The following is a 50771-nucleotide window of genomic DNA, read 5'->3' as shown; positions in this document are numbered from 1 at the left end:
GGGGGGGGGGGGGGGCACTTTCAACAAGCGCCTTCGATAGTTGCGACTCCCCTCCGTCAGCTTCGCTGACACCTCCCCTAAAGGGGAGGAAACTCGCTGCCCGCCTTGCCCCCGCCCGCAACCCACGGCACAGGCGCGCGGGTGACGCTGACCTCCCTTCTCTTCCCCCTTTTCGGTTCCATCTTCCTCGGTGCGGGTAGCCGCGGGCTGAAGCTCTTCGACGGCGAGGATGCCCGTCGCATGTCGCGCTTCGTCTTCATGATCTCCATGCCCTTCGCCGGCTTCGAGTTCATGCGCCGCAGCCAGGTGGACGGGGAGATCATCCTCGGCCTCGCGGGCGGCTACGTGGTGAGCCTTCTGATCGTCACGGCGGCCGTCTTCGTCCTCTCCCGCAGCCTCCTCAAGCTCACGGTGAGAGAGGCCGGAGCGGCGGTCTTCTGCACGACCTGCGGCAACGCCATCTTCCTCGGCATCCCCATCGCCGCTTCGGTGGAGGGCTGGGCCTCGCCCTTCCTCATCTTGGTTCTTTTCGAGGGTACGCTGGTCTTCGCCATCGGCACGGCGCTGATGACCTGGCCGAGGGAGGGCTCGGAGAGGGGCAGCCTGCAGTCTGCCCTCGCCGCCCTGGGCCGGGCCTCGTTGCGCGCCGCCACCAACCCTATCGTCATCGGCACGGTGCTGGGGCTCATCGCCTCGCTCACGGCCCTCTCCCTGCCGGAGCCGGTGGACCGCTTCCTCGCCTTCACCGCTAGAACCGCCGGACCCCTCGGCCTCTTCGTTCTGGGGGTAAGCGCCGCGGACCTTCTCCTCTCCGGCAAGGCATCGGAGCTCAAGGGAGCGGGGCTTCTCCTTCCCTTCAAGCTCCTCATCTTCCCGGCCCTCACCGCTGCCCTCGTCTATCTCTTCACCGGCGACCCCACAGCCACGAGCGTCGCAGCCCTCTTCACCGGCCTGCCCCCAGCCGTTGCCTCCATCGTCCTCGCCTCGGTCTACAAGCAGTGGGTGAGCGGCACGGCGGGGGTGGTGACCGTCGGGACGATCATCGGCCTCATGACCCTCACCTTGTACCTCGTTTTCATCCTCTAAGGCTGATGTTGCACCGCACGCCCCTCGGGCGCATGCTGCAGGAAAAGCGAGGCTCTATGGCGGACATCCAATCGGTCGGGATCATCGGTGCGGGGCAGATGGGCAGCGGCATCGCCCATGTCATGGCGCTCGCAGGCTACGACGTCACCCTGCACGATGTCAGCGAGAACGCGATCAAGGCATCGCTGGAGCTGGTCGAGGGCAATCTCGGCCGCCAGCTCGCCAAGTCCAAGATCACCGAAGACGAGATGAAGGCCGCAATAGGGCGCATCAGGCCCGCACCGAAAATGACGCAGCTCACCGACTGCGACATCGTCATCGAGGCGGCCACCGAGAACATCGAGCTAAAGAAGGCGATCTTCCGCCAGCTCTCGGAGGTCCTCGACCCCGGCGGCATCATCGCCACCAACACCTCCTCCATCTCGATCACCGCCCTCGCCGCCGTGACCGACAGACCCGACCGCTTCATCGGGCTTCACTTCATGAACCCGGTGCCGGTGATGAAGCTGGTCGAGGTGATCCGCGGCATCGCCACCTCCGAGCAGACCTTCCAGGTCGCCAAGACCATCACCGAGCGCCTGGGCAAGACCATGGCGGTCTCCGAGGACTACCCCGCTTTCATCGTCAACCGCATCCTCATGCCGATGATCAACGAGGCGATCTACTGCCTTTATGAGGGCGTCGGCACGGTGGAGGCCATCGACACCGGCATGAAGCTCGGCGCCAACCACCCGATGGGGCCGCTCCAGCTCGCCGACTTCATCGGCTTGGACACCTGCCTGTCGATCATGCAGGTCCTCTATGACGGGCTCGCCGATTCCAAGTACCGTCCCTGTCCGCTGCTCGTGAAGTACACCGAGGCGGGCTGGCTCGGGAAGAAATCGGGCCGGGGCTTCTACGACTACAAAGGCGACGTGCCGGTGCCGACGCGCTGATTACCGCCGTCATCCCGGAAAACCGAAGGTTTATCCGGGACCCATGGCCTGCGGGCATTCTCAACCCGACGGTCCCGCTGCTTGCCACGTTACAGTCCATGGATCCCGGATAGCCTGCGGCTTCCGGGATGACGGCACCAACTCCACTGACGCAGTAATGTCATAACCAATTCACGCAGAAGGCGAGACATGACCGCCCGGTCACGTTAGGGCGGGGGCGAACATCTGGAAGGACCGCCCCATGCCCCTCCGCCGCCCCTGCTTTCTTCTAGCCGCTGCCGCCCTCGCAGCCTGCGAGACCGTCCCGGTCGAGCCGGGCTCTGCGCCAGGAGGCGGCACCTTCCGCTTCGCCGACTACCGGGGCGGCCCTGAGATCGTCCGCGACGGCAATGGCGGCGAGGAAGCGGTCGGCGTGGTCTTCGAGGACCGGAACCGGAACAGCCGCCGGGACGAGGGCGAGCCCGGCATCAGGGGCGTGAAGGTCTCCAACGGCCGCGACGTGGTGGTGACCGGGGCGGACGGCTCCTACGCCATCCCGGCGCTGGACGACATGTCCCTCTTCGTGGTGCAGCCCGCAGGCTACCAGGTCCCCCACGACACCTCCTGGGTCCCGCAGTTCTCCTACGAGCACAAACCGGGCGGCTCGCCCAAGCCCCTGCGCTTTGGAGGGCTGGAGCCCACCGGCCCCCTGCCCTCGGCCATCAACTTCCCGCTGATCAGGACGGGCGCGCAAGCGAGCTACCGCTGCGCCGTCCTCGGCGACCCCCAGACCTACGCCAACCAAGAGATCGGCTATTTCCGCGACAGCACCGTGGACGACATCCTCGACCGCGGTGAGGCCGAGCGCCCCGCCTGCGTCCTAGGCCTCGGCGACATGGTGGGCGACGATCTCGGGCTGATCCCCCGCCTCGCCGAGGTGATCGGCATGCTGGAGGCGCCCCAATGGTGGGTGCACGGCAACCACGATATCGACTTCGACGCCGACTACGACCGCGACAGCGCCGATAGCTGGCGCACCCTTTGGGGGCCGAACAACTACGCCTTCGAGATCGGCGAGGTGCTCTATGTGGTCCTCGACAACGTCTTCTACCCCTGCACCGCTGAGGATGCCGCACGGCCTGGCCGTGCGTTCTGCACCGAGGACGAGCGCAAGCGCTACAATGCCCGCCTGACCGAGGACCAGCTGGCCTTCGTCGAGGGGCTGCTGGCGAACACGGACGAGGACAAGCTGGTGGTCTTCGCCCACCACATCCCCTTTGTCAGCTTCGTCGACCAGACCGCGACCGCCCACCAGACCGACAACGTCGCCGAACTCTACCGCCTGGCGGAGGGCCGGAAGGCGCTCTCCTTCTCGGGCCACACCCACACCACCGAGAACTTCGCCCCCGGTGACAGCTTCGCCGGTTGGCAGGAGGCGATCGGGGTCGAGGCCGTCCCCTTCCGCCACATCATCGCGGGCGCCGCCTCGGGCGGCTGGTACCACGGCGATTTCGACCATCACGGCGTGCCGATGGCGCTGCAGCGCATGGGCTCGCCCATGGGATGGCTGAGCTTCGATGTGAGCGGGAGCAGCTACCGCGAGCGCTATCACGGCGCCAATACGGGTCACGACCGCCGCATGTGGCTCTCGGTGAACACGCCCGTCTTCCGTAGCTGGTACGGCCAGATCATGGACTGGCGCTCCCGCCCAGAGGACCAGCGCGACCCCGTTCCGCCCCTCTCGATCAACGACCTGCCCGACGTGAAGATCATGACGCCCCGCGACCTCTCCCGCGGCACCTGGCTTACGGCGAATATCTGGGACGGCGACAGCGCTACCCGCGCCGAGGCCGTGGTGGATGGCCGCACCCTGACGATGGAGCGCACCCAGAGCGCGTCAGGTGAGGAAGCGAAAGCGGGGGCCGAATGGGCCGACCCCTTCGCCGTCCAGCGCCAGCTCTCCGTGTCGCGCTCCGCTCTCGAGAGCCGCTCGGGCATCCCCCGAAACCAGGGCTACGAGGCCTATCGCGGATCGAGCTTCGGTCCCCAGACCCCAGGCCCCACCGGGCCTGTAGCCGATCGCAACATGCATCTGTGGCGGGCGAGACTGCCCGAGGATCTCGCCCCCGGCCTACACCGCGTGGTTGTAAGATCCACCGACAGACACGGCCAAGTGACCGAGGATTCCCTCGTTCTTGAAGTTAGAGACCGCCAGCCGCCTCCACGTTTCCGGACGGATGTGTTTGATGCACGAGAAGACGGTCCCCCTGTCAGATGACGTGACTTTAGTGATTGGTTAACGTAGAGGTGAAGGCCGCGGGAGGCGGCACGATGCAACTGAGCGAAGCGCAGAACGATGCCGCAGCCTGGCTGCGAAGCACGGCGGAGGAGGTCGGGGAGACCTTCGAGGCCGGCGGCACCGCCATGCAGGTCCTGAGCTTCGTCTTCGACGTGCTGGGCTTCCTCGGCCCCTTGGGCATCGCCCTCTTCTTCGTCTCTCTGCTGCTTCTGGCCTTCGTCGGCTCCTTCTCGCCCCTGCCCAAGATCGCCAACTACCTGCTGATCGTCGCCGTGGTGAGCATCTCCACCGTCGCCGCCGCAGGCTTCGAGGAGTCGGGCAGCACGCTCGCCGGGCTCTCCCGCTACCTCCTCTTCATGCTCGTGCCGGTGGTGCTGCTCTTCGCGGTGAGGCGCGTGTTCCGCAAGAAGGACCCCACGAAAAAGCTCCAACGCGCCGTCGAGGAGCTGACCGAGCAGGTCGAGATGCTGCGCAGCGAGCGCGGCGGCACCCTACCCGCACAAGAACCGATCACCATCGAAGCCCAGGCCCGCCGTTTGCCGAGAAGGCTGGTCCGGCGGCTGTAGTCTTTTCGGCTAACTCTTCCTACTGGCTATCAAGTGTTCGACGGCCCGCCGAAGCGCGGGAACGTCCGAGTCATTTGCGATGGTACAGCGCTATAATCGGCGCGCGAGGACTGGATAGTTTCCATTCACTTCGCGAGGTTTGCTCGACGCCCATCTCTCCCGCCCCGCGGGAGAGGTCAAAGGCTGCGTGAGCGGGCTTTGGGTGAGGGCCTCGGCGAAGCCGTTCTGCTACGCTTGATATCACTAGCTGCACTAAGAACCCCCTCACCCTCGGTCCCTCTCCCGCAGGCGGGAGAGGGAGGCGGTACTTGCCAGATTTTCGAACTGAGACACTATCCTCCTCTACGGCAACTGCGCCGAAGGCGTGCTCATGGAGATCTCAAGCTCCTCCTGGCTCATATCCGTCCCGAAGGCCTCGAAGAGCGGGGTGGAGAGGTAGCGTTCGCCGGTGTCGGGGAGCATGGCGAGGATGACCGAGCCCTTCTCTGCCTGTTCCGCATAACGCCTAGCCACAGCGAAGGTGGAGCCGCCGGAGATGCCGGTGATGATGCCTTCCTTGGCCGCCAGCATCCTCGCGCCCTTCACCCCTTCCTCGCCGGTCACCGGGAGAAGCTCGTCATAGTACTCCTTGTCCACGGCCTCCTGGAGGACATGGGGGATGAAGTCGGGGCTCCAGCCTTGGATGGGGTGGGGCTGCCAGGCAGGGTGGCTGCCGGATGCGGAACCATCTGGCTCACGCTCCTGCGGCGTGCCGCTGGCCAGCATGGGGGCGAGGTCGGGCTCGGAGAGGACGATCTTCACGTCCGGCATCTCGCGGCGCAGGGTCCTCGCGACGCCGGTCACCGTGCCGCCCGTGCCGAAGCCGGTGACGAAGGCGTCTAGCCTTCTCCCCTTGAAGTCGGCCACGATCTCTCGGCCCGTGGTCTCCTCGTGCATCTTGGCGTTGGCCTCCGTCTCGAACTGGCGAGCGTAGAACCAGCCGTTCTTCTCGGCGAGCTCCTTGGCCTTCTGCACCATGCCGAAGCCCTTCTCCGCCTTCGGCGTCAGGATCACCTTGGCCCCCAGATAGCGCATCAGCTTACGCCGCTCGATCGAGAAGCTCTCCACCATGGTGATGACCAGGGGATAGCCCTTTGCCGCGCAGACCATCGCAAGGCCGACGCCCGTGTTGCCCGAGGTCGCCTCGACCACGGTCTGGCCGGGTCTGAGAGCGCCGGTGCTCTCGGCATGCTCGATGATGGCGAGGGCCAGGCGGTCCTTGACGCTGGCGGCGGGGTTGAAGAACTCAGCCTTGAGGTAGATCTCCACGCCTTCCGGGGAGAGGCGCTGCAGCTTCACCGCCGGGGTGTTGCCCACCGTGTCCAGGATCGAATCGTAGGCGGTACCGCGTCCGTCGGTCTTGATGGGCCAGGCCATGCCGTTTCCTCTTCTTCAGTTCGTTGCCCGACGGTGTGCGGCCCGTCCCCGGCCGCTGCAAGCATCCCGTGCAGGCACAAGGCTGCGAGGAACGCTTGCGCATCCAGGCCGTTCCTGCCGATAGGTCGGACGGAATGTTGAGGGAGCCCCACCCATGATCGAGCTGCTGTCGAACCCCGCCGCCTGGGCGGCCCTGGTCACCCTGGTGGTGATGGAAGTGGTCCTAGGGATCGACAACCTCATCTTCATCTCGGTGCTCACCAACAAGCTGCCCGAGGAAAAGCGCAAGAACGCCCGGCGCATCGGTATCGGCGGCGCGCTTATCCTGCGGCTCGTCTTCCTCAGCCTCGTCACGGTCATCATCGGCCTCAAAGCCGCCTTGTTCGAGGCCTTCGGGCACGCTTTCTCCTGGAAGGACATCATCCTGATCGCGGGCGGGCTGTTCCTCGTGTTCAAGGCGACCAGGGAGATCCACGAGAAGACCGACCCCGAGGAGCACGCCATCGCCCATGCGGCGGGCAGCAAGGTCGCCACCGCCTCCGTGACCGCGGTGATCGTTCAGATCCTGCTGCTCGATGCGGTCTTCTCCATCGACTCGATCCTCACCGCCGTCGGCATGACCGACTTCGTCCCCGTCATGTATGTCGCGGTGATCATCGCCGTGGGTGTCATGCTGGTAGCCGCCGACCCGGTGGCGAACTTCATCGAGAAGAACCCCACTGTGGTGATGCTGGCGCTAGGCTTCCTGCTTCTGATCGGGGTGACCCTGATCGCCGACGGCTTCGGCGCCCATGTGCCCAAGGGCTATATCTACGCCGCCATGGGCTTCTCGGCCCTGGTCGAGGCGCTGAATATGGGCGTCCGCCGCGCCAAAAGACGAGCCTTGGCCGACGGCAAAGAGGTGACGGTGGCACCCGGCGTGGAGGCCGCAGCGCAGAAGCAGGGTGCGACACCGAAAGCGGGGCTGTCCCCGGCGGAGTAGGCCCTCCACTACGCTGTCGCCTTCCCACGGCGTAGCGCAGCGCAGACCGTGGGACCCATCTCCTCAGGGTGCAACCGCTCTCGACGGAGGGAGATGGGCACCACGGACAAGCCGTGGTGAGGCGTTTGTTGCTTCGTAGCACGTAAGGCGGCTCGCGCAGCGTGCCGCCGCCCAGCCACCGCACATACAAAAGGCGGCACGCTGCGCGAGCCGCCCTACGAGAACCGGATCCTAGGAGGTCAGTACTTCGCCAGCGCGTCCTGTGCCCGCTGCGCGTTGAGCGTCGCCTCGGGGGTCGCCGTGCTGCCGGAGAGCACGCTGTCGGCTTCGTTCCGCTCGGCCAGCAGCGCGTCGCCCTGGAGGTCGGTTTCCGCGATGGCCTTCTCGGCCAGCACCGTCAGGCCTGCGGGCGAGACGTCGGCAAAGCCGCCGCGGACGAAGGTGCGGGTCACTTCGCCGCCGCGATGGACCTCGATCATGCCGGGGGAGAGGGTGGCCATGAGCGGCGCGTGGTTCTCGCGCACCTCGAACAGGCCCTCGGTGCCGGGCACGACGACCGCGTCGACCTCGCCGGAGAAGAGCTCGCGTTCGGGGGAGACTAGAGAGAAGTGAAACTGCGCCATGGTGGTCCCGCTGCGGCCTGTAGATCGTCGCCTGCTTCAAGAGCAATTGCCGGGCGCTGGCAAGGGAGGCCGGATACGAAAAAGCTCCCCGGCGGGGAGCTTTTCTCGGTTCGCGAAAGCTGGGTAGTCCTCAGCCGAAACGACCCGTGACATTCAGCGCCAGATCGGTGGCGAGCAAGGTCGAGGTCACGAGGCAAAGGCCGAGCAGCATGTAAAGGGCGCCGCGGCCGCGCTCACGGCGCAGCTCGTCACGGCGAAGGCCCATTTGAACCCAGATTTTGTCGATGGCACGCAGCATAGGTGTCTCCACAATGATCATACAAATATGGAGTGCAAAGGCCGTGCCTAGGGCTCTGGTTCGGGGTCGCAAACGAAAGTGAGCGGTGTAACACTAGGGCCACACCGCTCACCACACTCAGAAATTGCAGGCTATCAGGGGCTTACGCCGCTTCGGCCATCCGTTCCGCCTTGGCCATGGCCTCGTCGATCGAGCCGACGAGGTAGAAGGCCTGCTCGGGCAGGTGGTCGTAGTCTCCCGCAACGAGACCCTTGAAGCCCTTGATGGTGTCCTCGAGCGGGACCTGCACGCCGGGGCTGCCGGTGAAGACCTCGGCCACGTCGAAGGGCTGGCTGAGGAAGCGTTCCACTTTCCGCGCGCGCGCCACGACGAGTTTGTCCTCTTCCGAGAGCTCGTCCATGCCCAGAATGGCGATGATGTCCTGGAGCGACTTGTAGCGCTGCAAAATGTTCTGGACGTCGCGGGCCACCTGGTAGTGCTCCTCGCCGACCACGCGGGGGTCGAGGATCCGGCTCGTCGAGTCGAGCGGGTCCACGGCGGGGTAGATGCCCTTCTCGGCGATGGCGCGGTTGAGAACCGTGGTCGCGTCCAAGTGGGCGAAGGTGGTGGCGGGCGCCGGGTCGGTCAGGTCGTCGGCGGGCACGTAGACGGCCTGCACCGAAGTGATCGAGCCCTTGGTGGTGGTGGTGATCCGCTCCTGCATCGCGCCCATATCGGTGGCGAGGGTCGGCTGATAGCCCACCGCCGACGGAATACGGCCGAGAAGCGCCGACACTTCCGAGCCTGCCTGGGTGAAGCGGAAGATGTTGTCGACGAAGAACAGAACGTCCTGGCCCTGGTCGCGGAAGTGCTCGGCGACGGTGAGGCCCGTCAGTGCGACGCGGGCACGGGCACCCGGCGGTTCGTTCATCTGACCGTAGATCAGCGACGCCTTGGAGCCCGCGGCGGAACCCTCGTTCTCGAACGGGTTCTTGTTCACGTTGCTTTCGATCATCTCCCAGTAGAGGTCGTTGCCCTCTCGGGTCCGCTCGCCGACACCGGCGAAGACCGAGTAGCCGCCATGCACCTTGGCGATGTTGTTGATCAGCTCCTGGATCAGCACCGTCTTGCCGACGCCCGCGCCGCCGAAGAGGCCGATCTTACCGCCCCGTGCATAGGGGCAGAGGAGGTCGATCACCTTGATGCCGGTGGCGAGGATCTCCGCCTCGGTGGACTGCTCCACGAAGGGCGGCGCTTCGGCGTGGATGGGGCGCCTGGCATCCGCGTTGATCGGGCCGAGCTCGTCCACCGGCTCACCGATCACGTTCATGATCCGGCCGAGAGTCGCCTCGCCGACCGGCACCTGGATGGCGCTGCCGGTGTCGGACACGGCCTGACCGCGCACGAGACCCTCGGTCGAGTCCATGGCGATCGTGCGCACGGTGTTCTGGCCGAGATGCTGCGCCACTTCGAGCACGAGCCGGTTGCCTTGGTTGTCTGTTTCCAGCGCGTTGAGGATCGAGGGGAGGTGGTCGTCGAACTCGACATCCACCACCGCGCCGATCACCTGCGCGATACGTCCTTGTGCCATCGGTTGGTCCTTCTTCTTGCGGGCGGCTGTAGCGCGGCGCCCCGACAGTTCAAAATCTTTTGCGAGGGGGTCCGGCCTACCAGGTGCCGACCCCCCTTCCGGGTTTCTTCATCATCGCCCGCGCCCCGTAATAGGCGTAGGCATCGACCACGAAGCCGAGCACCACCTTGGGCAGCAGCTTGATCCTCTCGGTCAGGCTGCCGGTCTTGAGCCTGTTCCAGCGCTTGACCAGGAAGTGCTTCGGTACGAGCGGCATGCCCTTCTTCTGATGCTCTCCGATCATATCGGCGATCCAGTTGGGGTTCTCCCGGTCGAGCTGGCCAAAGGTCTCGACCCGGCTCTGCTCGGGCGGCATCCGCTCCATGTAGCGGAACAGGTGGCTGTTGATCGCGCTGCCGAGCGTCAGGCGGCGCTGGTGCTTGAAGACCTGCTGCACGGTACGCTCGGACTCGTAGATATGGGTGACCGAGGGAATGCGGCGCACGGCCTCCTCGATGGGCGCGCGGCGGAAACCGTCGGTCTTCGTCATGGCGCTGAGGAAGCCGTCATTGCCGACGAGCCCCCGCGGCAGGTAAAGGTCACGCAGGTTCTCGCGCTTCATCACGTAGAGCGAGCCGGAGAGGTTGCTGCCCCCGCCGTCGAGCACGCGGGCGTTCGACTTGATCAGCCGCTCGGCGAAGGTGAGCCTCTGCTGCTGCTCGAGATCCTTCACGGGAACGGAAGCCGTCGCCAGCAGGCGCTCATCGGCGGAGAGCGCCTTCATGAGCTGCTCGAGACCGTCGAGCTGCTGGATGTCCGTATCCGCATCGAACCCGATCCAGGCATCGGCATCGCCGGGCAGCATGCCGTGCACCACCTGGTTCCAGGCACCAGCCTTGCCGCCGCGCTCGATCTCGTGGACGACGAACTCGGTGGCCGCCGGTGCGTCAGCGCCCGCCATGATCTCCTCGGCGGTCCGCCTAGCCTCGCCCGCCGTGTCGTCGCGGCAGCCATTGGGGACCACCATCACCGTCTTCTTCAGCGTGGGGTCGGCGAAGATCGTCTGCTCGACGAGGCCGCGCAGCATCGGGCCGATGACCCCCTCCTCGTTGTAGCAGAAGATTCCGCATACAACGTGGGAGAAGCCGGTCTCGAGACCGCTGCTGCTCGGCGCTTCGCTCATCAGACGCTTTCCGCGCCTGCGATGATCTCGACCAGCTCGGTCGTGATCTGCGCCTGGCGAGCCCGGTTGTACTGCAGGTTCAGACTGTCGATCATGTCGCCTGCGTTGCGCGTGGCGTTGTCCATGGCGGACATGCGCGCGCCCTGCTCGGAGGCCGCGTTCTCAAGAAGCGCACGGAAGACCTGCACCGCTACGTAGCGCGGCAGCAGGGTTTCGAGGATCTCCTCCTCGCCCGGCTCGTACTCGTAGGGGGCGGCCATCTTGTCCTCGCCCTCGATCTTCGGCGGCTCGGCCGGAATGATCTGCTGGGCGGTCGGCACCTGACTGATCACTGACTGGAAGGCGCCGTAGAAGACCAAAGCCTTGTCGAACTGTCCGTCCTCGAACATCTCGAGCAGCTTCGAGGAGATGTCGTAAGCCTGATCGAAGCCCACCGTCTTGACGTCTTCGAAGGTGACGCGCTCGACGATGAGGTCGCCGTAGAGGCGGCTGAGCTGCTCATAGCCCTTCTTGCCCACGGTCATGACCTTCACCGTCTTGCCCTCGCCCTGAAGGCGGACGATGTGCTCGCGGGCCAGGCGGACGATCGAGGAGTTGAAGCCGCCGCAAAGCCCGCGGTCGGCCGTCGCCACCACCAGAAGATAGGTCTGGTCCTCGCCCGTCCCGGTCAGAAGCTTCGGCCCAGGCGCACCGGGGGTCATCCCGGCAGCCAAGTTCGCCAGCACCATCTCGATACGCTCGGCATAGGGACGGCCAGCCTTCGCGGCATCCTCCGCCCGGCGCAACTTGGCAGCGGCCACCATCTGCATGGCCTTGGTGATCTTCTGCGTCGACTTCACCGAGCCGATGCGGGTTTTGAGGTCTTTGAGGCTAGGCATGAACGTTCATTCTTCCTGTTGACCGGGGGACGCCGCCGATACCGTCCCGCGGCGGTCGTTCCAGTCCGTGATGATTTTTGCTGGCACGCCTACGGCGAGGCTGCCGGGGGGCATGTCCTTGAGCACCACGGCATTGGCCCCGATCATGGCGCGGTCGCCAATCGTGATGGCACCAAGAACCCGAGCGCCCGGTCCAATATCGCAACCCGCACCGATCATCGGTGAGCCCGGTCCCACATTCGTGCCGATCGTCACACCCTGCATGATCATGCAGTTGATGCCGATCCGGGCTTTAGGGTGGACCACAATCCCGTTCGGATGAGGCAGCCGCAGGCCGCCGCCGATCTCCGTGCCGATGGGAATGTCCGCACCCGAAACGGCGGACCAGAAGCGGTGGCGGAGGACAGCCAGACCGCGCGCCAGCGCCGCTAGCGGCCCGGAAGCCGGTTTGAGCCTCGCGTAAGAGCGGATAGCCGCCAGGAGCGAACCGCCGGGGTTCCAGCCCCGACGCTTCTCCCGCGACCAGTCCGCTTCTGTCAGCGACACCCCCACTCGGCGCTCCTTACGCGAACGACTTCACGAAGCTCTCAAGAATGTCCGTGAGCTTCTTGTCCATCTCGTCCGAGAGCTTCTTCTCGGTGCGGATGGTGGTGAGGACATCCGAGTGCTGGCTGTGCATGTGGCGCAGGAACTCGGCCTCGAACTCCTGGACCTTGCTCGTCTCGATGCGGTCGAGGAAGCCGCGCGTACCGGCGAAGATGACCACCACCTGCTCTTCGACCTGGAGCGGCGAGTATTGCGGCTGCTTGAGGAGCTCGGTGAGGCGGGCGCCGCGGTTCAGGGTCGCCTGGGTCGCGGCATCGAGGTCCGAGCCGAACTGGGCGAAGGCCGCAAGCTCGCGGTACTGAGCGAGCTCGCCTTTGATCTTGCCAGCCACCTGCTTCATCGCCTTGATCTGCGCCGCCGAGCCCACGCGGGACACCGACAGACCAACGTTCACAGCCGGACGGATGCCCTGGTAGAAGAGGTCGGTCTCGAGGAAGATCTGACCGTCGGTGATCGAGATCACGTTGGTCGGAATATAGGCCGAGACGTCGTTGGCTTGCGTCTCGATGATCGGCAGCGCGGTGAGCGAACCGGAACCGTGATCCTCGTTAAGCTTCGCCGCACGCTCAAGGAGGCGGGAGTGGAGGTAGAAGACGTCGCCGGGGAAGGCTTCGCGGCCCGGCGGACGGCGGAGGAGAAGCGACATCTGGCGGTAGGCCACGGCCTGCTTGGTGAGGTCGTCATGGACGATCAGCGCGTGCATGCCGTTGTCGCGGAAATACTCGCCCATGGCGGTACCGGCGAAGGGCGCCAGGAACTGGAGCGGAGCCGGGTCCGATGCAGTAGCGGCAACGACCACGGTGTAGTCGAGAGCGCCGTTGTCCTGCAGCGTCTTGACGATCTGGGCGACGGTCGAGCGCTTCTGGCCGATGGCGACATAGATGCAGAAGAGCTTGCCGCTGTCGTCGGTCGCGGCGTCGTTCGGGCCCTTCTGGTTGAGCATGGCGTCGACGCAGATGGCGGACTTGCCGGTCTGGCGGTCGCCGATGACCAGCTCGCGCTGGCCGCGGCCCACGGGGATCATGGCGTCGATGGCCTTGATGCCGGTCTGCACGGGCTCGTGCACGGATTTACGCGGCAGGATGCCAGGCGCCTTCACGTCCACCAGTCGGCGCTCGGCAGCCTCGATCGGGCCTTTGCCATCGAGCGGGTTGCCGAGGGGATCGACCACGCGGCCAAGAAGGCCCTTGCCGACGGGCACGTCCACGATGGCCTCGGTGCGCTTCACCGTCTGGCCCTCGCGGATGCCGGTGTCGTCGCCGAAGATCACGACGCCGACGTTATCTTCTTCGAGGTTCAGCGCCATGCCTTTGATGCCGCCCTCGAACTCGACCATCTCACCGGCGCGGACATTGTCGAGGCCGTAGACCCGCGCGATGCCGTCGCCGACGGAGAGCACCTGGCCGATCTCGGAGACCTCGGCGTCACGGCCGAAGTCCTTGATCTGGCTCTTGAGGATGGAGCTGATTTCGGACGCGTTGAGTTCCATGGATTACGCCTCTTTCAGTGTCGCGCGCAGGCGCGCCAGTTTGGTTTTTAGGGAGGAATCGATCATGCGGCTGCCGATCTTGACGATCAGGCCGCCTAGGAGTTCGGGGTCGGTGCGGGTGTCGAGCTGCACGTCCTTACCGACGGCGGCGCGGATCTGCGCCTTGAGGTCGGTGAGCTGGTCAGCCGTCAGCGGATGCGCCGAGACCACCTCGGCAGAGACCTCGCCGCGCGCCTCGGCGGCGATGCGCTTGAAGGTCTGGATGGTCGGGATGAGCAGCGAGAGCCTGCCTTTACGCGCCATCAGGCGAAGGAAGTTCGTGGTCAGGGGGTGGGCACCCGAGTCGAGGATCGCTGCGATGCCCTTCTCCTTCTGCTCGGCGGAGAAGGCGGGGGAGTGCACGAGACGGCGCAGATCCTCGCTGTCGTCATACGCCCTGCGGATCTCGTCGAGATAGGTCTCGGCACGGTCGGCCTTGCCCTCTTCGGAGACCAGTTCGAAGAAAGCGCTCGCATAGCGCTCAGCAATCTCGGACCGCGAATCGGCCATGAAACCCCACTCTCACGTCTCGGGTGGCTGCCGCCGGGGAGAGCCCGGCGCAGCGGCGGAAAACCGGCGCCGAACAGCCATCCAGCGCACATCGCGGGGCCGCTAGCACGCGTTCTTGAGGGGCGCAACGGCGCGGGCGCGGGAAGTTGGAGCGAGGGCGTATCCAACAGTCCAAGGCCGCACTGGCCGGACTTGTGCTCAGCCCTCGCAGTTCTCCCCCTGGCGTCATCCCGGACCCCATGGACGAATGGCGGTGACAAGGCGCGGCCGCCCTTCGGTGGACCGCCCACAGGCCATGGGTCCTGGATAGCCTTCGGCTTCCGGGATGACGGGGGAGAGAGACCAGGACCGAACCCCAGGGCGGACAGCCAAAGGGTGGCCGCGGACGCTGGCGGCAGCGCTCGTGAGGCGTGGCCAGCTTCGCTGACCCCTACCGCCCCCGCACCATGTCTGCTGCCTTCTCGGCGATCATGATGGTGGGGGCGTTGGTGTTGCCGCCGGTGATGCTTGGCATGACCGAGGCGTCGACGACCCGCAGCCCCTCGACCCCCCTCACCTTCAGCTTAGGCGTCACCACCGAGGCTTCGTCCGAGCCCATGCGGCAGGTGCCTACCGGGTGGTAGACCGTCTCGGCCGTGGCTTTCACCAGTTCGTCGATGCGCTCGTCGCTCTCCCCGCCTCGCTGGTCCTCGCGCGGCTTGGGGCCGTGCACCGCCAAGGCGGGCGCTTCGGCGAGACGCTGGCAGAAGCGGTAGCCTGCCCGCATCCTCGGCAGGTCGCGCTCGTCCGAGAGGTAGTTGGGATCGATCAGGAGGCTGTCACCGGGGCACGGCGAGGCCAGCCGCACCTCGCCCCGGCTGTCCGGGTAGACGAGGCAGACATGGAAGGTGAAGCCCGGCCCCCAGACCTTCTTGCGGCCGTGATCCACGAGGATCGAGGGCAGGAAATGGAGCTGGAGGTCCGGCCTCTCCGCCTCCGGCCCCGAGCGGATGAAGCCTGCGCCTTCCGCGATGTTCGAGGTCAGCATGCCCTGACGCTTGCGGCTGTATCTGAGCGGCTCCCCGGCCGCTCTACCGAAGAAGCGGAAGGAGTTGGCGTAGGCGTCGTGGGTTCTGGTCGTGTAGGTGAGGTGCGCGTCGAGATGGTCGGCCAGGTTCTGCCCCACCTCGGCCCGGTCGGCGACCACCTCGATGCCCATCTCGGAGAGGTGCGCGGCGGGGCCGATGCCCGACAGCATGAGGAGCTTGGGCGAGCCGAAGGCGCCGGCGCAGAGGATGACCTCGCCCGCCGCCTGCGCCTCCTCCACCGTGCCGCCGCGCTCATAGAGGGCGCCCACGGCCCTTCCCTCCTCGATCAGCACGCGCAGCACCTTGGCGCCGGTCAGAATCTCGAGGTTTGGCCGGGCACGGACCTTCTCGGTGAGGTAGCCCTTGGCCGAGGAGCAGCGCTCGCCGCCCCGCTGGGTCACCTGGTAGAGGCCCAGCCCCTCGCGCTCCTCGCCGTTGAAGTCCTCCAGGCGGGGCACTTGCAGCTCCTCGCCCGCCTCGATGAAGGCCTCGGTAAGGGGGTTCACGTGGCGGAGGTCCGAGACCCCCAAGGGGCCTCCCGTGCCGTGGTACTCGTCCTCGCCGCGCGAGTTGTCCTCGGCGCGCTTGAAGTAGGGTAGAACCTCGTCCCAGGACCAGCCCGTGGCCCCCGCCTCGGCCCAGCCGTCAAAGTCCGAACGGTCGCCGCGGATATAGCACATGGCGTTGACCGAGCTCGAACCGCCCAGCGTGGTACCGCGCGGCTGGTAGAGCTCGCGTCCGCCCAGATGCTTCTGCGGCACGGTCTCCTCCCGGCTGAAGATGCCGCGGGCATGGTTCATCAAAGCGAGGCCGAAGGGGACGTGGATGATGGGGTTCTTGTCCGGCGGGCCGCCTTCGAGCAGCAGAACGTTTACCTTGGGGTCCTCAGAAAGGCGGCTCGCCATCACGGCCCCCGCCGAGCCGCCGCCCAAGATGAGGTAGTCCCCTTTGTCCATGACCTGCTCCCAGAGGAATGCCTGATGATCGGTGAAGAGTATCCAGGCGGCGACGCTGCGTCGCAAGACCCCGGCGATCTGCGCTCCCAAGGTGTTCTCTCCGCCTACGCCGTCAGCCCCACGGGGCGGGTGCAGCGCCTCGACCGCCCTTTCGAGGCCAAGGCTCCGACCGGCGGCTATCTCTGGCTTCATCTGAGCCTCGATGAGACCACCGAGGCCAATTGCGAGCGCCTGGGGCTTGCCCCCGTGGTCACGAACTCTCTCATCGCCACCGAGACACGGCCCCGCACGCGGCACCTGAAGAAAGGCAGCATCCTCATCCTGCGCGGCGTCAACCTCAACGAGGGCGCCCGCCCCGAGGACATGCTGTCGCTGCGCTGCTGGATCGAGCCGGGACTTCTCGTCACCGTGCGCAAGAAGCAGAGCCTCGCCGTCAACACGATCAGGCAGGAGTACGACCGCGGCGAGGGCTTCAAGCGCACCGCCCCCCTTCTGATGGAGATCGTCAGCCGCTTGATCGACCTCATCGACCCGGTTGTCGACGGCCTGGCCGACAGTTTGGACGCTTGCGAGCAGGACGCCCAGCGCCTCGGCGCCAACGACCAGCTCCGCGACACGGTCTCCGCCATGCGCCACGATGCCACGATCTACCGGCGCTACCTCGCGCCCATGCGGGACGCGGTGACGAGGCTCGGCATCAAGGAGGACAGCGTCTTCTCCTCCGACGATCTCATCGAGCTGCAGGAGGAGGCGGACCGCCTGGTCCGGGTGGTGGAGGAGCTCGACATCACCATCGAGCGCGCCCAGGTGATCGTCGATCAGATGGCCGCCATCCGGTCCGAGCGCATGAACCGCAACATGATGCTGCTCTCCGTGGTCTCGGCGGTGTTTCTTCCCCTTGGCTTTCTCACCGGTCTACTTGGAATCAATGTCGGCGGCCTTCCAGGGCAAGAGGACCCGCGGGCCTTCGCCTTCGTGGTGCTTCTGTGCCTAGGGATCGGCGGCACGGCGGGGGTCTTCTTCAAGGCCAGGGACTGGATCTGAGCTCGCTCCTTTAGCCTATGCTACAGCACCGGGCACAACCCCTTATCCTATGATAGAAGCACCGTTTCTCTATTGTGTTTTCTTTGCCAGGCTTGGCCCCTTCCCCCTCGACCTGCGCCAGATTGTCGCTAGAAAACCGCCATGTTCGACGACCGTGTAGGCGCCCCTCCCGAGTTCCTCCTCAAGACCATGTTCGCCCATACGCGCATGGCCATGATCGCGACCGACCCCCACCTGCCCGACAACCCCATCGTCTATGCCAACGAGGCCTTCTGCAAGCTGACCGGCTACCCCATGGAGGAGGTCCTGGGACGCAACTGCCGCTTCCTCCAGGGCGAGGGCACCGACCGCGCGGTCGTGGAGCAGATGAGGCAGACCCTCAGCTCCGAGGAGTTCGGCTATTTCGAGCTGCTCAACTACCGCCGCGACGGCACCCCCTTCTGGAACGCGCTGCATATCAGCCCGGTCTATGACGAGGCGGGCAAACTGACCCACTTCTTCGGCTCCCAATGGGACGTGACCGACCAGCATGAAGCGGTGGAGGCGCTGGAGGGCAAAACCCGCCTCTCCAACGAGCGCATGCAGCAGGCCATCGACCGGGCGCGGGACCTCGAAATCGCTGTCGATCAGGCCAAGGACAGTATTTCGATCACCGAGTACGCTCCCCTGGGTGAGCCCGGCCCCAAGATCACCTTCGTCAACAGGGGCTTCGAGCGCATGACCGGCTACAGCGCCGAGGAGGCCGAGGGCATGACCCCCCGCGTCCTTCAGGGGGAGCGGACGGACCGGGCGGTGCTCGACGATCTGCGTACGAAGCTCGAGGCTGGTCAGGGCGCTGAGTATATCCGTACGGTCAACTACAGGAAGGACGGCACACCCTTCTGGATCGAGTGGTCTGTGTCGCCCATTCACAACAAGGACGGCACGCCCCGCTCCTGGCTGGCCGTGCAGCGCGACGTCACCGAACAGGTGGAGGCCGAAGAGGAGCGTCAGCGGCTGGTCGCCGAGCTCGACCACCGCGTGAAGAACATCTTCGCCACCATGATGGTCATCGTCCGAAGCGCCGATGCCGGCGACGACACTGGCGACGCCCTGAGATCCCGTCTTCTCTATCAGCTCCAAGCCCTCAACGCGGCCCACACCCTGGTCTTCCAGGAGCCCGACCGCGAAGCGCCCTTCGTCGATATCGTCGAAGCGGTCATCGGCCCCTTCGACCCCGAAGGCGAGCTGGTCGCCCGCCGCGGCAAGGGCGGGCGGTTCAGCGGGCGCCAGGCGGTGAACGCCGCCATCATCCTCTACGAGCTGGCCCTGATGTCCTCCGAGAACGGAGCGCTTTCTCAAGGAAGGGGCGTGAAGCTGTCCTGGCAGGAGGAGGGAGAGGAGCTCCGCGTGGTCTGGGACGAGGACGCCCCCTTGAGAAGCGAGGGCCGCTTCGGCTTCAGCCTAGTCAAGACCTTCGTGCGCGGATCGAGCTGGAAGGAGGCCGGTATCGACGAGCGCGAGGACGGCTTCACGATCAGGATGTCGCTGCGCGAAGGCCGGTAGGGTATCTCCTCCCCCTACTAGGGAGAGGAGAGGCGGCACGCTTCGCGAACCGCCCTACAGGTCAGGCATCGTCCATCTTGAGCGCCTTGATGAAGGCCTCCTGAGGAATCTCCACCCGGCCGAACTGGCGCATCTTCTTCTTACCGGCCTTCTGCTTCTCTAGAAGCTTCCGCTTACGGGTCGCGTCGCCGCCGTAGCATTTGGCGGTCACGTCTTTCCTCATGGCACCGATGGTCTCGCGGGCGATGACCCTGCCGCCAAGCGCCGCCTGGATCGGAATCTTGAAGAGGTGGCGGGGGATGAGGTCCTTGAGTTTCTCGCACATGGCCCGCCCGCGGGCCTCCGCTTTCGAACGGTGGACCACCACGGCCAAGGCATCGACGGGCTCCTCGTTGACGAGAATCTGCATACGGACCAGCTCGCCGCCGCGATACTCGATGATCTGATAGTCGAAGCTGGCATAGCCCTTGGTGATCGACTTCAGCCGGTCGTAGAAATCGAACACCACCTCGTTGAGCGGCAGCTCGTAGACTACCATTGCGCGGCTGCCCGCATAGGTTAGGTCTTTCTGAATACCGCGCCGGTCCTCGCAGAGCTTGAGAACGCCGCCCAGATAGTCGTCAGGCACGAGGATCGTCGCCTTGATCCAGGGCTCTTCGAGATGGTCGATATGCACCGGGTCCGGCATGTCGGCGGGGTTGTGCAGCTCCTCCATCTCTCCGTCGGTCTTGTACATGTGGTAGACCACAGAGGGCGCCGTAGTGATGAGGTCGATGTTGAACTCACGTTCCAGACGCTCACGGACGATCTCGAGGTGCAGGAGCCCGAGGAAGCCGCAGCGGAAGCCGAAACCGAGCGCGGCGGAAGTCTCCATCTCGTACTCGAAGCTGGCATCGTTGAGCCTGAGCTTGGCGATGGCGTCGCGGAGATCCTCGAAATCGTTCGAGTCCACGGGGAAGAGGCCGCAGAAGACAACCGGCTGGTTCGGCTTGAAGCCCGGCAGCGCCTGGGCGGCGGGCTTCTTGTCGTCGGTGATCGTGTCGCCGACGGCCGTGTCCGCCACCTCCTTGATCGAGGCGGTGAAGTAGCCGATCTCGCCGGGACCGAGTTCGTCCACCTCGACCTTCTTGGGCGTGAAGACCCCCACCTGGTCGAGCTGGTAGGTGGCCTTCGCCTTCATCATGCGGATCTTCTGGTTCTTCTTCATCTTACCGTCGATGATCCGCACCAGGACCACAACGCCCAAGTAGAGGTCGTACCAGCTATCCACCAGCATCGCCTTGAGCGGCGCGTCGGGGTCGCCCTTGGGCGAGGGCAGGCGGTTCACGATGGCTTCGAGCACGTCGGGCACGCCGAGGCCGGTCTTGGCGGAGATCTCCACCGCATCCGTCGCGTCGAGGCCGATCACCTCCTCGATCTGCTCCTTCACCCGGTCAGGCTCTGCGGCGGGAAGGTCGATCTTGTTCAGAACCGGGACGATCTCGTGGTCCACCTCGATCGCCTGGTAGACATTGGCGAGGGTCTGCGCCTCGACGCCCTGGGAGGCGTCCACCACGAGAAGCGAGCCTTCAACGGCCGCGAGGCTCCTGTTCACCTCATAGGCGAAGTCGACATGGCCGGGCGTGTCGATCAGGTTCAAGATATACTCGTTCCCGTCCTTGGCCGTGTAGTTGAGCCGAACCGTCTGGGCCTTGATGGTGATGCCGCGCTCGCGCTCTAGCTCCATATTGTCGAGCACCTGCTCCTGCATCTCGCGGTCGGTGAGCCCGCCGGTCGTTTGGATGAGGCGGTCGGCCAGGGTCGATTTGCCGTGGTCGATATGCGCCACGATGGAGAAGTTTCTGATACGCGAAAGGTCGGTCATCCGCTCGCCATAGGGCCACAGGGCGGGGCCGTCCATGCGGTATGAGCGCCTCGGCGCGTCACTGTTCCTTAACAAAGACTTGCCGGGGTCGCCTGAACGGGCAATGCTGCGGGCTTCTTCAGGAGGGCACCACCATGAAAACCGTCTCGAGGCTGCTGGGCGCGGCCGCATCTCTTCTCGCTCTGGCAGGGGCGGCCCATGCAGAAGTGGGCGCCAACGAGGTCAAGCAGATGATGGCCGCCAAAGGCCTTCGCCTCGGCGGCGAGCAGACGGCGGAGGGCGGCAAGATCCGCATGTTCCTCGGCGTCGAGACCTCCGGCTGGCCCCATGTGGTGTCCCTCCTCGATGTGGAGATCGACGGCACGCCGGACGCCGTGGTGATGATGTCCTTCGTGCCGGGCGCCGGCGGGGTGCCGCTGCAGCTCCTCAACCAGATCAACGAGGCGGCGCTGACCAAAGCCTTCACCGTCAAGGACGCGGCGGGGCTGTCGCTCACCACCGTCACCATTGGCGGGGCGGATCAGGCGACCCTCAACAGGGCCTTCGACTTCTACTATCAGGAGTTCGGCGGCTACCGTCAGGCCATGGTGGCCATCGCCCAGAGCGGCGGGCGGGGTCAGGGGGTCTCGGTGTCCAACGATACGAGCCTTCCGCTGGTCGACCGGATCGACGCCGGGATGAGCCGTATCGAGGTGACCGCGCGGGACGACGAGCTGACCAAGAAGCTCAACGTCAATGGTGGCCACACCACGCTGGGCGCCTATGAGATCACCGATCACGACCTGGCGCTGGAGCTGGCGATGGAAGCATCTAAGAAGTTCCTGGGTCAGTAGCCCGAGAGGTCAGAGACGAGAAAGCCCGGCTCGTTCGAGCCGGGCTTTTTGCTGCGCACCGAAGATGTGTCAGTCCCGGTTCATCACCGCGATGAGCAAGAGCCCACCCGCCTGGGCCACATGGCCGACGAAGAGGTTCAAGGTCGCCGTCATCTCGGCAGCCGGCATGTTCCAGAACGGCGCCACCCAGAAGCCGATGGCGACAACGGCGACGGCGACGAGGGCCGCGATGATCCGGTGCCCCGGCAGGCCTAGGATGACGATGAGGCCGAGCAGCACCTGCACGCCCAGGATCACCGGATAGCCCGCGGCGAGCTGCGGGTAGGTATCCGCAAAAGCCGACGCGGCCGCGCTGTAGTCGAGCCCCGCCATCACGGCGGTGATGAGAAACGGCGAGACGATCAGCGCCCGCGCCAGAATGATGAGAATACTGCCCATGATATGTCCTGCCTCCCAGACCAGAGGCGACGCTAACAGAAGAATGACGGCAGGTTAATAGCTTTCTCGATTCCGTGAGGAACACGTCAAGTACGCTTGTCCTCCAGCATGATCGAGCCCTTCTTCTGGATCTGGTGGCTCACCTTCTCCGCCATCCCGGCGAGGAGATTCGGCAGCACCACGGTGATCCTGACATGCTGGGGGAAGAGCTCGATCGTGCCGGTGACGCTCTGCATCATGGCGCGGGCACCGAAGTGAAGGGTGTCCCGCTCCCAGCGCTTGTCCACCTTCAGCGCGATCTTGCCAGCCAGACCATCGGTCAGCTCAGCCAGGTTCGCGTCGATCTTGCGGCGCAGCTCTTCGGGGCTCTTGTCGTGGTCGAGGGTGACCGTCACGGGTTTTGCCATGGACGGTAGATAGGCGCTTCCTGCGCAGTTGCGAGAGCGTAGGTCAGGCCAGCCAAGCGAAGATTTGCGCATGACGCCACAAAGCGAAGCAGCACCGAAACCCGCTCGCCAGGGCTTGGCGGCGGCTGCGTGGTGGTGGAGGCTGGAGCGGGCCTTGGTCCTCGCTTCAGTAGTAGGTATGTGCGGGGACGTCCCGCCCGCTCCCGGCACTGTTACGAGAGGCCGGTCGGGGGGCGGGGCTCTGGGTCCGCCGCAGGCCGATCAGCGCTTCAAGCTCTCGCTGCTTGGTACTGGCGGAAGGCGTCCCACCTTGCCGGGACCGCTCCCTCCTCCCCGCAAGCCATACGGGGGCACCTTGCAGAGCACCGCCTCCCCGCCTACCCGAGCTACCGGTCAGCCCCACCATGCGGGGAGAAGCGAGGGGGAAGGTACGATAGGATGAGGGGGCGGGGATAAGTGGCTACAGCCGCGGCCCCCTCCGCCCTTCGGGCACCTCCCCCACTCGCGTAGCGGAGGGAAGCAGAACCGGCGCCGCTCGCTTCTTCGCTCCCCCTCTCCGAGGGGGAGCTGCCCACAGGCTGAGGGGGAGGAAGCAGCAGCGCCCCACGTCTCGTCTGCTTGCAAACGGTACAAACGCATTAGGTGAGTTGAAGGCGGATCGCCGCGGCGGCCAGGAAAGGGCACACCGCAACGGCGACGAGGCTGTGGGCGGCAAGGATGAGAAAGGGCAGAAGCCCCGCTTCCCCGGCCTGGGGTCCGAAGACGAGGGCAGGCACGATCAGCGGGAGGGCGCAGAAGACAAGAAGCGGCCCGCCGCGGCGCTGCCCGCTCGCCAGCGCGCTCACCACGCCGGAGGTCAGAACGAGACCTGGGCTCGCCAGAAGAAAGGCGAGCGCCCCGATCGGCGCCGCGCCGTAAGCCAGCAACAGCACGGGCACGGCGACGAGTAGCGGCCCCGCAAGGAACGCCCAGGCGGCCCCCAGCTTGATCAGCATGACTTCGGACAGGGCGAGCGGCGAGAGGATAAGCCGCTCGAAGACCCCGCCGCGGAGGTCGTCCTCGAACAGGCCCTCGAGGCCGAGAAACATCGACAGCCCCAGAAGAAGCCACAAAGCGCCGGGCGCCGCCTCCCGCAGAAGGGCCGGCTCGCCTCCGAGCGCCAAGGGCGCCATCAGCCCGGTAGCCAGGAACACGCCGCAGGACACCGCCCATCCCCCCTGGCGGGCACGCAGGCGAAGCTCCCGGATGAGAAGCGCCTTCCTCCTCATGCGGCCGCCTCCACCCGCAGGGTCCTGGCGCCGCTGATGATGACCTCTTCATGCAGTGCCAGAAGCACGATGCCGCCCCGCTCGCGCTGGTTCTCGATCAGGGCGAGGACCACGGCGCGGCCCTCCGTGTCGAGGCCGGAGAACGGCTCGTCGAGGAGCCACAGCGCGCGAGGACCCAGAAGAAGCCGCAGGAAAGAGAGCCGCCGCCGCTGCCCGGTGGAGAGCTCCGCCACCCGCAGCTCGGCGGCGCGGTCCAGCGCCAGCATCTCCAACGCCTCCGCAGGGTCGCGGCCCTCCATGGCCGCTTCGAAGCCCGCCGTCTCGCGCACGGTCAGGCGCGGGTTCAGCCCTCCCTCGGGGGAGACGTAGTGGGTCTCGAAGCTGCGGATGAAGGCCGGGTCGAGGGGCTGCACCCCCCGCTTGAACACCACCTGCCCCTCATAGGAGGCAAGTTCCGCCACCGCCCGCAAAATCGACGTCTTCCCCGACCCGTTGCCCCCCCGCAGCAGCACGATATCGCCGGGCGCAGCCGTGAGCGACACCCCGCCCACCACAGGCCTTCCAGCCCGTTCCACGGTCACATCCGTCAGGTGCAGCGACATCTCGAAGGCCATAGACGGTGAATGCGCCAAGCCGGGGGGAGGGGGCAAGCGTGAAGAGGCTTGGTGCGGAATGCCTGCCTACTTCCCCCCGCGTCCTTCACGAGCTCTTGCCTGGCGACCAAAAGCCAGGCCCCTTTGTTCCCTGCCGCGTTGCAACAGCGGGTCATCAGGCGCATAAGCCGCCCGAGATTTCGTTCGTATACTTGCGAAGCGTTCGCAACAAGGAGACGCCATGCAGCCCGGTCATGACAGCCTGAAAACCAAGACCTCCCTCTCCGCCGGCGGGAAGAACTACGCCATCTACTCGCTGAAGAAGGCCGAGGAGCGCCTAGGCGACCTCTCCAAGCTGCCGGTGTCGCTGAAATACCTCCTCGAGAACATGCTGCGCTTCGAGGATGGCCGCTCGGTCACCACCGACATGATCGACGCCTTCGGCACCTGGCTGAAGAACGGCGGCAAGAACCCGATCGAGATCGCCTACCGCCCCGCCCGCGTCCTGATGCAGGACTTCACCGGCGTGCCCGCCGTGGTGGACCTCGCCGCCATGCGCGACGCCATGAAGACCCTCGGCGGCGACCCCCAGAAGATCAACCCGCTGGTCCCCGTCGACCTCGTCATCGACCACTCGGTCATGGTGGACTATTTCGGCTCCGAAGAGGCCTTCGAGAAGAACGTCGAGCGCGAGTACGACCGCAACAAGGAGCGCTACCAGTTCCTCAAATGGGGTCAGAGCGCGTTCGAGAACTTCCGCGTCGTGCCGCCGGGCACCGGCATCTGCCACCAGGTGAACCTTGAGTATCTCGGCCAGACCACCTGGACTGCCGATTATGAAGGCGAGACCTATGCCTATCCTGACACGCTGGTGGGTACGGACAGCCACACCACCATGGTCAACGGCCTCTCCATCCTCGGCTGGGGTGTCGGCGGCATCGAGGCAGAGGCCGGCATGCTCGGCCAGCCCGTCAGCATGCTGATTCCCGAAGTCATCGGCTTAAAGCTGACCGGCAAGCTGCCCGAAGGCGCCACCGCTACGGACCTCGTTCTCACCTGCACCAAGATGCTGCGCGACAAGGGCGTGGTCGGCAAGTTCGTCGAGTTCTTCGGCCCCGGCGTCGGCAACCTCTCCCTCGAAGATAGAGCCACTCTCGGCAACATGTCGCCTGAGTTCGGCTCCACCTGCGCCTTCTTCCCCGTCGATGACGAGACCCTCCGCTATCTGAGGGCCACGGGCCGGGAAGAAAGCCGCATCGAGCTCGTCGAAGCTTATGCCAAGGAGCAGGGCCTCTGGCGGGAGGAAGGCCATGAACCTCACTTCACGGACACCCTCGAGCTCGACCTCTCCACGGTCGTCCCCGCCATCTCCGGTCCCAAGCGGCCCCAGGACAAGATCGTGCTTTCCGAGGCCTCGGCACAGTTCAGGAAGGACGTCGAGAACATCAAGGGCGGCCCCATCGAGAAGACCAAGCGCGCCGACGATGTGGAGGAGGCTGAGTTCATCGCCGAGGGCGCCAACGGCATCGAGGACATTGTCCACTACGACGTGGGCGGAGCGGAGTACGGCGTCCATGACGGCTCGATCGTCATCGCGGCCATTACGTCGTGCACGAACACCTCGAACCCGGCGATCCTGATGGCCGCAGGCCTCGTCGCTCGCAAGGCCCGCGCCAAGGGCCTAAAGGTCAAGCCCTGGGTAAAGACCTCGCTCGCGCCTGGCTCGCAGGTGGTCACGGACTATCTTGAGCGCGCGGGCGTGCAGGACGATCTCGACGCCCTCGGCTTCAACCTGGTCGGCTATGGCTGCACCACCTGCATCGGCAACTCCGGCCCGCTGCCCGAGCCGATCTCGAAGACCATCAACGACAACAACCTGGTGGCCTGCTCGGTGCTCTCGGGCAACCGCAACTTCGAGGGCCGCATTTCGCCTGACGTGCGCGCCAACTATCTGGCCTCGCCGCCCCTCGTCGTCGCCTACGCGCTGGCGGGCTCCATGCATGTGGACCTGACCAAAGATCCTCTCGGCAAGGACGATCAAGGCAACGACGTCTTCCTCAAGGACATCTGGCCCACGAGCCAGGAGATCGCCGAGCTCGTCCGCGAGAACGTGACCTCGCAGATGTTCGCCGAGCGCTACGGTGAGGTCTTCAAGGGCGACGAACGTTGGCAGGCGATCGACGTCTCCGGCGGCGACACCTATAGCTGGCCGTCCAGCACCTATGTGCAGAACCCGCCCTATTTCGAGGGCATGGACAGCCGTCCCGCCGACCCCGAGCCCATCGAGAACGCCCGCATCCTCGCGCTTCTCGGCGACAGCGTGACCACGGACCATATCTCTCCGGCGGGCGCCATCAAGGAGGACAGCCCGGCCGGCACTTACCTGCAAGAGCACCAGGTGCCCGAGCGGGAATTCAACTCCTACGGCTCGCGCCGCGGCAACCACGAGGTCATGATGCGCGGCACCTTCGCCAATATCCGCATCAAGAACCACATGGTGCCCAACACCGAGGGCGGCATCACCAAGTATGATGGCGAGACCATGCCGATCTACGACGCCGCCATGAAGCACCGCGCCAACGGTACGCCGCTGGTCGTCTTCGGCGGTGAGCTCTACGGCAACGGCTCGTCGCGCGACTGGGCGGCCAAGGGTACGGTGCTCCTCGGCGTCAAGGCTGTGATCTTCGAGAGCGTCGAGCGCATCCACCGCTCGAACCTCATCGGCATGGGCGTCCTACCGCTCCAGTTCAAAGACGGCGACAGCTGGGAGAGCCTCGGCCTCTCCGGCGACGAGCAGATCTCCGTGCACGGCGTGGAGAACCTCGAGCCGCAGCAGGAGCTGAAAGTGACGATCTCCTACGGCGACGGTCAGTCCAAGGACATCACCGTCCTGGCACGGATCGACACCCAGGACGAGCTCGACTACTACCGCAATGGCGGCATCCTGCACTACGTGCTGAGGAAGCTCGCGGCGTAGTTCGCATTCTGATCAAAAAAGGAAGGGCGGTCTCTCGGGGTCGCCCTTCCTTTTACCACCGCCCCCGTCATCCCGGAAAGCGCATCGCGCTTATCCGGGACCCATGGCCTACGGTTGATCAGAAAAACGGCTGTTGTTCAGCGTGCACCGTTCGGTCCATGGGTCCCGGATCAGCTTCGCTGTCCGGGATGACGGCAGTTGGTTGTCACGGCCCGTAGGGCGGCTCGCGCAGCGTGCCGCCTCGAAAAGGCAGACCGACACTCCTTGCTACAGGTTCCTGCTAAAGACCGGACACAGAAGAAAGCCCGCTCGGCACTGCCGAGCGGGCTTCTTTCGTCAGGTGACCTTGAGGCGTTCTCAGCCCTGGCGTTTGCGCCGCAGGGCGCCGAACCCGGCCGCCCCCGCCAGGAACAGGGGAAGGGCGCCCGGCACCGGCACCTCGCTGTCGATGTCGGAGAGCAGCTCGTAGCTGAAGCTCTTCAGCTTGAAGTAGTCGTACTCGCAGCCGGCGAAGAGGCGGCACTCCTGGTCGGCGCCGATGACGAAGGCCGTGCCGAGCTCGCTGAGGAGCGCGGGGTTGTTGGCGCCGATGTTCTGGTCGTTGATGACCCGGTCGAGCGAGCCGTTGCCGTCATCCACCAGAAGGTCGAAGTCGGAATTGCTGCCGAAATAGCCGAACTCGATCGATGTCAGGCGGATCGCCACGTCGACACCGTTCTCTTGCGCGCTGATGACGATGGCCTCGTTGGTGCCCTTGCCGTCCACCGTGTGCCAGTCATTGGGCTGGTTGATGCCGAGACCCTGGCTGTACTGCGTCAGCCCGCCGGTGGGCGAAGTCTCCCAGTTCCAGGAGCCGAGGCTGAACCACCAGTGCGCCGCCTCGACGGAGATCTCGACCCCGTCCTCGGTGGCGACCACGGTCTTGCCCGAGCTGTTGATGGTAAGGTTCGGATCGGTCAGATCGACCATCGCCGCGCCGGCCTGCCCGGCGAGAAGCGCGGCAAGCGAGGCCGCCGCGGTGAGAAAACGGTGCATGATATCCCCCATGGTTTCCCGTTTCCTAAGATCACGCATGCGTGAACAACAGTAAAGCTGTATGTGCGGACGCGAAAACACGCTCCGGTTGCATCGCGGCGAAAGTTCTGAAGGGGGCCGGGCCGTAGTAAGGCGGCTCGGGCAGCGTGCCGCCGTCCCTCGGTCTGCGCATGGGGCACGAGGCTGCTGAGTTTTGTACCGCGGATGGCTGCGCAATCCGCCCTACGGAAGCAGAACGAGGGCGCCCCCCGCCCATGGAAGCAACGCACCCCCGTCATCCCGGAACCCGAAGGGTATCCGGGACCCATGGCCTATGGTAGTCACCGGAACAATGGGAGCGCGGTTTACACACTCCAGTCCATGGGTCCCGGCTCAGCTTCGCTGTGCGGGATGACGGAGGGAGCAAGGCCCAGCCCGTAGGGCGGCTTCCCTCCCCCTCTCAGGGGGAGCAACTGTGTTTATAGCGCGTAGTTTCGGTTGTCTCTGATGATGGCTTTGAGGCGTTCGAGGAGGCGTCTTGCGGTGGCGATGATGGTTGTTTTGAAGGGTTTGCCTTGTTCTTCGAGGCGCATTCGGAAGGCTTTGAGTTCTGGATCGCATCGGGAGGCGGAGAAGGCGGCCTGGTAGAGGGCTTTTCGCACGGTGGCTCGACCGCCCCAGACCCTTCGGCGTCCTCTTCGCTGGCCTGAATAGCAAGGGTGGGGCTTCGTAGCCGGTCTGCCGAAAGGCAGAACAATCGGTCCGGGGGATCGATTGTAGGCGAAGAAGGCCACGGCAGTGGGGACCTGCGAGGCTGGCGATCTTGCGGCGGCAGGTGGTGCCCAGTTCGGGCAGGTAGGCGAGAAGGACCGAGGCGGTGACCGGTCCGACGCCTGGGGCGGAACGCAGAAGGTGCGCACGTTGGATGAGCGCATCGTTCTCTTCGATCGCTTGAGCGATGACGGTGTTCATCTTGCCGATGCGCCGGTCCAGCACCTCGATCATGGCCTTGATATCGGCCTTCACGCCAGGATGGCCGGCCTGGGCCAGCCGGTTCTTCTCGGCAGTCCGCATCGCCACCAGATCGTCCCTTCTGGCGACCAGTTCGGACAGGCGGCGGCAAGCGGAATCGGCAGCCTTGTCAGGCTGAAGGCCGAGGGCCTGCCCCATCAAAGCCAGAACACCAGCGTCAACCTTGTCGGTCTTGCAAAGCCTTCCTGCGGCTCTGGCAAACTCCCTGACCTTGCGAGGATTGACCCTGGCATAGGCCACCTCCGCCCTCTCCAGGGCCATGGTCAGGGGGCGCTCATAACCGCCTGAGGCTTCGAGCACGACCAAAGCATCTTGAGGCAGCGAGGAGGCGAAGCCGGTAAGCCCTGCGGTCGGCACACGCCGCCAGCCGCAGCGGTCATCGGTCACGTCGATCCAGTCCTTGGCGACATCGACGCCGATATAAAGATAAGGCATATAAAGGATCCTGGCCTTGTCTGCGGGGCACGGACCGTTGCAACCGGTCGCCCCCTGGCAACTGTTCAGGGTTCACTTCGGGCGGACTAGCCCTCAGCTCCCAAACGGGACCAAACCCCCAAGGTGCCCACAGGGCGGAGGGCGCCATCGGCGTTTGCAAAGGGGACAAACGTCTTACCTAACCCTCACCGCACGCAGCGCTTTCATGCGCCAGCCGAATGCCCTTATATGGAGCTTCGTTCTTACCGACAGGGGACCCACATGCGCCTTCTCGCCGCCGCTGCCGCCCTTTCCGCTTCCGCGTTCGCCACTGCCGCCGCCGAGCCGCAGCAGGTGGCGACCTATTCCGACTGGATGGTCTTCACCTTCGACACCGATGGCGGGGACCGCATCTGCTACGCCGTGACCGAGCCCCAGGACGTCTCGCCGACCTCGGCGAATCACGGCGACGTCTTCTTCTCCGTCGCATCGTGGCGCTCGGGCAGCGCCAGCAACCAGCCGAGCTTCATGGCCGGCTACCAGCTTCAGGACAGTTCCGAGCCCATGGTCAGGATCGGCTCCGACCGCTGGGAGATGTTCTCGGACGAGCGCGAGGCCTTCATCGAGGCCCCCCGCCAGGAGCAGCGTCTGATCGACGCCATGCGCCGGGGCCGCGAAATGCGGGTCTCCGCCACCTCCGCCCGCTCGACGGCGACCAACTACACCTTCTCGCTGATCGGCATCTCCAAGGCGTTGGAACGCGTCGAAGAGGCCTGCAGCTAGACGCTGAAAAGGGTACGTTTCCGATCACTGCAATCCAACGTTGCAGCAAATTTAACGGCTTAGTAAGGTTCTAGCGCGGCAGAGGGGCCGCTGCTGGAGCGTATATGAGGGGCGTTTGTTGCGTGGTTGCCGCCGCCGTGTGCTGGGCGCACGGCCTTGCCGAAGCGGGGGTCTGGCAGCAGCGCCAGGGCACCAGCCTCGTCATTCAGACCCAGGAGTATCTTCGCGCCGAAGCTGAGGATCGTCTGTTCCAGCAGTCGGTCCTGCGCAACTACGCCGAGGTGCCGATCGGGCGCTACTCGATCGGCTACAAGGCGGGCTACGCCTTCCAGCAGGCCGAGGGGGAGGACTACCTGAACCAGGCCTCGGGGTTTAACGAGGCGGAGCTCTTCGTCTCCCGGCATACCACCTTCGACCGCTCGGCCTTCGCCCTTCGCGGGTCCTGGATTATCCCGACGACCAAGGTCGCCAGGGGACAGCGCCAGATGGGCCAGGACGCCGCTGCCGAGTTCGGGAGTTCCCTGGGGAGCAGCCGAGGGAGCCTCTTTGCGGAGGGATATCTTGGCTACCGCCGCAGCTTCGGCATGGACGCAGATCAGTTCAGAGCCGACACCGTGGTAGGCTACCACGCGGGGCCGCTGCTCCTCTTGGCCCAGACCTTCACCACACGGAGCTTGGGCGGCGAGGAGCCAGGCGGTCTCGACTTCGACCTCACCCAGGCCAGCGTCTCCGCCGTCATGCCGGTCCACGGATCGCTGTCGCTGGAGATCGGCGGAAGGGCCGACCTCGCGGCAGACGGTTTCGACGAGGGGCGCAGCGTGTTCTTTTCTCTTTGGTGGCGGCGATGAGACTGGGCATTACCGTGACATTCCTGGTGATGCTTCTCGCCGCCGGGGGGCTTTGGAAGCTCTGCGGGCTGGAGGTCGAGGCGGTGAAGCGCTGGCCCTGGACCGCCATCGTGCTCTCCGCCATGCCCTTTGCCGGCATCGGCTTTGTCCGCCTCAAACGGCTCCTGACGCGGATCTGAATGAGCGGCGCGGTTCCAGTTTCCGAGGCAGCCAGGCTGCGCTTCACCCCTAGGCAGAAGGCGGTAGGGCTTGCCGTCCTAGCCCTTCTGGCGGCGGGCTTCTCGATGGTTCCCGTCCTGACGGCTCAGCTTCTGATCGTCGTCAATCTCGGCTTCGCCGCCGGGTTTCTTCTTATCCGCACGGCTGCCGTCTTTGCGGTGCTGGGTACGGAGGACCCGCCGCGCCGGCGCGCCGAGGCGGAGCTGCCCCGCATCACCATTCTGTGCCCGGTCTATAAGGAGGCGGCGAGCCTGCCCAACCTTCTGACGGCCGTGGCGCAGCTCGACTACCCGAAGGACCGCCTCGAGGTCTTCATCCTGATCGAGGAGGAGGACGAGGAGACCCTCGCTGCGGCCCTGCGCTATCCGACGAGGGCGGTTCCCGTGCTGGTGCCGGAGGGGCGGGTGAAGACCAAGCCCAACGCCCTCAACCACGGCATGAGGAAGGCGTCCGGCGACATCGTCGGCGTCTACGACGCGGAGGACCGGCCCGAACGATCCCAGCTTCGCAAGGTGGCGGCCGCCTTCGCCGCCTCGGACGAGACACTCGCCTGCGTCCAGGCGCAGCTCAACTACCACAACCGGGACGACGGCTATCTGCAGCGCATGTTCGCGCTCGAATACGCGCTGCAGTTCGACTGGTTCCTTCCAGGACTGACCAAGCTCGGCCTGCCGCTGCCGCTTGGCGGGACCAGCAATTTCGTCCGTACCGAGGCGCTTCGTGAGGCGGGGGGCTGGGACCCCTACAACGTGACCGAGGACGCTGATCTGGGGCTTCGCCTCGGGGCGCTCGGCTACCGTATCGAGGCGATCCGCAGCACCACCTTCGAGGAGGCCACCGAGACGCCCGCCGCCTGGGTCAAGCAGCGCTCGCGCTGGCTGAAAGGGTTCTTGCAGACCTGGTTCGTCCATCTCCGCGGGCGGACGAGCCTGAAGGACGCGCTGGTGCTGCACTTCGCCATCGGCGCGGTGGTGATCGGCGCCGTCGCCAACCCCATCACCTACGGGCTTTGGCTGGTTTGGTGGTTCACGGAGCTTTCCTTCCTCGTGCCGGTGTTCGAGGGCTGGGTCGGGCAGGCCTGCCTTCTCCTCTTCGTCGGCGGCAATTTGGCTCACTTGTGGTTCATGCTGCTCGCACCCTTGCGCCGGGGATGGATGGACCTCACGGGAGCCGCGCTCTTCCTCCCCTTCTACTGGGCGCTGCAGTCGGTAGCCGGGTACAAGGCGCTGGGCGGCTTCATCCTGACGCCGCACTACTGGGAGAAGACGGAGCACTCCGCCGGTACCGATCCCCTGAAGGAGGGCAGCCTTGCGTGAGGGGCGGTTGACCGCGGCACTGGCCGCGCTGAGCTGCGCCGCCATCGCGGTGGGGGCGCCGTGGTGGGAGGCGGGTTTCGCCGAGCGTCTCGCTGGCTATCTCACCGGGGCCGGCGTGCCCGATATCCATTTGCGGCTTGCCGGTCTCCTTGCCCATATCCTGCCGCTGCCTTTTTCGATGGCCCTCGTCAGCTATGCCGGTTGGGCCGTGGCCTCCGCCGGAGCCTCCAGGCTTCCCTGGCTGAGGCCGTATCTGCCGCTCTTCTTCCATCCCGCCGCGGTTCTAATGACCGCTATGGGTTATGGCCTGGCAGCCGTGGTCCTTCTTCTCGTCTTCATCAGCTTCGAGCGGGTCCTGGCGCTGAGGACCCCCGCCGCCGTGCCGGGCCTCGGCATCGCCTATCTGGCAGGGGTCCTGGCGGTGCCGTCCTCGGCCTCGCTGCTCCTCGTGCTGATCGCCCCCCTCTTCGCCCTGGCGCCGAGGATCATGCTGGAGCGCTACATGGTGTCCTTCTACCTGGTGGTGGCCATGCCAGCGGTGACCGCCGCGCTGCTTCTGGCGAGCCTGAGCACGGCGCCCGCTCCCGCCTTGGTCCCGACCTTCCAGGCAGGGGGCCTCTTTCCCCTTCTGCTCCTCGCCCCGGCCGTCCCCCTGGCCGCGGGAAGCGAGGCGATGAAGCGCCTCCTCTTCGTTCTGGGCGTCGTGACCTTCGGTATCCTGATGACGGACAGCCTGTCCGGCCCCTTCAGGCTGCTGACGGCGGCGCTGGCGGCCAGCTTCGCCCTGCGCAGCCGCGTCAGCCCCATGGCCGAGATCGGCAGCGGTGCAGGCGTCACGCTTGCAGCCTTCGCCTTTTCCGCCGACATGGGGTGAGTGACCGAGACACCCGCGCCCCTTGAAAGCCTTGAAGGCTGCCCCTTCTTCGTCATGGACGGGGCGGGGAACGACTTCGTCGTCGTGGACCTGCGCGGCGGCGGCGCGATGACCGAGGCGGCGGCCCGTCATCTAGGCGACCGCCGTGGCCCTTTCGGCTGTGATCAGATCATCGGCATCGCGAATAGGGACGATCGCCCGGCCATGCTGATCTGGAACGCCGACGGCAGCGAGGCGGGTGCGTGCGGCAACGCGGCGCGCTGCGTGGCGGAGCTCTTAATGACTGAGAGGAGCGCTGAAGCGCTCTCCTTCGGCTCCCCCTCGGGCACGCTTGATGCGAGGCGGATGGGCGAGCGCATCGCCGTCGATATGGGCAGGCCGCGTTTGCGCTGGGACGAGATACCTCTCTCTCAGGAGCTTCCTCAGACCCTGCAGCTACCCGTCGATGGGGGGGTGCTGGAGCGCTACGGCCTGACACCGCCGGTGGGGGTGTCCATGGGCAACCCCCATGCGGTGTTCTTCGTCGCCAATGCCGAGGCCGAGCCTTTGGCCTCCTTCGGCCCGCTGATCGAGCACGACGCGCTCTTCCCCGACCGGGTCAACTGCTCGGTCGCCAGCATCCATGGCGGGGCGATCAGGCTTCGAACCTGGGAGCGCGGGGTCGGCCTGACGATGGCGTGCGGCACGGCGGCCTGCGCCAGCCTGGTCGCGGCGCACCGGATCGAGCTTCTGGGGCGGAGTGCCAAGGTGGTGGCGGATGGCGGTGAGCTGTTCATCGCCTGGGACGAAGAGACCGGGCGGGTCGAGATGGCCGGGCCGACGAGGATGCACCGGCGGGGGGTGTTCTAGCGCCGCCGCCCCCTCAGCCTACCGGCAGCTCCCCCACAGGTGGGGGAGCGAAAAGAGAGCGAGGTTGGTTCTGCTTCCCTCCCCCACTGGTGGGGGAGGTGCCCGGAGGGCGGAGGGGGCTACGCCCCTTGCACCCACTCCCTCCACCCCGCACATGGGCGCGATGACCGAGCGCGCCGTCACCATCAGCCTGGGCTGCCGCCTCAACGCGGCGGAGACCGAGGGCATGGCCGCTCTCGCCGAGCGCGGCGGGCGGGCGCCGGTGATCGTCAACACCTGCGCGGTCACAAGGGAGGCCGTGCGCCAGAGCCGCCAAGCCATCCGCCGGGCCGCTAAGGAGCATCCCGGCCGCGAGGTCATCGTCACCGGCTGCGCCGCCGAGATCGAGCCGCAAGCCTTCGAGGCCATGCCCGAGGTGACGCGCCGCCTGCCCAACCAGGAGAAGCTACACCCCTCGTTGTGGTCAGTGCATGAAGCAGCGCCGGGACCGAGGTATCTCGACGTCCGCGCGCCGCTGGAGGTGCAGAACGGCTGTGACCACCGCTGTACCTTCTGCATCATTCCCTACGGCCGCGGCGATGCGCGCTCGAAGCCCATTGCTGCGGCTTGTGAGGAGGCGCTCAAGCTCACCGAGCGGGGCGCGAAGGAGATCGTGCTCACCGGTGTGGACCTCACCTCCTGGGGGCCGGACCTTGGTGAGGGTTTGGGCCTCGGCCATCTGGTTGAGGCTTTGAACGAAGCCCTGCCGCAGGCCGTGGACATCCGCCTCAGCTCCATCGACGGGGCGGAGATCGACGACCGGCTCTTCCCTCTGATGACTGAGGTGGAGCGCATCGCGCCCTATGCCCATCTCTCGCTTCAGGCAGGCGACGACATGATCCTGAAGCGGATGAAGCGGCGCCACAGCCGGACCGATGCCGTGGAGCTCTGCGCCCGCTTGAAGGACGCCCGCCCTGAGATGGCCTTCGGTGCCGACCTCATCGCCGGTTTCCCGACGGAGACGGAGGGGATGTTCGAGAACTCCCTTCGCCTCGTGGAGGAGTGCGGCCTGGCTTACGTCCACGTCTTTCCCTTCTCGCCGCGCGAGGGAACGCCCGCCGCTAAGATGCCGCAGCTTCCCCGCGAGGTGGTCAAGGAACGTGCCGCAAGGCTTCGGGAAGTGGCGGCGGCGGCGCTGAGGAGGCACCTTGATGCGCAGGTAGGAACGGAAGCGGTCGCTCTCATCGAAGAGATCAAGGACGGCGCGCCGAAAGGCCGCCTGCCGAACTTCACCGAGGTGCTTCTGCCCCCTTCCGCTGGTGCCGAAGCAGGGCAAAGGGTGCCTGTTCGTCTCACCGGGCGCGACGGTCGGCACCTTCTGGCTGTTCCGACCAGGTAGAAAGCATAAGGAGAGCCCATGGCTGAGAAGAAGAAAGGCTTCATGTCCCGCCTGTTCGGCGGCAAGAGCCACGACCCGGTGGACGAGCCGACCTACGACAAGGCCCGAGACCCTGACGCCTCGCCGAACCCTGCCATTCCCGAGGGCAAGGCGCCCGACCTGGGCCGCGGCGGTGACCGCGAGCGAGCGGCGGCCAACGCGGAGGAAGATAGCGAGGCGGGTGATGCCCGCTTCCTCAACCAGGTCCCCGAAGAAGAGGGCGGCGTTGCGGACGAGGACGAAGAGCCCCGACAGACCACCCCGGCGGAGGAGAAGCGGGCACCTGCGCCGGAGGCTGAACGTCCGCCCGCACCCCAAACGCCAGAGGAGCCGCCGAGGAAGCGCGGCTTCTTCGGCAGGCTGACCGAGGGGCTGAGCCGCACCTCGACCAAGCTGACCACCGGCGTCACCGACATCTTCACCAAGAAGAAGCTCGACGAGGACACCTTAGAGGAACTCGAAGACCTCCTCCTCTCCGCCGATCTCGGCACGGGGCCCACGGAGGAGGTGGTGGGCCGCCTGCGCCGCGAGCGGGTCGGTCAGGACGTCACCGATGAGGAGGTGAAGGCCATCCTCGCCGAGGTGGTCGCCGATACCCTCCGTCCGCTGGAAAAGCCGTTGGCGGTGAACCCGTCCCATGCCCCCCACGTCATCCTCGTGGTCGGCGTCAACGGGGCCGGCAAGACTACGACCATCGGCAAGCTCGCCAGCAAGATGAAGGCCGAAGGGCATTCCGTGCTCCTCGCGGCAGGGGACACGTTCCGCGCCGCCGCCATCGAGCAGCTCGCCGTTTGGGGTGAGCGGGCGAACGTGCCCGTGCTGACCAAACCCAACGGGGCGGACGCGGCGGGGCTGGCCTATGAAGCCATCGAGAAAGCCCGCACCGAAGGTCACGATGTCGTCCTGATCGACACGGCAGGGCGCCTCCAGAACCGCAGCGAGCTGATGGACGAGCTCGGCAAGATCGTCCGTGTCATCAAGAAGCTCGCCCCCGAGGCGCCCCACGACACGCTCTTGGTGCTCGACGCCACGGTGGGCCAGAACGCCATCAGCCAGGCCTCTGCCTTCACCGAGATCGCAGGGGTCACGGGCCTCGTCATGACCAAGCTCGACGGCACGGCCCGCGGCGGCATCCTTGTTGCACTGGGTGACAAGTTCGAGCTGCCCATCCACTATATCGGCGTTGGTGAGGGCATCGACGACCTACGGCCGTTCGACGCAGGCGAGTTCGCCCGTGCGCTGACGGCCGACGTTTGAGCCCCCTCCGCCCTTCGGGCACCTCCCCCATTCCATGGGGGAGGGAAGCAGTGGGCGGCGGCGGCTCTCATAATTGCTCCCCCTCTTTGAGGGGGAGCTGCCGGTAGGCTGAGGGGGAGGAAGCGGCGGTCGCAACCTCTATAGAAGTTCGGGAGAGGAACATCCGTATGGAACGCGCACCGGGCACCGGGCCAGTCGCCCTTGACGGCAACGAGAAGCTGGCCGTGGAGCTGGGGCCGCTGGCCTTCTTCATGGGCGGCTACTTCCTCAACGGCAAGGTGGGGCCGCTGCTTGACGGCCTGTTCGGTACGGAGCTCTTCGCGGAGCCGAGCGGTGAGCTCTATTGCGCGCTCGCACTCTTTCTACCGGCTTTCGTGGTTGCCTTCGCTTATTCTATTGTCCGCACGAAGCGGGTGGCGCCCATGTTGGCAATCACTGGAGCAATCGTTCTGCTGACCGGTACGCTGACCTTCGTTTTCCAGAACAAAGCGTTCACATACATGAAGCCTACGGCCATCTATGGCATCACGGCTCTGGTGCTGGGCGGGGGTTTGTTCTTCCGACAGATCTTTCTCAGGAAGCTTTTCGGTGGCGCCTTCGATATGCCCGACGACAAATGGCGGATTCTGACCTGGCGCTTCGTCGCCTACAACGCCGCCGCTGCGGTCGCCAACGAGATCGCCTGGCGTACCCTGACGGCGGACTGCGTGCCGGATGTGGAGTGCGCAGGCGAAGCGGTCTGGGTGAACCTCAAGCTCTTCGGCTTCACCCTCGCCTATTTCGCCTTCATCGCGGCCAACGCGCCGTTCCTGATGAAGCACGCGGCGCAGGCTGAGGGTTCGTAGGCCCGACCTCTTTGTCGGTGCCGTCATCCCGGAAAGTGCGCAGCACTTATCCGGGACCCATGGCCTGGGATCGGTAGAAAGAACGACGGTCGGGACAATATTGCAGGTTTGGTCCATGGGTCCCGGATAGCCTTCGGCTTCCGGGATGACGGCAGGTAGTCCTCACACCCCATCCGCCGGGTTCGAGAACGGCGGAAAGTCCGCCCTCCCCTCCACTTCCCTGTGCTGCCTGAGCGCCCAGACGACGGTGGGAAAGGCCAGCTCGTCCCACGGAATGTCTTCCCACGAAGCGAGCATCAGCTCCTGGCTCTCCGGCCCCGGCGTGATGCTGTCCGCGTTGAGGAGCTTCGCCCTGAACATGATCTGTACCTGGCTGATCCTGGGTACTGAGTAGACCGCCAGCACGCGGTCGAGCTCCAGGTCGGCTCCGGCCTCCTCCCTCGCCTCTCTGCGGGCGGACTGCTCGACGCTCTCGCCCAGCTCCATATAGCCAGCCGGAAGGGTCCAGAAGCCAAAGCCAGGCTCGATAGCCCGTTTGCAGAGCAGTATCCTGCCATCTTCGGTGGTAGCCACGCTTCCGGTTACAATCTTCGGGTTCTGATAGGCGACGAAGCCGCACCTTGTGCAGACATTCCGCTCCCGGTCGTCTCCTTCGGGCACTTTCAGGGCGAAAGAGGGCATGGCCTGACCGTCGGACATCATCACATTTCCTTTTTTCGTACCCTGAATCTCAGCTCGCCTATCGTTTCGGGCACGAAAAGTGTTGCATCCGTAGGCGAAGCACCCAAACTGCAAACGTTCGTTAAGGCAGCCGTGTCAAGTGCCAATCGTAGGCGTTCAGTATGCGGGGGTCCAGAAAGCGGACAAAACCGAGGCGGACGCCTCTTTTTGTGAAAGCCGGCGCGGTGAAGTCTCGCGCCTCAGACGTCAGAAAGAAGTGACATCATGGCGAAGTACGAGCTCAAGGAAAGCCCCGGCCACCTCCTCCGCCGGGCACAGCAATATGCGGACGATCTCTACAAGAAAGAGGTCGGTACCGGCGGTCTGACTGCCCGTCAGTTCACCGTTCTTCACGCGATCAGCGAGCAGGAAGGCCTGTCCCAGACCGATCTTGTCCGCAAGACCGGCATCGACCGCTCCACCCTTGCCGACATGATCGCGCGTCTTGGCAAGAAGGGCTATGTCGCCCGTCAGCGCACGAAGGACGACGCCCGCGCCAACGCGGTGAAGCTCTCCGCGTCCGGCAAGAAAGTGCTCTCCAGCCACGAGGGCAAGGTGATGAAGGCGGAAGCTGCCGCCCTCGACGCCCTGCCGAAGACCCAGCAGTCGAGCTTCATGAAGTCGCTCAAGGCCTATGCCGACGCGCTCGAGAAGATCGAGGCCGAGGAGATGGCACCGAAGCGTCAGCCTGCTGCCAAGAAGGCCGCGAAGAAGGCTCCGGCTAAGAAGGCTGCCAAGAAGACCGCCGCTAAGAAGACGGCTGCCAAGAAGGCCCCGGCTAAGAAGACCGCCGCCAAGAAGGCACCTGCTAAGAAAGCTGCCAGGAAGGCTCCTCGCAAGAAGGCCGCCAAGAAGTAAGCTGATCGTCCGCACCTTCCGGTTCGGACCCGCCCCGCCCGGCCTTCCGCCGGGCGGGGTTTTTGCTGTCGGGGTGGTGGTCCGCGTTGCGGGGCTCACTCAGCGTGCCGTCGGCTGCTCATCTCTGATGTCGAGTGAGGGCGAGTGGTGACTGAGCCAAGCACAAAGAACGCCCTCACCCGAAGCCTGCTACGCAGCCTCCGACCTCTCCCGGAGGGAGAGGTGAGAACGGCGCTCACCCTAACAGACGAAGCTCAGCCCCGTTGCGATCTTTCGGTTGAGCGGAACGTTCCGCGTAGGGCGGCTAGAGCTCTAGATCAAGCGACACCGGCGCGTGGTCGGAGGGGCGCTCCCATCCGCGCACGTCCTGGTGGATGGTGAAGGCGGGCAGCCCTCCAGCCAGCGCCTTCTCCTGCAGCGCCTCGCTCACCCAGATATGGTCGAGGCGGCGGCCGCGGTTCGAGGCGAGCCAGTCCTTCGAACGGTAACTCCACCAGGAGTAGAGCTTGTCCTCGGGCTGGTGAAGGGCGCGGGCGACGTCGACGAAGCCCTGGGCGATCAGCCTGCGCATGGCTTCCACCTCTACCGGGGTGTGGGAGACGACCTTGAGGAGCTGCTTGTGCGACCAGACGTCGTTCTCTTCGGGGGCGATGTTGAGGTCGCCGACGAGGATGGCCTTCTTTTGGCCGACGCCCTCGAACATGGCGGTCATCTCGTCCAGGAAGTCGAGCTTGTGGCGAAATTTGGGGTTCACCTCCGGGTCGGGCTCATCACCCCCCGCCGGGACGTAGAAATTGTGGAGCTGGACGCCGCCCGTCAGACCCACGGCCACGTGGCGGCAGTCGCCCATCTCGCAGAAATCCTTGACCTCCTGTCCCTCGAAGGGGTGGCGGGAGACCGTGGCGACGCCGTGGTAACCCTTCTGCCCGCTGATCGCCATGTGCGGGTAGCCCGCCTTCTCGAAGGCCTTGCGCGGGAACTGATCGTCCTGGCACTTGGTTTCCTGAAGGCACAGAATGTCAGGCTGCTGCTCTTCGAGGAAGCGCACCACCGAGGCGATGCGCAGGCGGACGGAGTTGATGTTCCAAGTGACGATGCGCATGGGGTCAGGCGCGGCTGGGATCGGTGGCGGAGACGTCCGGGTCCTCCGCCAGGCTGTCCACGAGCTTGGCCGCCCCTGGGCAGGCAGCGCGCCAGTCCAGCTCCTCGCTCAGCCTGAAGTCCAGCCACTGAAGCGCCGAGACCATCATGAGAGCGAGGTATCCGTCCGGTGCGGAGGAGGCAGCCCTGGGTGCAGCCGCCTCGATCAGGGGGTAGGCCCGCTCGATCCCGTCGATGCGCCGCTGCTGCCACTTGGCCGAGATGTCCGCCTCGCGGCGCTTCTCCATGAGAAGGGCGACGCCGAGATCGAGGACGCCGGTGAGAACGGCGATGTCCGCTTCGTGCTGCAGGCGCTCGGCCCTAGCCGACGGAAGAAGGTCTCGGCCCTCACCTATCAGGGTGCGGCAGATGAGGCCGGTGTCGAGAAGAAGCGGTCCGTCCCCGGCCATTTTCAACGCCGGCACTTTGCCCAGAGGGTTCACTGCGCGGTATTCGGGATCGAAGGGGTCGGCGAGGCGGAAACCCACCTCGGCTCCGGCCTTGGCCGCAACCAACCTGCAGAGGCGAACATAGGGTGAGAAGGCGGAGCCGTAGAGCTGACCGATGGTCAAAACGCAGCGGCCCCTCGGGTGCAGGCGGAGAGAGCCCTGACGGGGCTCGGCGTGTCGATCTGCAGGATGTCCGCGTGTTCTTCCAAGAATACACGCGACGCAGCCAGCATGTCGGCCTGCAGGTCGGTGGAGAGGGGGTCCGCCTCGATACCGATGATGATGGGCGCGGGCGCCTCGGTCACGAGCAGCATCGCGCTCGCAAGCTGTCGCTCGGCCTGGTCGAGCTCCGCCTTGGCCTTGGCGTTGCGCCGGGCTTTCTTGCGCAGGGCCTCGACGCTCTTCTTCAGCTCGGCCAGGGCGGCGGCGTTGGCCGCGTCGAAATGGGCGGTGGCGCTGTAGACCCGCTCGCTGGTGTCGCAGTGGGAGCGGTTGCCGCCGGAAAGCTTGGCCACGGCGAAGCGGCGCAGCGCGTCCTCGCGCTTCAGGCTGACCTCGTCCGCTCCCACGCCGATGACGAGATAGCCGTCATAGCGCTGGGCCGGGGCGGTCTCGGGGACGGCGAAGGCAACCCCGTCGGCGAGGGTGAAGGGGGCGGCGTGGCTGTCCGAGGTGATGAAGGTCGGCGCCTTGTCCGAGGCCCAGACGGGGCGGAGCACGAACTGACCGCCGACGGAGAGCCGCAAGAGGTCGAAGCCGACCGAAGCACCGTCCGCGCAGACCCGCACACCGCCATCGGCCAGGCTGCCCTCGGGAGAACAGAGGTCCACATGGCCGCCTGGAGCCGCCGGTAGAGCCGCCGTCTCGGCCGCCTTCGCCTCCTGAACCGGCTGGGGGCGAGGCGAAGAGAAGCTCGCGCGCGCAGCGTCGCTGCCGAGCTGGTCGGCGACATTGCTGCCGAAGACCAGGAACAGAAGGCCCAGCCCAGCCAGGACACCGGCGCGGACCCAGCGGGGGCGCGTCTCGCGGAAGCCGCCCTCCTCGCTTCGGGTGATGAGTTTGGGGTCGAGGAGCGGCGGCGGGGCGGCGTCGAAGCTGCGCTCCTCCACCCGGTCGCGCCGGGGCATGTGCAGGCTGTCCCAGAACACCAGGACGAACAGAGCCAGAAAAGCCACCACCGCCATGCCCAGAACGGCCATGCCCGTCGGCGTTTCGAAGATGGCGATCACCCGTGCGATCAGGTCCATGCCGCGCCCCTGCTGTTAAACCTTACCAGATCCTTAGCATGATGACGCCGAAGTGCCTAGGCTTAAGGCAGGTGGGCACGACAGGCTGCCCCAACGTGTTGCCGACCTGCGCCAGAAGGAGCCGATCGCGATGGATATGAGCAACCCCGCCCGCAAAGCCGCTCTCTACCGGATGGTCATGCCGGGCCATGTCTGCCCCTACGGCATCAAGTCCAAATGGCTCCTGGAGCGCAAAGGCTACGCGGTCGAGGACCACCACTTGACGACGCGGGAGGAGACCGACGCCTTCAAGGAGGAGCACGGGGTGAAGACGACGCCCCAGACCTTCCTCGGCGGGGAGAGGGTCGGCGGCTATGACGCGCTGAAGGAGCGGTTCTTGGGCGAGAAAAAGGACAAGGACGCGAAGACCTACACCCCTGTCCTGGTCATCTTCGGCGTCTGCGCCTTGATGGCTTGGGCTGCGAGCTACTGGGCCACCGGCAGCGCCGTGAGCCTGCGCGGCATCGAGTGGTTCGCCGCCTTCTCCATGTCGGTCCTGGCCATCCAGAAGCTGCGCGACGTGGAGAGCTTCTCCACCATGTTCCTCAACTACGACCTCCTGGCCAAGAGGTGGGTGCCCTACGGCTACATCTACCCCTTCGCGGAAGGCCTGGCAGGCGTGCTGATGATCGCAGGCGGCGTCTTCGCCAAGATCGGTGCGCCCATTGCCCTGGTGATCGGCACGATCGGCGCGGTCTCGGTGATCAAGGCCGTCTATGTCGAGAAACGCGACCTGAAATGCGCCTGCGTCGGCGGGAACTCCAACGTGCCGCTGGGCTTTCTCAGCCTGACCGAGAACCTCGTGATGGTGGTGATGGGCGTGTGGATGTTGGTGAAGTAGGGAGGTTTCAGGGACCGAAGCTCACCAGGATCCCCCGGTTGGGCGCCACTTCCCCCGCCACCATCTGCATCCAGATCGCCTTCGCCGCCTCCCCTCCGCGGTGCGCCTCGTAGGTGAGCTGGTCTGCGGTGTCGTCCGTGATCTCGGCCCAGGCCTTGAGCGCCTCCGCCATGAAGGCGCCTGCACCCATCTCCTTGTCGCGCTTCTCGATCTGGGCGGGGGCGAAGAACATGGTGGGCTTGGCGCCGGGAAGCGGCTCCTTCTGCCGGGGGGCATCCCAGTGGGTGGCGCCGACGATGGAGCTGACCTTCACGTTCTCGCCGAGATGGTTGTGGACCTTTGTGATGACCTCAGCATTGCCGGACATGTCCACGAGGGCCGCAGGCGTATCCGGGTCCAGGCCCGTGACCTGGTCGTAGCTCAGCACCTCGTCATAGGTGCCCAGCGAGCGCACGAAGTCTGTACGCGGCGCCGAGGTGATGCCGATCGTCCGCACTTTCTTCTCGAGGCGCTTGAGGGCCGCGGCGGTGCCGAAGCCGGTCTTGGACGAGGCGCTGGTGACGATCACCTGCTCTACTCCGAAATAGTCGTTGTCCTCCAGCCAATCGGCGATGACGAAGGAGGTGGCGAAGAGCGGGAAGAGCACCGCGCGGGCGTCCTCGCGCTCGGCTAGGAACGAAGGTTCCTCCCCCGTCAGGCGGTATGCGTTGTAGGTGACGGGCAGCCCGCTCCGGTGCTCGGCGGTGTCGATCACCGCGCCGCCCTTGCGCTTGGGCCGTATCACCAGATGGCTGGCCATGGGGAAGTAGCCGTAGAGGCGCTCGCCCTCGGCAAGCTGGTCGCTCTTCGAGGCCGCGACCCGGCCGAAGCCCCAGACGGGGATGATGCCGCGCTCGGGCGCGTCGGGGGTGGGAAAGAAGCGCCAGTAGCCGATCTGCTCGCCCACCAGGCCGTAGGTGACGTTGTTGGCGGTGAGGCCGAACTTCTCGACCTCCAGGAGCACTTCGCCCTCGGCAAGCTCGGGCAGCTCGCGCTCGACGATTTTCGCATCGGCGAGGTCGCGCCTTCTCACCCTCAGTTCCGTCAGCATGGTGTCCTCCCGAGCAGCTTAGGCTGGTGCTGCGCTGCTCGGGACGTTCGATCAAGCGGGAAGGTCAGCCGTGGGCGGACCTTCCCGCAGGTGCCTCTATCGCCGTCCGACCCTGCGGCCGGACTTGCCATTGGCCAGGAACACCGAGGTGGTCCTGGCGGGGACGGCGAAGCTCTGCCGGTCGTGATCCGCAAGCCTCGTCACCGGGTCGGCGGAGGCCTTCTGCCTCGGATGCAGGCGGAAATGACCCGGCATCTCGAAGCTCACCGCCTGGTCGTCGGCGTTGAAGAGGACGACGATCTCCGGCGCGTCGCGGTCCGGGCCGAGACCCATCACCACGAGGCCGGGGATCTGCTCAGGGCCTGTGTTGTAGAAGTGCAGGTTCGCCTTCACCTGCTCCCCGGTGGTCAGCCTGAACAGGCGGTGCTGCGAGCGGATGGCCAGGAACTCCTCGGTCATCGCCTGGGAGAGGGCGATCAGCTCCTTGGGCATGGCGAGCTCGGGGTTGCGCAGGAGCGCGCCCTGCTCGTCCCAGTTCGCCTCGTTGTCGCCCCTTGGCGGCAGCCCGCGGCCCCAACCGTTATCGGTGCCGTCCAGGCCCAGATGGTTGAACCAGTCGCCGGAGTTGTAGCTGTTCCGGTCCATCGACTTCGAGCGCAGGATCTCCTGGCCCGCATGGATGAACGGAATGCCCTGGGCGAGCAGCACCGTGCTGGTAGCGACGATCTGTGCACGGACACGGTCCTCCTGGCTGACGTCGCGGGGCAGCTTGTAGGCGTTGATGTCGAACAGGGTCTCGTTGTCGTGGGCGGCGACGTAGTTGATGATCTCCTGCGGGTCCGAGGTATAGCCCGCACCCGGACTACCGAAATAGTCGATCTCGGCCCCGGTCTTCACCTGCCCGTCCGAGGTCTCGAAGCTGTAGTCCTCAAGGCTGCCGGCGAGGCCCAGGCGGACCCAGTCGGTGAAGAAGAGAAGCTCGCGCCGCTCGTCCTCGCTTCCCGAGCGGAGGAAGTTGGGTGCGGTGTAGAGGCCGTTGGCGAAGCCCTGACGGCGGACATGGTCAGCCCCCTGATCGAAGGGTCCGCCGCCCCTGACCGCATCGCGCAGGCGGTCGTTGAAGGTGCCGACGCCGGTCCCCTCGCCCATATTGTTCTGGGCGGCCTGGGTGAAGCGGGCGTCGTTGGCCACCTCGCCGAAGTTCCAGCCCTCGCCATAGAGGTAGATCGCCGGTCCGTGGACCCCGTCCTCGGCCATGGTGAGGCTCTGCAGCCGCTCCTTGGCCTTGAGGATGTTGCCGCGCGTATGGTGGCCCATGAGGTCGAAGCGGAAGCCATCGACCTTGTACTCCTTCGCCCAAGTCTCGAGGCTGTCCACCATCAGCTTCTCCATCATGTCGTGCTCGGTGGCCGTGTTGGCGCAGCAGCTCGACGTCTCGATGAAGCCGTCCCCGTTGAGGCGGTGGTAGTAGTCCGGTACGATCCGGTCGAGGACGGACGTGCTGCCCTGACCGCTTCCGGAGGTGTGGTTGTAGACCACATCCATGACGACCCGCAGGCCGACCCGGTCGAGCCCCGCCACCATCTCGCGGAAGGCCTTGACCCTCGCGGCGCCGTCCGGTTCCGCCGTGTAGGAACCTTCGGGTACGGTGTAGTGGTAGGGGTCGTAGCACCAGTTGAAACCGTCCTCGTCGCGAATCGCGTCGATGGCCTCCTGCTGCGCCGTGCTGTCCGAGGCGAAGCCTGAAAGGTCGCCCGGCGTTTTGTGCGTGGAGCGGTCCTCGGGGATCGTCGCGCAGTCGAAGGCCGGGAGAAGATGCACGTGGCTGAGCCCCGCCCGCGACAGCGAGCGCAGATGCTTCATGCCCGTGCTGGAGAGGTTGGCGAAGGCCTCGAAGGTCCCGCGCTCCGCCTCGGGGACGCTCTCATCGGAGATGGAGAAGTCGCGCACGTGGAGCTCGTAGACGCTGATGTCCTCGGGCGAGCGGAGCCTCGCCTTGCGCATGCCGTCCCAGCCCGCGGGCTTGGTGGCGGGGTCCGAGAGGTCGAGGATCTGGCTCCGCAGGCTGTCCATCGAAAGGCTGACCGAGTACGGATCGGTCACGAGGTTGGTCTCGACCCGGCCCGTGGATCGCGCGAAGACCTCGACCTCGTAAAGGTAGTAGCGGCCCTCCCATCCGGCACTGCCCTCAGCCGACCAGTTCCCGGTGGCGTCGTCGCGCTCCATGTCGATCACCTGCGCCGTACCGCCGGTGGGGCCGTCGAAGAGGTGCAGGCGGACATTATGCGCGGTCGGCGCCCAGACCCTCAAGGTGGGGGCACCGCCGTCGAAGCTGACGCCCAGCGCCTCGTCATTGCCGTAGAGATCGTCGAGGACACCCGGCGCCTGGATGGCGGTGGCGTCGAGCGGCTCACCGCTGGCATCGACAGCGCTGAGCACGAACTGGCCGCGCAGGATGTCGTCGATCAGGGTCCGGTCGCCTGCGGGCAGGCGGAAGGCGGGTAGGCCGCTCAGATGACGGAACTTCTCCGCCTCCTCGCCGCCGACGCTCCCCACGCGGACGAGCTCGATGGCCTCGCCGCCGGTGACGCCCGACGCGCTGAGACCGAGGCCGCCCTCATCGGCATGGTGGATGCTGACCACCGCATCGCCCGGCACGTCCCAGGCGATGACGTCGTCCGACAGCCAGTAGGCCTGGGCCAGGCTGAGATCACCCTTGGGCAGCTCGCCGCCCACGGTCAGCTCGTTCGTGGAGGTATCGAAGCTGAAGACCACCAGCGCCCCGTCGGACGGCACGGTGAAGGGTAGGTTGGCGCCGCCGCCCCCTGCCCCGTAGCTCTCGTCCCAGCCCTCGTTGAGCGCTGCCTTCACCTCGTAGGAGCCTGCCGGAATGTCCTTCGTCGAGAAGGTGTAGATGCCGTCGCCGTCCACATCCTGCATCCAGGACTGGAGGCACCAGGGCTGCCAGTCACCGGAGCAGCCGAGTTCGGACTGGAAGCTGCCCGCCGCCGTGACGATGGTGCTGTTCACATTGTCCGTCACCCATTTGGTGGCGTTGGAGAAGTAGAACTTCACGTCCCTCGCCTCGCCGAGCGACAGGCCGATATTGCCGCCGCCCCTGACGGCGTTCGCGCCGTAGTTCTCGTCCCAGGAGAGGTCGATCGGCGCCTTGTACTCCCAGTCGCCTGCGGGCACCTGGAACGTGCCCTGCCAGACGCCGTCCTCCTCGTCGAAGGCGAGCCCGGTGACGAGGCACTCCGCCTGCCAGTCGCCGGAGCAGCCGAGCTCGAACTGGAAGCTCCCGGCGATGGTCACCGCGTCGGGCTCGGGGATCGGTGCGTCGTTCTCGATCACGTGGGTGGCGTGGCTGTAGGTGAAGGTGATCTCGGCAGGCCCGCCCTTCACGCTAAGGGGGATGTTGTCCCCGCTCGCAGCGCCGCCCGCGCCGTAGTTCTCGTCCCAAGCGTCGTTGAGCGCCACCTTGAAGAGGTAGTCACCCTCGGGAAGGGTGAAGGTGCGGCTCCAGTTCTCACCGTCGAAGATCAGCTCGGTGGCGGAGCATTCGGGCTGCCAGTCGCCGGGGCAGCCGAGTTCGGACTGAAGGTCCCCGACCAGCGCCGCGCTCGCGGGCTGACCGCTATGGTCGGCATAGGCCGGCAAGGCGTGCAGCCCCGCGGCGAGAATGAGACCGGTATAGAGATAGGTGTGGCGGTTACGCGTCACTGGATATCCTCCCTGGCAATCCTTTTTATGGGGACATAACCGCGCAGGACCCCGCGCCTGTCAATTCAATATGTCTGCCGGTGGGAAGGACGGGAACTCAAGCGGCCGTCTGGTTCGAGAAGGGACGGCGGTGCCCCTTGCGCGAGTGTTTGAGCCGCGGGGCCGTGTGCTCCGTTCGTAGCGGACCGAACGTGAAGTGGCTCAGGCAACGGGAGCAATTTAGCGACCGAGCACCCAAGCAACCGACCGGCGCCTTCCGCCAGCCCAGGTTCTCGATGCGCTCTGGTAGACGAGATAAAAGGTGCCAGTAGAAGCCGTTCGATCGAACTTAGCTTTGTTAGAACAGCACAGATCTGCAGTAGCGCAGTCTCCTTACTTCTCTACTGTAGAGGTTGCCGAGTCTCGCGCAGGCGTTGAACTCTCGGCTTCGAGGAGTACGCCCTCGCTTTATAGTGCCATATGCTCGTGCCCTTGATCCTGAGCTGACCTGTATAACCGAACCGGCCCGCCTCATCCGCTTCCGTGTCGCGGTTGCCGTCATCGTCGTAGCGGTAGCGGCGCATCACCGAGCCGTCCGAACGCGTCACCAGGACGATCGAACCGCGCTCATCCGCCGACAGGAACCGCCGGTCACCCGTCCCCGAACCACGGTAGTAAACCAAAGGCTCGTCCACACCAGCACCATGAACGTAGCGTCTATATAGGCGATCTATTCGAGCGAGCTACTTTCTTCTATAGATCCTAGAAATTAAATACGCAGGAGACAAAATAAATGCAAATACAATAAAATAACCAAGAATCTCTAACATAACATTTCCGGAATGCATCATACGAACATTATATGGCGCGTAGATATATCCTAAAATAGGCAGAAGAAACGCCACCAATATTATCAAGATGTGTTTTCTTATGTTTTCCATCTTACTCTTTATATATGTTCTAGCATAGCTGTCTAGCCTGCGGCTTACGAACCTGGTCGTAACAGCTCCTGCAAATCCGGCAAATGCGCCGCCAGCTGCTCCTTTTGCGAAACCTAAACCTAATCTAGTCGTGCCCCTTCCGCGAGAGCCGAGTGAGTTGATGTCATCCGCAAAACCTCCCAACCCACCACCTACAAGTCCACCGAGCACAGCTCCGGAGGTTCCACCAACCGACGTACCGGCGGACGCCCCCACCACACCAGGGAAACCGCACCGAGTTAGCAGTTCACCAGCCACTGCGATTTTGCCAATACAAGAGTGATATAGACCTAACTGCTATAGCAACTGCCTCATTTAAATAAAGGTCGAGCAACAACATACCAGACCGTGGTTACAATTAATAAGAATGGCAATTCGTCCAAATATTTATATAACGGAAATACATTTATTGTATCATTCTTTTCCAAGTAGTAACACATTATTGTAATGAATACAGGAATAACGCTTAACTTCTGCTGCATAGAGTGATTTTTCATATTACTCATCACATTTTACCTCATGTAGTGGAACAGCGAGAACAATCACATCCATCATAGCTGCTCCAACCTGTGTAGCCGCATTGATTTGTAGATCACTGCTCCTTTGTGACACAGTGCGATATCCAGAAGGCGTTCTTCCAAATCTACCAATACCAAACCCCATAGCTACAGCAGTTGTGGTTGTGGCTAAGTTATCCATACCCCCCTTGCTCCTGATACAGCTTGAAGAGCTGAGCCGAAAACTTGCATCCCTCCCCCAATAAAAGATACTCGAGACCCAAATACTAACAACCCACCACCTGCTCCCGCTGTAGCGCCCCCTGTAAATGGTGAGGCAAGCAACAAACCTCCCCCACCAACCATCATAGCACCACCCGCTTGACTTGCTCCTAAGCCAAACTCGTTGATTATATTACCAATAGAAGCCAAGCGTTCGTTACAACTCTCCCCTTCTCCTTCTCCTTCTCCACCAAAGACATTGCCGTCGGCGCTGGGGAGGCTTCGTCCGCTTCCCAAAGCCCCGCCATTGCCTAGGCCACGAAGGCTGACACCCCTCGTACCCCGTCTGCGCGGCCTCGATCCAGTGACGCAGATCTCATCGATGTCTTCGTTAGCGGGCTTGTCGCAGCGATCGTCCGGACCGATCTCCGCGCTGTTCAGCCCACTGGGGTCTCGTCTGTTCACCGCGTCCCCGCCCACATAGGCGTACATGTTCAGCCCGTCGCCGTAGCCGATGGGGTCAGTCTGCAGGAAGCGGCCTAGCCTCGGCGAGTAGGCCCTCGCCTTGTAGTGCCAAAGGCTCGTGCCGTGGATGCGCATCTGACCTGTATAGCCGAACCGGCCCGCCTCATCCGCTTCCGTATCGCGGTTGCCGTCATCGTCGTAGCGGTAGCGACGCATCACCGAG

The 50771-nt window shown here is 65.2% G+C and carries 46 protein-coding genes and 1 pseudogene; 20 read left to right on the top strand and 27 right to left on the bottom strand.

Annotated features, from left to right (window positions below; all coding sequences use genetic code 11):
• Positions 1-141 precede the first annotated feature (141 nt).
• From NOG11_RS10400 to NOG11_RS10385, 4 genes are all read left to right on the top strand, one after another.
• Positions 142-1086, top strand: coding sequence for an AEC family transporter (locus NOG11_RS10400; protein ID WP_256619692.1), 945 nt, complete (start codon positions 142-144; stop codon positions 1084-1086).
• A gap of 56 nt (positions 1087-1142) precedes the next feature.
• Positions 1143-2021 (top strand): 3-hydroxybutyryl-CoA dehydrogenase, encoded by an 879-nt coding sequence (locus NOG11_RS10395; protein ID WP_256619691.1) that lies wholly within the window; start codon positions 1143-1145, stop codon positions 2019-2021.
• 241 nt (positions 2022-2262) lie between these two features.
• On the top strand, positions 2263-4278 hold the full coding sequence (locus NOG11_RS10390; RefSeq protein WP_256619690.1) for a calcineurin-like phosphoesterase C-terminal domain-containing protein: 2016 nt from the start codon (positions 2263-2265) through the stop codon (positions 4276-4278).
• A 53-nt stretch (positions 4279-4331) separates the two neighbouring features.
• Positions 4332-4865: a hypothetical protein gene (locus tag NOG11_RS10385; protein WP_256619689.1), complete on the top strand. Its 534-nt coding sequence runs from the start codon at positions 4332-4334 to the stop codon at positions 4863-4865.
• A gap of 342 nt (positions 4866-5207) precedes the next feature.
• Here the strand turns inward: NOG11_RS10385 and cysK are convergent, their stop codons facing one another.
• Positions 5208-6281, bottom strand: coding sequence for a cysteine synthase A (gene cysK, locus NOG11_RS10380; RefSeq protein ID WP_256619688.1), 1074 nt, complete (start codon positions 6279-6281; stop codon positions 5208-5210).
• Between the two features lie 154 nt (positions 6282-6435).
• On the opposite strand from cysK, the gene NOG11_RS10375 reads away from it, so the two are divergent.
• Positions 6436-7263, top strand: a complete 828-nt coding sequence (locus tag NOG11_RS10375; protein WP_256619687.1) for a TerC family protein — start codon at positions 6436-6438, stop codon at positions 7261-7263.
• Between the two features lie 239 nt (positions 7264-7502).
• Here NOG11_RS10375 and atpC read toward each other — a convergent pair whose 3' ends face one another.
• The 9 genes from atpC to NOG11_RS10330 all read right to left on the bottom strand — a co-directional run bounded on the left by atpC (position 7503) and on the right by NOG11_RS10330 (position 16461).
• Entirely contained in the window at positions 7503-7886 is a 384-nt protein-coding gene (atpC, locus tag NOG11_RS10370; RefSeq protein ID WP_256619686.1) for an ATP synthase F1 subunit epsilon, read from the bottom strand.
• A 130-nt stretch (positions 7887-8016) separates the two neighbouring features.
• Complete coding sequence (locus tag NOG11_RS10365) at positions 8017-8184, bottom strand: hypothetical protein (protein ID WP_256619685.1); 168 nt, start codon at positions 8182-8184, stop codon at positions 8017-8019.
• Positions 8185-8326: 142 nt separating this feature from the next.
• Complete coding sequence (gene atpD, locus NOG11_RS10360; protein WP_256619684.1) at positions 8327-9754, bottom strand: F0F1 ATP synthase subunit beta; 1428 nt, start codon at positions 9752-9754, stop codon at positions 8327-8329.
• Between the two features lie 76 nt (positions 9755-9830).
• Positions 9831-10916, bottom strand: coding sequence for a glycosyltransferase family 2 protein (locus NOG11_RS10355; protein ID WP_256619682.1), 1086 nt, complete (start codon positions 10914-10916; stop codon positions 9831-9833).
• Complete coding sequence (locus NOG11_RS10350) at positions 10916-11794, bottom strand: F0F1 ATP synthase subunit gamma (RefSeq protein WP_256619681.1); 879 nt, start codon at positions 11792-11794, stop codon at positions 10916-10918. Before NOG11_RS10350 ends, NOG11_RS10355 begins: the two co-directional genes overlap by 1 nt.
• Before the next feature lie 6 nt (positions 11795-11800).
• Positions 11801-12340: a serine O-acetyltransferase gene (locus NOG11_RS10345; protein ID WP_256619680.1), complete on the bottom strand. Its 540-nt coding sequence runs from the start codon at positions 12338-12340 to the stop codon at positions 11801-11803.
• A gap of 16 nt (positions 12341-12356) precedes the next feature.
• Positions 12357-13889, bottom strand: a complete 1533-nt coding sequence (atpA, locus tag NOG11_RS10340; RefSeq protein WP_256619679.1) for a F0F1 ATP synthase subunit alpha — start codon at positions 13887-13889, stop codon at positions 12357-12359.
• A gap of 3 nt (positions 13890-13892) precedes the next feature.
• Complete coding sequence (locus NOG11_RS10335; protein WP_256619678.1) at positions 13893-14438, bottom strand: F0F1 ATP synthase subunit delta; 546 nt, start codon at positions 14436-14438, stop codon at positions 13893-13895.
• A 430-nt stretch (positions 14439-14868) separates the two neighbouring features.
• Positions 14869-16461 carry a GMC family oxidoreductase gene (locus tag NOG11_RS10330; protein ID WP_256619677.1) on the bottom strand — a complete coding sequence of 531 codons (1593 nt, stop codon included), beginning with the start codon at positions 16459-16461 and terminating at the stop codon, positions 14869-14871.
• A 24-nt stretch (positions 16462-16485) separates the two neighbouring features.
• On the opposite strand from NOG11_RS10330, the gene NOG11_RS10325 reads away from it, so the two are divergent.
• Positions 16486-17505 (top strand): zinc transporter ZntB, encoded by a 1020-nt coding sequence (locus NOG11_RS10325; protein WP_256619676.1) that lies wholly within the window; start codon positions 16486-16488, stop codon positions 17503-17505.
• A 141-nt stretch (positions 17506-17646) separates the two neighbouring features.
• Positions 17647-19050 carry a PAS domain S-box protein gene (locus NOG11_RS10315; protein ID WP_305889036.1) on the top strand — a complete coding sequence of 468 codons (1404 nt, stop codon included), beginning with the start codon at positions 17647-17649 and terminating at the stop codon, positions 19048-19050.
• A gap of 61 nt (positions 19051-19111) precedes the next feature.
• On the opposite strand, the gene lepA is transcribed toward NOG11_RS10315, so the two are convergent.
• Positions 19112-20950 (bottom strand): translation elongation factor 4, encoded by a 1839-nt coding sequence (gene lepA, locus NOG11_RS10310; protein WP_370468264.1) that lies wholly within the window; start codon positions 20948-20950, stop codon positions 19112-19114.
• A gap of 98 nt (positions 20951-21048) precedes the next feature.
• Between lepA and NOG11_RS10305 the strand changes: the two genes are divergently transcribed.
• A complete protein-coding gene (locus NOG11_RS10305; protein ID WP_256619675.1) occupies positions 21049-21747 on the top strand; it encodes a hypothetical protein in 699 nt (232 codons plus the stop codon).
• A 69-nt stretch (positions 21748-21816) separates the two neighbouring features.
• Here the strand turns inward: NOG11_RS10305 and NOG11_RS10300 are convergent, their stop codons facing one another.
• The 4 genes from NOG11_RS10300 to ccmA all read right to left on the bottom strand — a co-directional run bounded on the left by NOG11_RS10300 (position 21817) and on the right by ccmA (position 24462).
• Complete coding sequence (locus NOG11_RS10300; protein WP_256619674.1) at positions 21817-22185, bottom strand: hypothetical protein; 369 nt, start codon at positions 22183-22185, stop codon at positions 21817-21819.
• An 86-nt stretch (positions 22186-22271) separates the two neighbouring features.
• Positions 22272-22592 (bottom strand): polyhydroxyalkanoic acid system family protein, encoded by a 321-nt coding sequence (locus NOG11_RS10295; RefSeq protein WP_256619673.1) that lies wholly within the window; start codon positions 22590-22592, stop codon positions 22272-22274.
• A gap of 638 nt (positions 22593-23230) precedes the next feature.
• Entirely contained in the window at positions 23231-23860 is a 630-nt protein-coding gene (locus NOG11_RS10290) for a heme exporter protein CcmB (RefSeq protein ID WP_256619672.1), read from the bottom strand.
• On the bottom strand, positions 23857-24462 hold the full coding sequence (gene ccmA, locus NOG11_RS10285) for a heme ABC exporter ATP-binding protein CcmA (protein WP_256619671.1): 606 nt from the start codon (positions 24460-24462) through the stop codon (positions 23857-23859). The genes NOG11_RS10290 and ccmA overlap by 4 nt, the downstream gene beginning before the upstream one ends.
• Before the next feature lie 232 nt (positions 24463-24694).
• Between ccmA and acnA the strand changes: the two genes are divergently transcribed.
• Positions 24695-27430 (top strand): aconitate hydratase AcnA, encoded by a 2736-nt coding sequence (gene acnA, locus NOG11_RS10280; RefSeq protein WP_256619670.1) that lies wholly within the window; start codon positions 24695-24697, stop codon positions 27428-27430.
• Between the two features lie 357 nt (positions 27431-27787).
• Here acnA and NOG11_RS10275 read toward each other — a convergent pair whose 3' ends face one another.
• The 3 genes and pseudogenes from NOG11_RS10275 to NOG11_RS15185 all read right to left on the bottom strand — a co-directional run.
• Positions 27788-28465: a VPLPA-CTERM sorting domain-containing protein gene (locus NOG11_RS10275; RefSeq protein WP_256619669.1), complete on the bottom strand. Its 678-nt coding sequence runs from the start codon at positions 28463-28465 to the stop codon at positions 27788-27790.
• Positions 28466-28923: 458 nt separating this feature from the next.
• Positions 28924-29379: a transposase gene (locus NOG11_RS10270; protein WP_256619750.1), complete on the bottom strand. Its 456-nt coding sequence runs from the start codon at positions 29377-29379 to the stop codon at positions 28924-28926.
• Between the two features lie 166 nt (positions 29380-29545).
• Positions 29546-29911: pseudogene (locus NOG11_RS15185) on the bottom strand (IS110 family transposase); the annotation flags it as partial.
• Between the two features lie 261 nt (positions 29912-30172).
• On the opposite strand from NOG11_RS15185, the gene NOG11_RS10260 reads away from it, so the two are divergent.
• The 9 genes from NOG11_RS10260 to NOG11_RS10220 all read left to right on the top strand — a co-directional run bounded on the left by NOG11_RS10260 (position 30173) and on the right by NOG11_RS10220 (position 38298).
• Positions 30173-30673, top strand: coding sequence for an invasion associated locus B family protein (locus tag NOG11_RS10260; RefSeq protein WP_256619668.1), 501 nt, complete (start codon positions 30173-30175; stop codon positions 30671-30673).
• Positions 30674-30777: 104 nt separating this feature from the next.
• Positions 30778-31521, top strand: coding sequence for a hypothetical protein (locus NOG11_RS10255; protein WP_256619667.1), 744 nt, complete (start codon positions 30778-30780; stop codon positions 31519-31521).
• Positions 31518-31700 carry a hypothetical protein gene (locus NOG11_RS10250; RefSeq protein WP_256619666.1) on the top strand — a complete coding sequence of 61 codons (183 nt, stop codon included), beginning with the start codon at positions 31518-31520 and terminating at the stop codon, positions 31698-31700. The genes NOG11_RS10255 and NOG11_RS10250 overlap by 4 nt, the downstream gene beginning before the upstream one ends.
• Complete coding sequence (locus NOG11_RS10245; RefSeq protein WP_256619665.1) at positions 31701-33056, top strand: glycosyltransferase; 1356 nt, start codon at positions 31701-31703, stop codon at positions 33054-33056.
• Positions 33049-33930 carry a hypothetical protein gene (locus tag NOG11_RS10240; protein ID WP_256619664.1) on the top strand — a complete coding sequence of 294 codons (882 nt, stop codon included), beginning with the start codon at positions 33049-33051 and terminating at the stop codon, positions 33928-33930. Before NOG11_RS10245 ends, NOG11_RS10240 begins: the two co-directional genes overlap by 8 nt.
• Complete coding sequence (dapF, locus tag NOG11_RS10235; protein WP_256619663.1) at positions 33931-34779, top strand: diaminopimelate epimerase; 849 nt, start codon at positions 33931-33933, stop codon at positions 34777-34779.
• Between the two features lie 163 nt (positions 34780-34942).
• The gene (locus NOG11_RS10230; protein WP_256619662.1) at positions 34943-36157 is read left to right on the top strand and encodes a MiaB/RimO family radical SAM methylthiotransferase; all 1215 of its coding nucleotides are present in this window, start codon (positions 34943-34945) and stop codon (positions 36155-36157) included.
• Between the two features lie 18 nt (positions 36158-36175).
• A complete protein-coding gene (gene ftsY, locus NOG11_RS10225) occupies positions 36176-37453 on the top strand; it encodes a signal recognition particle-docking protein FtsY (protein ID WP_256619661.1) in 1278 nt (425 codons plus the stop codon).
• A 167-nt stretch (positions 37454-37620) separates the two neighbouring features.
• Entirely contained in the window at positions 37621-38298 is a 678-nt protein-coding gene (locus tag NOG11_RS10220) for an inner membrane-spanning protein YciB (protein ID WP_256619660.1), read from the top strand.
• Positions 38299-38460: 162 nt separating this feature from the next.
• On the opposite strand, the gene NOG11_RS10215 is transcribed toward NOG11_RS10220, so the two are convergent.
• A complete protein-coding gene (locus NOG11_RS10215) occupies positions 38461-38997 on the bottom strand; it encodes an NUDIX hydrolase (protein WP_256619659.1) in 537 nt (178 codons plus the stop codon).
• Positions 38998-39243: 246 nt separating this feature from the next.
• Between NOG11_RS10215 and NOG11_RS10210 the strand changes: the two genes are divergently transcribed.
• The gene (locus NOG11_RS10210) at positions 39244-39876 is read left to right on the top strand and encodes a MarR family winged helix-turn-helix transcriptional regulator (protein ID WP_256619658.1); all 633 of its coding nucleotides are present in this window, start codon (positions 39244-39246) and stop codon (positions 39874-39876) included.
• Between the two features lie 304 nt (positions 39877-40180).
• On the opposite strand, the gene xth is transcribed toward NOG11_RS10210, so the two are convergent.
• Genes xth through NOG11_RS10195 form a run of 3 tightly spaced genes read right to left on the bottom strand, consistent with a single transcriptional unit; the run spans position 40181 to position 42712 of the window.
• Complete coding sequence (gene xth / locus NOG11_RS10205; RefSeq protein WP_256619657.1) at positions 40181-40978, bottom strand: exodeoxyribonuclease III; 798 nt, start codon at positions 40976-40978, stop codon at positions 40181-40183.
• A gap of 4 nt (positions 40979-40982) precedes the next feature.
• A complete protein-coding gene (locus NOG11_RS10200) occupies positions 40983-41588 on the bottom strand; it encodes a glutathione S-transferase family protein (RefSeq protein WP_256619656.1) in 606 nt (201 codons plus the stop codon).
• Positions 41585-42712, bottom strand: a complete 1128-nt coding sequence (locus NOG11_RS10195; RefSeq protein WP_256619655.1) for a hypothetical protein — start codon at positions 42710-42712, stop codon at positions 41585-41587. The genes NOG11_RS10200 and NOG11_RS10195 overlap by 4 nt, the downstream gene beginning before the upstream one ends.
• 130 nt (positions 42713-42842) lie before the next feature.
• Here NOG11_RS10195 and NOG11_RS10190 point away from each other — a divergent pair, with 130 nt between their 5' ends.
• Positions 42843-43592, top strand: a complete 750-nt coding sequence (locus NOG11_RS10190; protein WP_256619654.1) for a MauE/DoxX family redox-associated membrane protein — start codon at positions 42843-42845, stop codon at positions 43590-43592.
• A gap of 7 nt (positions 43593-43599) precedes the next feature.
• On the opposite strand, the gene NOG11_RS10185 is transcribed toward NOG11_RS10190, so the two are convergent.
• From NOG11_RS10185 to NOG11_RS15180, 5 genes are all read right to left on the bottom strand, one after another.
• The gene (locus NOG11_RS10185; protein WP_256619653.1) at positions 43600-44682 is read right to left on the bottom strand and encodes a DUF2855 family protein; all 1083 of its coding nucleotides are present in this window, start codon (positions 44680-44682) and stop codon (positions 43600-43602) included.
• Positions 44683-44778: 96 nt separating this feature from the next.
• The gene (pulA, locus tag NOG11_RS10180) at positions 44779-48405 is read right to left on the bottom strand and encodes a pullulanase-type alpha-1,6-glucosidase (protein WP_256619652.1); all 3627 of its coding nucleotides are present in this window, start codon (positions 48403-48405) and stop codon (positions 44779-44781) included.
• A 380-nt stretch (positions 48406-48785) separates the two neighbouring features.
• Positions 48786-49079 (bottom strand): hypothetical protein, encoded by a 294-nt coding sequence (locus NOG11_RS10175; protein ID WP_256619651.1) that lies wholly within the window; start codon positions 49077-49079, stop codon positions 48786-48788.
• Between the two features lie 48 nt (positions 49080-49127).
• Entirely contained in the window at positions 49128-49535 is a 408-nt protein-coding gene (locus NOG11_RS10170) for a hypothetical protein (RefSeq protein ID WP_256619650.1), read from the bottom strand.
• A gap of 515 nt (positions 49536-50050) precedes the next feature.
• Entirely contained in the window at positions 50051-50764 is a 714-nt protein-coding gene (locus NOG11_RS15180) for an RHS repeat-associated core domain-containing protein (protein ID WP_370468265.1), read from the bottom strand.
• Between the last annotated feature and the right edge of the window lie 7 nt (positions 50765-50771).

The organism is Parvularcula maris, from assembly GCF_024505085.1.
Taxonomy (GTDB): Bacteria; Pseudomonadota; Alphaproteobacteria; order Caulobacterales; family Parvularculaceae; genus Parvularcula; species Parvularcula maris.
Note: the sequence above shows the minus strand (reverse complement) of the source record. Positions and strands in the feature narration are given on the sequence as shown.

Bases quoted from the DNA above. Each gene is read 5' to 3' on its own strand.
- NOG11_RS10330 (WP_256619677.1), bottom strand. From the start codon at position 16,461: ATGGACAAAGGGGACTACCTCATCTTGGGCGGCGGCTCGGCGGGGGCC.
- NOG11_RS10365 (WP_256619685.1), bottom strand. From the start codon at position 8,184: ATGCTGCGTGCCATCGACAAAATCTGGGTTCAAATGGGCCTTCGCCGT.
- atpC (WP_256619686.1), bottom strand. From the start codon at position 7,886: ATGGCGCAGTTTCACTTCTCTCTAGTCTCCCCCGAACGCGAGCTCTTC.
- NOG11_RS10185 (WP_256619653.1), bottom strand. From the start codon at position 44,682: ATGCTGACGGAACTGAGGGTGAGAAGGCGCGACCTCGCCGATGCGAAA.
- NOG11_RS10215 (WP_256619659.1), bottom strand. From the start codon at position 38,997: ATGTCCGACGGTCAGGCCATGCCCTCTTTCGCCCTGAAAGTGCCCGAA.
- ftsY (WP_256619661.1), top strand. From the start codon at position 36,176: ATGGCTGAGAAGAAGAAAGGCTTCATGTCCCGCCTGTTCGGCGGCAAG.
- NOG11_RS10295 (WP_256619673.1), bottom strand. From the start codon at position 22,592: ATGGCAAAACCCGTGACGGTCACCCTCGACCACGACAAGAGCCCCGAA.
- xth (WP_256619657.1), bottom strand. From the start codon at position 40,978: ATGCGCATCGTCACTTGGAACATCAACTCCGTCCGCCTGCGCATCGCC.
- acnA (WP_256619670.1), top strand. From the start codon at position 24,695: ATGCAGCCCGGTCATGACAGCCTGAAAACCAAGACCTCCCTCTCCGCC.
- NOG11_RS10195 (WP_256619655.1), bottom strand. From the start codon at position 42,712: ATGGACCTGATCGCACGGGTGATCGCCATCTTCGAAACGCCGACGGGC.
- NOG11_RS10255 (WP_256619667.1), top strand. From the start codon at position 30,778: ATGAGGGGCGTTTGTTGCGTGGTTGCCGCCGCCGTGTGCTGGGCGCAC.
- NOG11_RS10300 (WP_256619674.1), bottom strand. From the start codon at position 22,185: ATGGGCAGTATTCTCATCATTCTGGCGCGGGCGCTGATCGTCTCGCCG.
- NOG11_RS10325 (WP_256619676.1), top strand. From the start codon at position 16,486: ATGATCGGTGAAGAGTATCCAGGCGGCGACGCTGCGTCGCAAGACCCC.
- NOG11_RS10210 (WP_256619658.1), top strand. From the start codon at position 39,244: ATGGCGAAGTACGAGCTCAAGGAAAGCCCCGGCCACCTCCTCCGCCGG.
- NOG11_RS10230 (WP_256619662.1), top strand. From the start codon at position 34,943: ATGACCGAGCGCGCCGTCACCATCAGCCTGGGCTGCCGCCTCAACGCG.
- NOG11_RS10315 (WP_305889036.1), top strand. From the start codon at position 17,647: ATGTTCGACGACCGTGTAGGCGCCCCTCCCGAGTTCCTCCTCAAGACC.
- NOG11_RS10250 (WP_256619666.1), top strand. From the start codon at position 31,518: ATGAGACTGGGCATTACCGTGACATTCCTGGTGATGCTTCTCGCCGCC.
- NOG11_RS10290 (WP_256619672.1), bottom strand. From the start codon at position 23,860: ATGAGGAGGAAGGCGCTTCTCATCCGGGAGCTTCGCCTGCGTGCCCGC.
- NOG11_RS10305 (WP_256619675.1), top strand. From the start codon at position 21,049: ATGAAAACCGTCTCGAGGCTGCTGGGCGCGGCCGCATCTCTTCTCGCT.
- NOG11_RS10395 (WP_256619691.1), top strand. From the start codon at position 1,143: ATGGCGGACATCCAATCGGTCGGGATCATCGGTGCGGGGCAGATGGGC.
- NOG11_RS10335 (WP_256619678.1), bottom strand. From the start codon at position 14,438: ATGGCCGATTCGCGGTCCGAGATTGCTGAGCGCTATGCGAGCGCTTTC.
- NOG11_RS10270 (WP_256619750.1), bottom strand. From the start codon at position 29,379: ATGCGCTCATCCAACGTGCGCACCTTCTGCGTTCCGCCCCAGGCGTCG.
- cysK (WP_256619688.1), bottom strand. From the start codon at position 6,281: ATGGCCTGGCCCATCAAGACCGACGGACGCGGTACCGCCTACGATTCG.
- atpD (WP_256619684.1), bottom strand. From the start codon at position 9,754: ATGGCACAAGGACGTATCGCGCAGGTGATCGGCGCGGTGGTGGATGTC.
- NOG11_RS10385 (WP_256619689.1), top strand. From the start codon at position 4,332: ATGCAACTGAGCGAAGCGCAGAACGATGCCGCAGCCTGGCTGCGAAGC.
- NOG11_RS10390 (WP_256619690.1), top strand. From the start codon at position 2,263: ATGCCCCTCCGCCGCCCCTGCTTTCTTCTAGCCGCTGCCGCCCTCGCA.
- NOG11_RS10350 (WP_256619681.1), bottom strand. From the start codon at position 11,794: ATGCCTAGCCTCAAAGACCTCAAAACCCGCATCGGCTCGGTGAAGTCG.
- ccmA (WP_256619671.1), bottom strand. From the start codon at position 24,462: ATGTCGCTGCACCTGACGGATGTGACCGTGGAACGGGCTGGAAGGCCT.
- NOG11_RS10355 (WP_256619682.1), bottom strand. From the start codon at position 10,916: ATGAGCGAAGCGCCGAGCAGCAGCGGTCTCGAGACCGGCTTCTCCCAC.
- NOG11_RS10220 (WP_256619660.1), top strand. From the start codon at position 37,621: ATGGAACGCGCACCGGGCACCGGGCCAGTCGCCCTTGACGGCAACGAG.
- lepA (WP_370468264.1), bottom strand. From the start codon at position 20,950: ATGGACGGCCCCGCCCTGTGGCCCTATGGCGAGCGGATGACCGACCTT.
- NOG11_RS10245 (WP_256619665.1), top strand. From the start codon at position 31,701: ATGAGCGGCGCGGTTCCAGTTTCCGAGGCAGCCAGGCTGCGCTTCACC.
- atpA (WP_256619679.1), bottom strand. From the start codon at position 13,889: ATGGAACTCAACGCGTCCGAAATCAGCTCCATCCTCAAGAGCCAGATC.
- NOG11_RS10375 (WP_256619687.1), top strand. From the start codon at position 6,436: ATGATCGAGCTGCTGTCGAACCCCGCCGCCTGGGCGGCCCTGGTCACC.
- NOG11_RS10260 (WP_256619668.1), top strand. From the start codon at position 30,173: ATGCGCCTTCTCGCCGCCGCTGCCGCCCTTTCCGCTTCCGCGTTCGCC.
- NOG11_RS10275 (WP_256619669.1), bottom strand. From the start codon at position 28,465: ATGCACCGTTTTCTCACCGCGGCGGCCTCGCTTGCCGCGCTTCTCGCC.
- NOG11_RS15180 (WP_370468265.1), bottom strand. From the start codon at position 50,764: ATGCGTCGCTACCGCTACGACGATGACGGCAACCGCGATACGGAAGCG.
- NOG11_RS10190 (WP_256619654.1), top strand. From the start codon at position 42,843: ATGGATATGAGCAACCCCGCCCGCAAAGCCGCTCTCTACCGGATGGTC.